At 60.4% G+C, this 57,671-nt stretch carries 50 protein-coding genes (1 of these 50 cut by a window edge); 21 read left to right on the top strand and 29 right to left on the bottom strand.

What is annotated here, in order from left to right:
- Together fabB and C8K63_RS02830 are read left to right on the top strand one after the other, a co-directional pair.
- On the top strand, positions 1-387 hold the end of the coding sequence (gene fabB, locus C8K63_RS02835; RefSeq protein WP_108215294.1) for a beta-ketoacyl-ACP synthase I. Its footprint begins 834 nt before the window's first position; 387 of the gene's 1,221 nt are visible here — the last part of the coding sequence; its start codon lies off the left edge, out of view; it ends in the stop codon at positions 385-387.
- A 393-nt stretch (positions 388-780) separates the two neighbouring features.
- Positions 781-969, top strand: coding sequence for a hypothetical protein (locus C8K63_RS02830; protein ID WP_108215293.1), 189 nt, complete (start codon positions 781-783; stop codon positions 967-969).
- A 107-nt stretch (positions 970-1,076) separates the two neighbouring features.
- On the opposite strand, the gene C8K63_RS02825 is transcribed toward C8K63_RS02830, so the two are convergent.
- The 7 genes from C8K63_RS02825 to C8K63_RS02795 all read right to left on the bottom strand — a co-directional run bounded on the left by C8K63_RS02825 (position 1,077) and on the right by C8K63_RS02795 (position 9,538).
- Positions 1,077-1,619 carry a DUF2058 domain-containing protein gene (locus C8K63_RS02825; RefSeq protein WP_108215292.1) on the bottom strand — a complete coding sequence of 181 codons (543 nt, stop codon included), beginning with the start codon at positions 1,617-1,619 and terminating at the stop codon, positions 1,077-1,079.
- Between the two features lie 28 nt (positions 1,620-1,647).
- Complete coding sequence (mazG, locus tag C8K63_RS02820; protein ID WP_108215291.1) at positions 1,648-2,481, bottom strand: nucleoside triphosphate pyrophosphohydrolase; 834 nt, start codon at positions 2,479-2,481, stop codon at positions 1,648-1,650.
- Positions 2,482-2,619: 138 nt separating this feature from the next.
- On the bottom strand, positions 2,620-4,863 hold the full coding sequence (gene relA, locus C8K63_RS02815) for a GTP diphosphokinase (RefSeq protein WP_108215290.1): 2,244 nt from the start codon (positions 4,861-4,863) through the stop codon (positions 2,620-2,622).
- Between the two features lie 121 nt (positions 4,864-4,984).
- Positions 4,985-6,337, bottom strand: coding sequence for a 23S rRNA (uracil(1939)-C(5))-methyltransferase RlmD (gene rlmD / locus C8K63_RS02810; protein WP_108215289.1), 1,353 nt, complete (start codon positions 6,335-6,337; stop codon positions 4,985-4,987).
- The gene (gene cysM, locus C8K63_RS02805; protein WP_108215288.1) at positions 6,337-7,239 is read right to left on the bottom strand and encodes a cysteine synthase CysM; all 903 of its coding nucleotides are present in this window, start codon (positions 7,237-7,239) and stop codon (positions 6,337-6,339) included. Before cysM ends, rlmD begins: the two co-directional genes overlap by 1 nt.
- A 168-nt stretch (positions 7,240-7,407) precedes the next feature.
- On the bottom strand, positions 7,408-8,829 hold the full coding sequence (locus C8K63_RS02800) for a sensor histidine kinase (protein ID WP_108215287.1): 1,422 nt from the start codon (positions 8,827-8,829) through the stop codon (positions 7,408-7,410).
- Positions 8,819-9,538, bottom strand: a complete 720-nt coding sequence (locus C8K63_RS02795; RefSeq protein ID WP_108215286.1) for a response regulator transcription factor — start codon at positions 9,536-9,538, stop codon at positions 8,819-8,821. The genes C8K63_RS02800 and C8K63_RS02795 overlap by 11 nt, the downstream gene beginning before the upstream one ends.
- A 215-nt stretch (positions 9,539-9,753) precedes the next feature.
- Between C8K63_RS02795 and C8K63_RS02790 the strand changes: the two genes are divergently transcribed.
- The 4 genes from C8K63_RS02790 (at position 9,754) to C8K63_RS02775 (ending at position 14,585) form a co-directional block, all read left to right on the top strand.
- The gene (locus C8K63_RS02790; RefSeq protein ID WP_108215285.1) at positions 9,754-12,507 is read left to right on the top strand and encodes a response regulator; all 2,754 of its coding nucleotides are present in this window, start codon (positions 9,754-9,756) and stop codon (positions 12,505-12,507) included.
- A 169-nt stretch (positions 12,508-12,676) separates the two neighbouring features.
- Complete coding sequence (locus C8K63_RS02785; protein WP_108215284.1) at positions 12,677-13,669, top strand: 2-hydroxyacid dehydrogenase; 993 nt, start codon at positions 12,677-12,679, stop codon at positions 13,667-13,669.
- Between the two features lie 77 nt (positions 13,670-13,746).
- On the top strand, positions 13,747-14,181 hold the full coding sequence (locus C8K63_RS02780; protein WP_008051485.1) for a hypothetical protein: 435 nt from the start codon (positions 13,747-13,749) through the stop codon (positions 14,179-14,181).
- Positions 14,181-14,585 carry an META domain-containing protein gene (locus C8K63_RS02775; RefSeq protein WP_108215283.1) on the top strand — a complete coding sequence of 135 codons (405 nt, stop codon included), beginning with the start codon at positions 14,181-14,183 and terminating at the stop codon, positions 14,583-14,585. Before C8K63_RS02780 ends, C8K63_RS02775 begins: the two co-directional genes overlap by 1 nt.
- An 87-nt stretch (positions 14,586-14,672) precedes the next feature.
- Here C8K63_RS02775 and C8K63_RS02770 read toward each other — a convergent pair whose 3' ends face one another.
- On the bottom strand, positions 14,673-15,140 hold the full coding sequence (locus C8K63_RS02770) for a TlpA disulfide reductase family protein (RefSeq protein WP_108215282.1): 468 nt from the start codon (positions 15,138-15,140) through the stop codon (positions 14,673-14,675).
- A gap of 114 nt (positions 15,141-15,254) precedes the next feature.
- Between C8K63_RS02770 and arsC the strand changes: the two genes are divergently transcribed.
- From arsC to C8K63_RS02755, 3 genes are read left to right on the top strand one after another with little or no spacing between them, the layout of a single operon-like run.
- The gene (gene arsC / locus C8K63_RS02765) at positions 15,255-15,608 is read left to right on the top strand and encodes an arsenate reductase (glutaredoxin) (protein WP_108215281.1); all 354 of its coding nucleotides are present in this window, start codon (positions 15,255-15,257) and stop codon (positions 15,606-15,608) included.
- Complete coding sequence (gene wrbA, locus C8K63_RS02760; protein WP_108215280.1) at positions 15,605-16,201, top strand: NAD(P)H:quinone oxidoreductase; 597 nt, start codon at positions 15,605-15,607, stop codon at positions 16,199-16,201. Before arsC ends, wrbA begins: the two co-directional genes overlap by 4 nt.
- A gap of 1 nt (position 16,202) precedes the next feature.
- The gene (locus C8K63_RS02755; RefSeq protein ID WP_108215279.1) at positions 16,203-16,628 is read left to right on the top strand and encodes a DUF2069 domain-containing protein; all 426 of its coding nucleotides are present in this window, start codon (positions 16,203-16,205) and stop codon (positions 16,626-16,628) included.
- Positions 16,629-16,727: 99 nt separating this feature from the next.
- Here the strand turns inward: C8K63_RS02755 and C8K63_RS02750 are convergent, their stop codons facing one another.
- Together C8K63_RS02750 and ttcA are read right to left on the bottom strand one after the other, a co-directional pair.
- Positions 16,728-17,402: a DNA-3-methyladenine glycosylase I gene (locus C8K63_RS02750; RefSeq protein WP_108215278.1), complete on the bottom strand. Its 675-nt coding sequence runs from the start codon at positions 17,400-17,402 to the stop codon at positions 16,728-16,730.
- Positions 17,403-17,531: 129 nt separating this feature from the next.
- A complete protein-coding gene (gene ttcA, locus C8K63_RS02740) occupies positions 17,532-18,356 on the bottom strand; it encodes a tRNA 2-thiocytidine(32) synthetase TtcA (protein WP_108215277.1) in 825 nt (274 codons plus the stop codon).
- A 358-nt stretch (positions 18,357-18,714) separates the two neighbouring features.
- Between ttcA and C8K63_RS02735 the strand changes: the two genes are divergently transcribed.
- Positions 18,715-19,317, top strand: coding sequence for a Yip1 family protein (locus C8K63_RS02735; protein ID WP_108215276.1), 603 nt, complete (start codon positions 18,715-18,717; stop codon positions 19,315-19,317).
- 157 nt (positions 19,318-19,474) lie between these two features.
- Positions 19,475-19,969 (top strand): SprT family zinc-dependent metalloprotease, encoded by a 495-nt coding sequence (locus C8K63_RS02730; RefSeq protein ID WP_108215275.1) that lies wholly within the window; start codon positions 19,475-19,477, stop codon positions 19,967-19,969.
- A 120-nt stretch (positions 19,970-20,089) separates the two neighbouring features.
- Here the strand turns inward: C8K63_RS02730 and C8K63_RS02725 are convergent, their stop codons facing one another.
- Positions 20,090-21,265, bottom strand: a complete 1,176-nt coding sequence (locus C8K63_RS02725; RefSeq protein ID WP_108215274.1) for a CaiB/BaiF CoA-transferase family protein — start codon at positions 21,263-21,265, stop codon at positions 20,090-20,092.
- Positions 21,266-21,410: 145 nt separating this feature from the next.
- The gene (locus C8K63_RS02720) at positions 21,411-22,745 is read right to left on the bottom strand and encodes a dicarboxylate/amino acid:cation symporter (protein WP_108215273.1); all 1,335 of its coding nucleotides are present in this window, start codon (positions 22,743-22,745) and stop codon (positions 21,411-21,413) included.
- Between the two features lie 338 nt (positions 22,746-23,083).
- On the opposite strand from C8K63_RS02720, the gene C8K63_RS02715 reads away from it, so the two are divergent.
- The gene (locus C8K63_RS02715) at positions 23,084-24,082 is read left to right on the top strand and encodes an AraC family transcriptional regulator (RefSeq protein ID WP_108215272.1); all 999 of its coding nucleotides are present in this window, start codon (positions 23,084-23,086) and stop codon (positions 24,080-24,082) included.
- 138 nt (positions 24,083-24,220) lie between these two features.
- Here C8K63_RS02715 and C8K63_RS02710 read toward each other — a convergent pair whose 3' ends face one another.
- The 3 genes from C8K63_RS02710 to C8K63_RS02700 all read right to left on the bottom strand — a co-directional run bounded on the left by C8K63_RS02710 (position 24,221) and on the right by C8K63_RS02700 (position 26,964).
- The gene (locus C8K63_RS02710; protein WP_108215271.1) at positions 24,221-25,567 is read right to left on the bottom strand and encodes an ATP-binding protein; all 1,347 of its coding nucleotides are present in this window, start codon (positions 25,565-25,567) and stop codon (positions 24,221-24,223) included.
- Entirely contained in the window at positions 25,564-26,241 is a 678-nt protein-coding gene (locus C8K63_RS02705) for a response regulator transcription factor (RefSeq protein WP_108215270.1), read from the bottom strand. Before C8K63_RS02705 ends, C8K63_RS02710 begins: the two co-directional genes overlap by 4 nt.
- 120 nt (positions 26,242-26,361) lie before the next feature.
- Complete coding sequence (locus tag C8K63_RS02700; protein ID WP_108215269.1) at positions 26,362-26,964, bottom strand: hypothetical protein; 603 nt, start codon at positions 26,962-26,964, stop codon at positions 26,362-26,364.
- Between the two features lie 145 nt (positions 26,965-27,109).
- Here C8K63_RS02700 and C8K63_RS02695 point away from each other — a divergent pair, with 145 nt between their 5' ends.
- Together C8K63_RS02695 and C8K63_RS02690 are read left to right on the top strand one after the other, a co-directional pair.
- Complete coding sequence (locus C8K63_RS02695) at positions 27,110-27,901, top strand: dienelactone hydrolase family protein (RefSeq protein WP_108215268.1); 792 nt, start codon at positions 27,110-27,112, stop codon at positions 27,899-27,901.
- 162 nt (positions 27,902-28,063) lie between these two features.
- Complete coding sequence (locus C8K63_RS02690; protein ID WP_218279785.1) at positions 28,064-28,789, top strand: 4'-phosphopantetheinyl transferase; 726 nt, start codon at positions 28,064-28,066, stop codon at positions 28,787-28,789.
- Between the two features lie 126 nt (positions 28,790-28,915).
- Here C8K63_RS02690 and C8K63_RS02685 read toward each other — a convergent pair whose 3' ends face one another.
- Complete coding sequence (locus C8K63_RS02685; protein ID WP_108215266.1) at positions 28,916-30,526, bottom strand: ATP-binding protein; 1,611 nt, start codon at positions 30,524-30,526, stop codon at positions 28,916-28,918.
- The gene (locus C8K63_RS02680; RefSeq protein WP_108215265.1) at positions 30,523-31,245 is read right to left on the bottom strand and encodes a winged helix-turn-helix domain-containing protein; all 723 of its coding nucleotides are present in this window, start codon (positions 31,243-31,245) and stop codon (positions 30,523-30,525) included. Before C8K63_RS02680 ends, C8K63_RS02685 begins: the two co-directional genes overlap by 4 nt.
- Before the next feature lie 741 nt (positions 31,246-31,986).
- On the opposite strand from C8K63_RS02680, the gene C8K63_RS02675 reads away from it, so the two are divergent.
- Complete coding sequence (locus C8K63_RS02675; RefSeq protein ID WP_108215264.1) at positions 31,987-34,881, top strand: ribonucleoside-diphosphate reductase subunit alpha; 2,895 nt, start codon at positions 31,987-31,989, stop codon at positions 34,879-34,881.
- Between the two features lie 263 nt (positions 34,882-35,144).
- Here the strand turns inward: C8K63_RS02675 and flgE are convergent, their stop codons facing one another.
- The 6 genes from flgE to C8K63_RS02640 form a co-directional block, all read right to left on the bottom strand.
- Positions 35,145-36,476 (bottom strand): flagellar hook protein FlgE, encoded by a 1,332-nt coding sequence (gene flgE, locus C8K63_RS02670; RefSeq protein WP_108215263.1) that lies wholly within the window; start codon positions 36,474-36,476, stop codon positions 35,145-35,147.
- A 31-nt stretch (positions 36,477-36,507) separates the two neighbouring features.
- On the bottom strand, positions 36,508-37,230 hold the full coding sequence (gene flgD, locus C8K63_RS02665; RefSeq protein WP_108215262.1) for a flagellar hook assembly protein FlgD: 723 nt from the start codon (positions 37,228-37,230) through the stop codon (positions 36,508-36,510).
- Positions 37,231-37,245: 15 nt separating this feature from the next.
- Positions 37,246-37,689 carry a flagellar basal body rod protein FlgC gene (flgC, locus tag C8K63_RS02660; RefSeq protein ID WP_007980123.1) on the bottom strand — a complete coding sequence of 148 codons (444 nt, stop codon included), beginning with the start codon at positions 37,687-37,689 and terminating at the stop codon, positions 37,246-37,248.
- 3 nt (positions 37,690-37,692) lie between these two features.
- Entirely contained in the window at positions 37,693-38,100 is a 408-nt protein-coding gene (flgB, locus tag C8K63_RS02655) for a flagellar basal body rod protein FlgB (RefSeq protein WP_108215261.1), read from the bottom strand.
- Positions 38,101-38,440: 340 nt separating this feature from the next.
- Positions 38,441-39,268 carry a protein-glutamate O-methyltransferase CheR gene (cheR, locus tag C8K63_RS02645; RefSeq protein ID WP_108215260.1) on the bottom strand — a complete coding sequence of 276 codons (828 nt, stop codon included), beginning with the start codon at positions 39,266-39,268 and terminating at the stop codon, positions 38,441-38,443.
- A 12-nt stretch (positions 39,269-39,280) separates the two neighbouring features.
- Positions 39,281-40,246, bottom strand: coding sequence for a chemotaxis protein CheV (locus C8K63_RS02640; protein WP_108215259.1), 966 nt, complete (start codon positions 40,244-40,246; stop codon positions 39,281-39,283).
- Positions 40,247-40,329: 83 nt separating this feature from the next.
- On the opposite strand from C8K63_RS02640, the gene flgA reads away from it, so the two are divergent.
- The 4 genes from flgA (at position 40,330) to C8K63_RS02620 (ending at position 42,937) form a co-directional block, all read left to right on the top strand.
- The gene (gene flgA, locus C8K63_RS02635) at positions 40,330-41,088 is read left to right on the top strand and encodes a flagellar basal body P-ring formation chaperone FlgA (RefSeq protein ID WP_108215258.1); all 759 of its coding nucleotides are present in this window, start codon (positions 40,330-40,332) and stop codon (positions 41,086-41,088) included.
- Positions 41,089-41,255: 167 nt separating this feature from the next.
- On the top strand, positions 41,256-41,582 hold the full coding sequence (flgM, locus tag C8K63_RS02630) for a flagellar biosynthesis anti-sigma factor FlgM (RefSeq protein WP_108215257.1): 327 nt from the start codon (positions 41,256-41,258) through the stop codon (positions 41,580-41,582).
- 48 nt (positions 41,583-41,630) lie between these two features.
- Positions 41,631-42,098, top strand: coding sequence for a flagella synthesis protein FlgN (locus C8K63_RS02625; RefSeq protein WP_108215256.1), 468 nt, complete (start codon positions 41,631-41,633; stop codon positions 42,096-42,098).
- Between the two features lie 92 nt (positions 42,099-42,190).
- The gene (locus tag C8K63_RS02620) at positions 42,191-42,937 is read left to right on the top strand and encodes a flagellar brake protein (protein WP_108215255.1); all 747 of its coding nucleotides are present in this window, start codon (positions 42,191-42,193) and stop codon (positions 42,935-42,937) included.
- A gap of 63 nt (positions 42,938-43,000) precedes the next feature.
- Here the strand turns inward: C8K63_RS02620 and C8K63_RS02615 are convergent, their stop codons facing one another.
- The 4 genes from C8K63_RS02615 to C8K63_RS02600 form a co-directional block, all read right to left on the bottom strand.
- On the bottom strand, positions 43,001-44,359 hold the full coding sequence (locus tag C8K63_RS02615) for an MFS transporter (protein WP_108215254.1): 1,359 nt from the start codon (positions 44,357-44,359) through the stop codon (positions 43,001-43,003).
- A gap of 70 nt (positions 44,360-44,429) precedes the next feature.
- Complete coding sequence (locus C8K63_RS02610; protein WP_178086778.1) at positions 44,430-45,674, bottom strand: glutamine synthetase family protein; 1,245 nt, start codon at positions 45,672-45,674, stop codon at positions 44,430-44,432.
- Positions 45,675-45,894: 220 nt separating this feature from the next.
- The gene (locus C8K63_RS02605; RefSeq protein WP_108215252.1) at positions 45,895-46,587 is read right to left on the bottom strand and encodes a sensor histidine kinase KdpD; all 693 of its coding nucleotides are present in this window, start codon (positions 46,585-46,587) and stop codon (positions 45,895-45,897) included.
- Positions 46,584-48,188 carry a tetratricopeptide repeat-containing response regulator gene (locus C8K63_RS02600; RefSeq protein ID WP_108215251.1) on the bottom strand — a complete coding sequence of 535 codons (1,605 nt, stop codon included), beginning with the start codon at positions 48,186-48,188 and terminating at the stop codon, positions 46,584-46,586. The genes C8K63_RS02605 and C8K63_RS02600 overlap by 4 nt, the downstream gene beginning before the upstream one ends.
- Before the next feature lie 341 nt (positions 48,189-48,529).
- On the opposite strand from C8K63_RS02600, the gene C8K63_RS02595 reads away from it, so the two are divergent.
- Positions 48,530-52,663 (top strand): CheR family methyltransferase, encoded by a 4,134-nt coding sequence (locus C8K63_RS02595; protein ID WP_108215250.1) that lies wholly within the window; start codon positions 48,530-48,532, stop codon positions 52,661-52,663.
- Here C8K63_RS02595 and C8K63_RS02590 read toward each other — a convergent pair.
- On the bottom strand, positions 52,632-53,204 hold the full coding sequence (locus C8K63_RS02590; RefSeq protein WP_108215249.1) for a hypothetical protein: 573 nt from the start codon (positions 53,202-53,204) through the stop codon (positions 52,632-52,634). The genes C8K63_RS02595 and C8K63_RS02590 overlap by 32 nt on opposite strands.
- 643 nt (positions 53,205-53,847) lie before the next feature.
- On the opposite strand from C8K63_RS02590, the gene C8K63_RS02580 reads away from it, so the two are divergent.
- Positions 53,848-54,564 carry a response regulator transcription factor gene (locus C8K63_RS02580; RefSeq protein ID WP_108215247.1) on the top strand — a complete coding sequence of 239 codons (717 nt, stop codon included), beginning with the start codon at positions 53,848-53,850 and terminating at the stop codon, positions 54,562-54,564.
- Positions 54,565-54,838: 274 nt separating this feature from the next.
- Here the strand turns inward: C8K63_RS02580 and C8K63_RS02575 are convergent.
- A partial coding sequence (locus C8K63_RS02575) for a DUF5801 repeats-in-toxin domain-containing protein (protein ID WP_256594883.1) occupies positions 54,839-57,671 on the bottom strand: 2,833 nt, incomplete at its 5' end.

The raw sequence follows: 57,671 nt of genomic DNA, 5'->3' as shown, positions 1-57,671 counted from the left end.
ATGCAGCAGGCGCTGTCCACCGTCGATACCCCGATCGACTACCTGAACACCCACGGCACCTCGACCCCGGTCGGCGACGTCGCGGAAATGAAAGGCGTTCGTGAAGTGTTCGGCGACAAGGCTCCGGCCATCAGCTCCACCAAGAGCCTGTCGGGTCACTCCCTGGGCGCCGCCGGTGTTCACGAAGCGATCTACTGCCTGCTGATGATGGAAGGCAACTTCATTGCCGGCTCCGCCAACATCGACGAGCTGGACCCTGAAGTGGCCGACCTGCCGGTGCTGACCAAGACCCGCGAAAACGCCACCATCAACACCGTGATGAGCAACAGCTTCGGTTTCGGTGGCACCAACGCCACCCTGGTACTGAAGCGCTGGGCAGGCAAGTAACTCCCCCGCTGCCAAGCCGCACATGAAAACGCCCCGACTGGTTCGGGGCGTTTTTTTTGCCTTGAGAAAAACCTCAAGACATACACAAATCCACTGTAGGAGTGAGCCTGCTCGCGATAGAGGTATTCCAGTCGACATCACTGGTAACTGACCCACCGCTATCGCGAGCAGGCTCACTCCTACAAGGGTCTGCGGTACGTTCTGGAGATGAAGCTTTTGTCATGAAACCAACCACCCTGCGACCGAATGTCGCGTGTTTGGCGGGCTGCAGGACTGTTTCCGTTTTTGCAAAAAACCCTTACCAAACTCAGTCGTTTACTTAGCAAGCTACCAAACTCTATAACAAAGGCCTGCACATGCCTTGCTGCAGATAACAGAGATTGGAGCTAGCAGATGACTGTAAAAGTAACTGAACGCGACGATTCACATAAATCCCACGAGGGGGTAGCCGCCGGTATCCGGATCTGGGACGTGCATCAACAAGACCTGCTGGTCGGGATGTTCCACTGCGAAACCGATGCGCAAAACTACAAGGCCGAACTGGAAACCCTGGAGCAGCAACGCGACTTACATTCCGCCTGAGAAAACGTGCAGGAGCGAGCTTGCTCGCGAAGAACCTGAGGGCGGCGCTGGTTTCAGACAGCGTGCGACATTCACGTTTTTCGCGAGCAAGCTCGCTCCTGCAAGGTTTACCACATCAGGTCATCAGGGATCTTATAGGCGGCGTACGGATCGTCCTCGGCAGCGACCTCTTCGGTCTGCACATTCAATTGCACGATGCGCTGTGGGTCGCGTTCCTGAATCTTCAGTGCCGCCTCGCGCGGAATCACTTCGTAGCCGCCAGCGTGATGCACGATGGCCAGCGAACCGCTGCTGAGCTTGTTACGCATCAGGGTGTTGACGCAGATGCGCTTGACCTTCTTGTCGTCGACGAAGTTGTAGTAGTCCTCGGTCGTCAATTTCGGCAGGCGCGAGACTTCGATCAATTGCTTGACCTGCGCGGCACGGGCCTTGGCCTCGGCCTTCTCCTGCTGCTGGCGGTTGAGTTCCTGGTCGCGCTTGACCTTCTCGGCCATGGCTTCCTGCGCCGCGCGCTGCTGGGAGTCATCCAGCTCGATCTGGCCTTTGTGGGCCAGGCGTTGTTGTTTCTGCTTGTCTTTGCTGACCTGCTTGGCCTGCTTCTGGTTGACCAGCCCTGCTTTGAGCAACTGGTCGCGAAGGGAAATGCTCATGGTGCTTATTACTCACTTAGGCCACTGCTCAACCGCAGCTGGGCAAATTCTTTTCCTGACGTTTGGCTTCGCCCCACAAGGCGTCCAACTCTTCGAGGGTGCAATCTTCCATGGGACGGCGGGTGTCGCGCAATGCCTGTTCGATAAAACGAAAGCGTCGTTCAAACTTGCCATTGGCGCCACGCAGTGCGGTTTCCGGATCGACCTTGAGATGCCGCGCCAGATTGACCACGGAAAACAGCAGATCGCCGATCTCGTCGGCCACGGCTTCGGGATCGTTTTCCGACATCGCTTCGAGGACTTCATCAAGCTCTTCACGCACTTTATCGAGCACCGGCAAGGCGTCTGGCCAGTCGAACCCAACCTGCCCCGCGCGCTTCTGCAGCTTTGCCGAACGGGACAATGCTGGCAGTGCGGCGGGAACATCATCGAGCAACGACAGCTGTTCGGGCGCTGAAGATTTCTCCGCGCGCTCCTCGGCCTTGATCTCTTCCCAACGCCGCTTGACCTGCTCTTCACTCAAGCGCGGAACATCCAGTGGCGCATACAGGTCACCCGTGGGGAACACGTGGGGATGACGGCGGATCAGCTTGCGGGTGATGCCGTCGACCACGCCGGCGAACTCGAAGCGCCCCTCTTCCCGAGCCAACTGGCTGTAATAAACCACCTGGAACAACAGATCGCCCAGCTCACCCTGCAAGTGATCGAGGTCGCCGCGCTCGATGGCGTCGGCGACTTCGTAGGCTTCTTCGAGGGTGTGCGGGACGATGGTGGCCCAGGTTTGCTTGAGATCCCACGGGCAACCGTACTGCGGGTCGCGCAGGCGGTTCATCAGGTGCAGTAAATCTTCAAGTGAATACATCAATCTGTCTCTTTCCGCTTCCTGTAGGAGCGAGCCTGCTCGCGATGGACGTCAACGATGACGCGTACAATCTGGATGAACGCGCCGTCCTCTGGTTCATCGCGAGCAGGCTCGCTCCTACAGTAAAGCGCTCTCGCCTCATGGCGTACGGTTACGCCGGGTTTCGATGATGTTCGGCAACTGGGAAATCCGCCCCAGCAACCGCCCCAATGCGTCCAGCCCCGGAATCTCGATGGTCAGGGACATCAGCGCGGTGTTGTCCTCCTTGTTCGAGCGGGTGTTGACCGCCAGCACGTTGATCCGCTCATTGAGCAGCACCTGCGAGACGTCACGCAGCAGACCGGAACGGTCGTAGGCGCGGATGACGATGTCCACCGGATAGGTGAGCACCGGCACCGGCCCCCAGCTGACCTGGATGATTCGCTCGGGCTCGCGCCCGGCCAGCTGCAGCACCGAGGCGCAGTCCTGGCGGTGAATGCTCACTCCGCGACCCACAGTGATGTAACCGACGATTGCATCGCCCGGCAACGGCTGGCAGCAGCCAGCCATCTGGGTCATCAGGTTGCCGACACCCTGGATCTGGATATCGCCGCGCTTGCCTGGCTTGTAGCCAGTGGCCTTGCGTGGAATCAGTTCCAGCTGCTCGTTGCCACGCTCCGGCTCGACCAGTTGCTGCGCCAGGTTGACCAGTTGCGCCAGGCGCAGATCCCCGGCACCGAGGGCGGCGAACAGGTCTTCGGCGGTTTTCATGTTGGCCTTGTCGGCCAGCTTGTCGAAATCCACCGCGGGCAGGCCGAGGCGATTGAGCTCGCGCTCCAACAGCGTTTTACCGGCCGCGACGTTCTGGTCACGGGCCTGCAACTTGAACCAGTGAACGATCTTCGCCCGCGCCCGGGATGTGGTGACGTAACCCAGGTTCGGGTTCAGCCAGTCGCGGCTCGGGGTGCCGTGCTTGCTGGTGATGATCTCGACCTGTTCACCGGTTTGCAGGCTGTAATTGAGCGGCACGATGCGCCCGTTGATCTTGGCGCCGCGGCAGTTGTGACCGATTTCGGTGTGTACGCGGTAGGCGAAGTCCAGCGGCGTCGCCCCCTTGGGCAAGTCGATGGCGTGACCGTCCGGGGTAAAGATGTAGACCCGGTCGGGCTCGATATCGACCCGCAGCTGTTCCGCCAGGCCACCGATGTCACCCAGCTCTTCGTGCCATTCGAGTACCTGGCGCAGCCAGGAGATTTTCTCTTCGTAGTGATTGGAGCCGGACTTGACGTCGGTGCCCTTGTAGCGCCAGTGCGCGCACACACCGAGTTCGGCTTCTTCGTGCATCGCATGGGTGCGGATCTGCACTTCCAGCACCTTGCCCTCGGGCCCGATCACCGCCGTGTGCAGCGAGCGATAGCCGTTTTCCTTGGGGTTGGCGATGTAGTCGTCGAACTCTTTCGGAATGTGCCGCCACAGGGTATGGACGATGCCGAGCGCGGTGTAGCAATCGCGCATTTCCGGCACCAGCACGCGAACGGCTCGAACGTCGTAGATCTGGCTGAACTCCAGACCCTTGCGCTGCATTTTGCGCCAGATCGAATAGATGTGTTTGGCCCGGCCGCTGATGTCGGCATCGACACCGGTGGCCTGCAATTCGTTTTTCAGCTGGCTCATCACGTCGCTGATGAAGCGCTCGCGATCCAGGCGCCGCTCGTGGAGCAACTTGGCGATCTGCTTGTACTGGTCCGGCTCCAGGTAACGGAAGGACAAGTCCTCCAGCTCCCACTTGATGTGACCGATACCCAGGCGATGGGCCAGTGGCGCGTAGATGTCGAAGACTTCACGGGCGACGCGGTTGCGTTTTTCGTCGTCGGCGGTCTTCACCGCACGGATGGCGCAAGTACGCTCGGCCAGTTTGATCAGGGCGACGCGAACGTCGTCGACCATGGCCACCAGCATCTTGCGCAGGTTTTCCACCTGGCCCTGGGTGCCCATCACCAAGGATTTGCGCGGACTCAGGCTGTCGCTGATCGCCGCCATGCGTTGCACGCCGTCGATGAGTTTGGCCACCACCGGGCCGAAGCGCTGGCTGACTGCCGGCAACGGGATCTGGCCTTCGCGCACGCCCCGGTACAGGACCGCGGCGACCAGTGAGTCCTGATCGAGTTTGAGATCGGCGAGAATCTCGGCGATCTCAAGGCCGGTACGGAACGTGGAGTTCCCTTCCGACCAGAGATTCTGTGCCGCATTGGCTTGTTGTTCGGCCTCGCGAGCGTACTCGCAGGCCTCTTTCAAGGCTTCGCGATCCAGTGCCAGATCGACACTCACCGCGTGATCGAGCCAAGCCTCGAGATTGATACTGCCGTCGGTGTTGATCGGCTGGTGTGCTCTCACCTGTACCATCTTGCTTACCTTCCCTACGACGCAGATTCAATGCGTCAATTCGCTGACCTTCGTTACCCATGCGCCCACGTCGGGCTGGTGCGCGGCTGCACGGGCGGGCCAGTCGGACCAGACGAGCATCCTAGCTCGCTTCAAATAACGCCATGGCCTCGACATGTGCCGTTTGAGGAAACATATCGAGAATCCCGGCACGTTTTAACCGGTAGCCCTGCTTGATCAATTCGACCGTGTCACGCGCCAGAGTGGCCGGGTTGCACGACACGTACACCAACCGTTCGGCGCCCAGGGTCTTGAGCTTGTGAACAACCTCGAAAGCACCGTCACGCGGTGGGTCCAAGAGTACCGCACAAAAGCCTTCGGCGGCCCATTCGGCGTCCGTCAAAGGCTGGGATAAATCGGCGTGAAAAAACTTCGCGTTATGCAGATTATTGCTAGCTGCATTCGCCGCTGCCCGATCGACCATCACCCGCACACCTTCGACCGCCACCACTTCGCGAGCGGCCTTGGCCAGTGGCAAGGCAAAGTTGCCCAGGCCACAGAACAGATCGAGTACGCGCTCATCTGCTGTCGGCTTCAACCAGTCCAGCGCCTGGGCAACCATCGCTTCATTGACTGCGGCGTTGACCTGGATGAAATCCCCTGGACGGTATGCCAGCTCCAGACCCCACTGTTCAAGACGATAGCCCAACGACCGATCGGCCTCGACCGGCTGCGGTTCACCGTCGCCATGCAGCCACAACTGGGCTTCGTGGAACGCGCAGAAATCCTTGAGGATCGTCAGGTCGGCGTCGGACAACGGCGCCATGTGCCGCAGCAAAACCGCCAACGTCGAGCCGCTGAACAACTCCACATGCCCGAGTGCCTGAGGTTTGCTCAAGCGCCGCAGCATCTCCGGCAGACCGGCCATGATGGGCTGCAAGGGCTGTACCAGCACCGGGCAATCATCGATGCCAACGATGTCCTGGCTGCCGGCGGCGCGGAACCCGACTTCGAGTTTCTTCGCCTTCATGTCCCAGCGCACCGCCACACGGGCGCGACGACGGTAGCCGAATTCCGGACCGGTCAATGGTTCGGCCCACTCCTCGGGCGCGACACCGGCGACCTTGGACAATTGCTCGGCGAGCATGCGCTGTTTCAGGGCGAGTTGTTCGTTATGGGGCAAATGCTGCACGCTGCAGCCGCCGCAACGGCCGGCATGGGCGCACGGCGCCGGGCGGCGCAATTCGCTGGCTTTGAACACCCGCTCGGTCCGCGCCTCGACCACTTTGCCGTGGGCACCGAGTACGCGAGCCTCGATTTCTTCGCCGGCCAACGCACCGATGACGAACCAGGTACGACCTTCGAAAAACGCGATGCCGCGACCGTCATTGGCCAGGCGCTCGATGGTCAGGCGCTGTTTTTTGCCGGTCGGGATTTGCGGGGCCTTGCTGCCGCCGGTGGGCTGGAAGCGCAGGCCTCTTTCATGTTTGGCCATCAGTTGGGCGCGTCGAAAATGCCGGTCGACAAGTAACGGTCGCCGCGGTCGCAGATGATCGCGACGATCACCGCGTTTTCAACTTCTCTGGACAGGCGCAGCATTGCCGCCACGGCGCCGCCCGAGGACACGCCACAGAAAATGCCTTCTTCACGGGCCAGACGACGGGTCACGTCTTCGGCTTCGCTTTGGGCCATGTCGACGATCCGGTCCACGCGGTCAGCCTGGTAGATTTTCGGCAGGTATTCCTGAGGCCAGCGGCGGATACCCGGGATCGCCGAACCTTCCATCGGTTGCAGGCCGATGATCTGCACGTTGTCGTTCTGCTCTTTCAAGTAGCGCGACACGCCCATGATGGTCCCGGTAGTGCCCATGGAACTGACGAAATGGGTAATGGTGCCCTGGGTCTGGCGCCAGATTTCCGGGCCAGTGGTGGTGTAGTGCGCCTCGGGATTGTCACCGTTGGCGAACTGATCCAGTACTTTGCCGCGACCCTCGGCTTCCATCTTCTGCGCGAGGTCACGGGCGCCTTCCATGCCCTGTTCCTGGCTGACCAGAATCAGCTCGGCGCCATAGGCCGTCATGGCCGCCTTGCGCTCGGCGCTGGAGTTGTCCGGCATGATCAGGATCATCCTGTAACCCTTGATCGCGGCGGCCATGGCCAAGGCGATTCCGGTGTTGCCCGACGTCGCTTCGATCAGCGTATCGCCAGGATGGATCTGCCCGCGCAGTTCGGCGCGAGTGATCATCGACAGCGCCGGACGGTCCTTGACCGAACCCGCCGGGTTGTTCCCTTCGAGCTTGAGCAAAAGGGTATTGCTGGTGGCGCCGGGCAGGCGCTGCAAACGAACCAGCGGAGTGTTGCCGACGCAATCGGCGATGGTTGGGTACTGCAAGGTCATGGCGTATTCGCAATCCAGACTGCGGGGGCGTCTATCATACCGGCAAACGTTCGCAGGCCATATCACGCAAAGTATGGTGCTTATGGCTTATGGGAATAAGCCCGGGTTTATTGGTGTGTGGAAGGGCCTCATCGCGAGCAGGCTCGCTCCTACAGGGGGCTGAGGTGATCACACATTTTTCGGTTGAAACACGGTCAATGTAGGAGCGAGCCTGCTCGCGATGACGTTGTCACTGGCACCGCCATCATCCGCCAACAAGCGCATATTCAAGCGCAACCCGGTCCCGGTGTTCTGCGCCCAAAGCTGTCCACCCTGACGCTGCACCGCGTTCCGGGCAATGCTCAAGCCCAGTCCGAATCCACCGTCCCCCGGCCGCGAACCGTCGAGTCGGGTGAACGGCAGGAAGATCCGTTCCAGATCAGCTTGCGCCACACCATCGCCCTGATCCTCCAGCCATAGGTGCCAGAAATCGCCATCACGCTGGCCACCCAGCTGGACAATGCCTCCCGCTGGCGAATGACGAATGGCATTGCGCAGAATGTTTTCCAACGCCTGGGCCAGGGTGTTGAGATGACCGCGAACCCAACAGGATGAATCCACCGCGCATTGCAACTGCGAATTGGGCCAGCCACTTTCATAGCAGGCATTCTCCGTGAGCATTTCCCACAGGGCCTGGATCTGGATCGCTTCGTCGGGCAACCGGGTGCGCTCGGTATCGAGCCAGGCCAGCTGCAACGTGTCTTCCACCAGGCGCTGCATGCCATCGACCTCACGGCCGATGCGTTCGCGCAATGGCTCCAGCCCCTGCTCGCTTTCACTGGCCACCCGCAAGCGGCTCAAAGGCGTACGCAATTCGTGGGACAAGTCGCGCAGCAGTTGCTGCTGCAAGGCCACGGTGCTTTGCAGGCGTTCGGACATATGGTCGAACGCCCGCCCCAGCTCACCCAATTCATCGCAACGATTGGTAGTGCGGCTCGACAGGCGCACATTCAGTTGGTCGGCACGCCAGGCGTTGGCCTGCTCACGTAAGTGATTGAGTGGCACCACCAGCAATCGGTAGAGCCCGACGCACAGTAGCAAAGTGAACAGCCCCGGAATCACGCCGTTGGTGATCACCCGCCAGAACACCCGGTATTGCCCAGGCAGAAAGCGTTCGGGCAGTTCGATCACCAGGCTGCCGGCGGACGGGTCGCCGGGAAACGGCACGCGCATCCAGGGCCGGCCTTTCTTGTGGATGGGCCAATCGAGGCCGCGCAAAAAAGTCAGGCGTTCGACTTCCTTGTCCGTCAGCGATTGGTTGCTCAAGGACTGCAAATCACCGCCGATGACACCGACCCAGCCGTATTCCCGCTGACGCATGCCTTGCAGCCAGTGATCGACACCGGCGCTCTGGTGCTGCCGCCAAGCCTGCTCGGCTTCGGCGGCGTAGCGCGTCAGGGTGCCGCGGGCCTCATCGGAGAGGAACTGGTTGCGCTGCTCCATGTAACGCCCCCAGGACCAACTCAACCAGATCATCAGCAGACAGAAAGCGACCAATAGACAAGCCAGTTTCCAGAACAGCGAATGCCTGCCCGGCAAGTTACATTTCATCGACGGCGCTCAGGATGTAACCCTTGCCCCATACCGTACGCACTTCACGCTCGGTGTAGCCAATGGCCTTGAGCTTGCGGCGGATCTGGCTGATGTGCATGTCCAGGCTGCGGTCATGGGCCGCATAACCGCGTTGCAGCACCTGTTGATAGAGGAAGGCTTTGCTCAGGACTTCGTCGGCGCTGCGGTGCAGCGTCTCCAGCAGCCGATACTCGCTGCGGGTCAGGCCGCCAGCCTGTTCGCCATAAAACACCTCGAAGCTTTCATCGTCGAAACGCAGGCTGTCCATCGAAGGGGCCGGCACGGCGGGCGCAGGCCGGCGGTCGAATGCCACCCGCCGCAGAATGGCTTCGATGCGCACCCGCAACTCCACCATGCTGAAGGGCTTTGGCAGGTAATCATCGGCCCCCAGGCGAAAGCCGCTGATGCGATCGGCCTCGGCACCGAGGGCCGACATCAGCAACACCGGGGTGGAATGGCTCTGGCGCAATTGAGTCAATACCGCCAGGCCGTCCATGCCCGGCAGCAGGATATCCATCAACACCACGTCGAAAGGCTGCCGGCGGGCAATGTCCAGGCCTTCCTGGCCGTTCTGGCACCAGGTCACCTGGAAGCCGCTGCGGTCCAGGTGCTCGTGAACGTAGGCGCCGAGCACAAGGTCGTCTTCGATGGACAGGATTCGAGGGAGGCCAGCAGTGATGGGAGTCATGACTATCTGCAAATAATTCTCAGTTGAGCGATTATTCAAGATTGCCTCGCCAGGGGCAACCCACGGTTTGTCCGTATCGCCAAAGAGTCGTCCGGGCCGACGAATGACTGCACCATTTTTACGAAGATTGCCCGCGAGCAAATCGCTACACTGCGCAAGTGGTGCATGGCGGATGCATGTACGGGCCTATGAATAGCGGGATGCAGGAGAGTTGCGTGCTCAAGAAACTGGGAATCAAAGGCCGCGTGCTGTTGCTGACCCTGTTGCCCACCAGCCTGATGGCGTTGGTGCTGGGGGGTTATTTTACCTGGATGCAACAGGCTGACCTGCAAACCCAGCTTATGCAGCGTGGCGAAATGATCGCCGAGCAGTTGGCTCCATTGACAGCGCCAGCCATGGGCCACCAGGACAACGAACTGCTCGAACGCATCGCCACCCAGGCCCTTGAACAAACCGACGTACGGGCCGTGACCTTCCTGGCTCCCGACCGCACCTTGCTGGCCCACGCCGGCCCGACCATGCTCAATCAGACGCCCTCTGGCAGTGGCACGCAGATGCTGCGCAGCAGCGGCAGCGATGCGACCCGCTATCTGCTGCCGGTATTCGGCAAACACCGCAACCTGGCCGGAGACGTGATTCCCGAAGAAGCAGACCGCCTGCTCGGCTGGGTCGAGCTCGAACTGTCCCATAACGGCATGCTGTTGCGCGGTTACCGCAGCCTGTTCGCCAGCCTGATGTTGATCGCTACGGGACTGATCGGTGCGGCACTGCTGGCCCTGCGCATGGGGCGCACGATCAATCGGCCGTTGAGCCAGATCAAGCAGGCCGTGGCCCAACTCAAGGACGGCCACCTGGAGACCCGCTTGCCGCCCCTCGGCAGCCAGGAACTGGATGAATTGGCTTCCGGCATCAACCGCATGGCCGGCACCCTGCAAAATGCCCAGGAAGAATTGCAGCACAGCATCGACCAGGCCACCGAAGACGTGCGCCAGAATCTGGAAACCATCGAGATCCAGAACATCGAGCTGGATCTGGCGCGCAAGGAGGCCCTGGAAGCGAGCCGGATCAAGTCCGAATTCCTGGCCAACATGAGCCATGAAATCCGCACGCCGCTCAATGGCATTCTCGGCTTCACCCACCTGTTGCAAAAAAGCGAGCTCACCCCACGCCAGCTCGACTACCTGGGCACCATCGAAAAATCCGCCGACAGCCTGCTGGGCATCATCAACGAGATTCTCGACTTCTCGAAAATCGAAGCTGGCAAGCTGGTGCTCGACCATATTCCGTTCAACCTGCGCGACCTGCTCCAGGACACCTTGACCATCCTCGCCCCGGCCGCCCACGCCAAGCAGCTGGAACTGGTGAGCCTGGTGTATCGGGACACGCCGCTGTCACTGGTGGGCGACCCGCTGCGACTCAAGCAGATCCTGACGAACCTGGTGAGCAATGCGATCAAGTTCACCCGCGAAGGCACCGTCGTCGCCCGCGCCATGCTCGAAGAAGAACACGAAGACACCGTGCAGCTGCGCATCAGCATTCAGGACACCGGCATCGGCCTGTCGAACCAGGACGTACGCGCCCTGTTCCAGGCCTTCAGTCAGGCCGACAACTCGCTGTCGCGGCAACCGGGCGGCACTGGCCTGGGTCTGGTGATTTCCAAACGCCTGATCGAACAGATGGGCGGCGAGATCGGTGTCGACAGCACGCCGGGGGAAGGGTCGGAGTTCTGGATCAGCCTGAGCCTGCCCAAAGCCCGCGACGATGCCGAAGACCTGCCCGCCGCGCCGCTGCTCGGGCGCCGGGTGGCGGTGCTGGAAAACCACGAACTGGCCCGGCAGGCGTTGCAGCATCAACTGGAAGACTGTGGCCTCGACACCACACCGTTCAACACCCTGGAAAGCCTGACCAATGGTGTCACCGCCGCCCACCAGACCGATCAGGCGATCGAACTTGCAGTGCTCGGCATCACCAGCAACGACATGCCGCCGGAACGCCTCAACCAGCACATCTGGGACCTCGAGCATCTTGGCTGCAAAGTGCTGGTGCTGTGCCCGACCACGGAACAGACGCTGTTCCATCTTTCCGTGCCCAACCCCCACAGCCAGCTCCAGGCGAAACCGGCCTGTACCCGCAAGTTGCGACGCGCCCTGTCTGATCTGGTCAACCCGCGCCCGATGCGCAGCGAGCCGGGCGAGCCGTTGTCCAGCCGTGCACCGAAGGTGCTTTGCGTCGACGACAATCCGGCCAACCTGATGCTGGTGCAGACCCTGCTCGAAGACATGGGCGCCAATGTGCTCGCCGTGGAAAGCGGTTTTGCCGCCATCAAGGCGGTGCAGAAAGAGTCATTCGATCTGGTGTTGATGGACGTGCAGATGCCCGGCATGGACGGCCGCCAGAGTACCGAGGCGATCCGCCAATGGGAAAGCGAACGCCATTGCACGCCGCTGCCGATCGTGGCCCTCACCGCCCACGCCATGGCCAACGAAAAACGCGCGATGCTGCAAAGCGGCATGGACGACTACCTGACCAAACCGATCAGCGAACGGCAATTGGCGCAGGTGGTGCTGAAATGGAGCGGCCTGGCGCTGCGCAATCACCGCCCGGAGCGCTCCGGCGATGGGCATGCTGGCGCCCATGACCTGTTGGTCCTCGACCACGACGAAGGATTGCGCCTGGCCGCCGGCAAGGCTGATCTGGCGGCGGACATGCTGGCGATGCTGCTGGCGTCCCTGGAGGCTGACCGCGAAGCCATCCGCCTCGCTCGGCAAAGCAACGACCACAACGCCCTGATCGAACGGGTCCATCGCCTGCATGGCGCGACGCGTTACTGCGGCGTACCGCAATTGCGTGCGGCCTGCCAACGCAGCGAAACCCTGCTCAAGCAACGGGACCCGAATGCCAGCGTGGCACTGGAGGAGCTCGACCGGGCGATCAATCGCCTGGCGGCCCAGGCGCGCATGAATGCTTGATGCAGCGCAACTGCGTCAATCAGACATCAGCGTAAGCTCAGCGCAAACCCTGTAGGAGCTGGCTTGCCAGCGAAGAGGATCTTAAACCCTGTGCTGTCTTTGAGGCCGCCTTCGCTGGCAAGTCGGATCGCCGCACCGCAGCTCCTACAGAAACGGGAGAGAGGACATCATGCGTACGATTTTTTTCAGCAGCCAGAACTACGACCGCGACAGTTTTCTCGCGGCCGGGCAACCGGCGGGCATCGAGCTGCACTTTCAGCCTGCGCGCCTGAGCCTGGACACGGTGGCGCTCGCCCATGGGTATGAAGCGGTCTGTGCGTTCATCAATGATGACCTCGGCGCGGCGGTGCTCGAGCGCCTTGCCGCCGCAGGCACACGCCTGATCGCACTGCGCTCGGCCGGTTACAACCACGTCGACTTGCCGACGGCAAAGCGCCTGGGACTGGCCATCGTGCGCGTCCCGGCCTATTCGCCCCACGCCGTGGCCGAACACGCGGTGGCGCTGATCCTCGCGCTCAACCGCCGCTTGCCCCGCGCCTACAACCGCACTCGCGAAGGGGATTTCAGATTGCAGGGGCTGACCGGTTTCGATCTGGCGGGCAAGACCGTCGGCGTGGTCGGCACCGGTCAGATCGGTGCCACCTTCGCCAAAATCATGAGCGGATTTGGCTGCCAGTTACTGGCCTATGACCCCTACCCCAACCCGCAGGTCGAAGCCCTCGGCGCCCGCTACCTGAGCCTGCCACAGCTGCTGGCCGAATCGCAGATCATCAGCCTGCACTGCCCGCTCAACGAACAGAGCAAGCACTTGATCAACCGCGAATCGCTGGCGCACATGCAACCGGGTGCAATGCTGATCAATACCGGGCGTGGCGGCCTGGTGGACACCCCGGCGCTGATCGATGCCCTGAAAGACGGTCGCCTGGGTTACCTGGGCCTGGATGTGTATGAAGAAGAGGCGCAGTTGTTCTTCGAGGACCGCTCGGACCTGCCGTTGCAAGACGATGTACTGGCCCGGTTGCTGACCTTCCCTAACGTGATCGTCACCGCGCACCAGGCCTTTCTGACCCGCGAAGCCCTGGACGCGATTGCCGCCACCACGTTGCACAACATCGCCGCCTGGGCGGCGGGCACACCGCAGAATCAGGTGACGGGAGACTGAAACGGATCGAAGGTCATCTGCCTGCGCGATGCCGCGTGCAAGCCCGTGTTAGCATATCGCGCATATTTGGAGGACCCATGGTCGAACACGATTTCCGCTACAGCCTGATGAACCCGCAACACACCCTCACCGAATGCCGCGCCCTGGTGCCGGGGCGTTATCAGGTCACCGGCAACGGTGGCTCGATTCGCAACAACGACGTGCTGGTCGTGACCCTCAAGGGTGCCAAGGACTTGTCCATGCGCCTGACCGTCGAAACGGTTCGCCACCTGATCAACCCGCCCGGTCAATGGGTCGCGGTGGCCAGTGGCCCGGTATTCGGCGAACTGGCTATTCATACCTGGCAGGTGAACTGTGACAGCTGCGCCAAAGAGCTGAGCTTCGAGTTCGCCGTCGATGCCAAGCTGGGCAACAAGGCCGAAAAGCCTGCCGCCACTGCGCGGATTGCCGAGCTGGGCTGGACCGCCGTTGGCGAGAAACACCTGTGCCCGAAATGCCAGGAGCCTGCTTGATGAAACGCCTCGCTCTGAGCGCGATGGCCGGTGCCAGCCTGCTGGGCTGCGCCGCCGAGCCGGTGCAGTTGCAACAAAACCGCAGCTACATTCTGGAATGGATCGGCGAGCGGCCGTTGATGGACTACAGCCACCTGACCATCACCTTCGCTGAAGACGGCAGGGCCTATGGCAATGGTGGCTGTAACCACTGGTTCGCACCGTACACCCTCGATGGCGACAAACTGACTTTCGGCAAAGTCGGCAGCACCCGCAAACTGTGTGCACCGGCGCTGATGGAACAGGAAAAACGCTTCCTTCAGGCCCTGGAAAACGTCCAGCGCTGGGACGTCTCCCCGATCGAGCAGATTCGCTTCTGGCCAGCCGAAGGCAAGCCGCTGCGTTGGTGGCTTGAGGAGGGTTGATCCCCTGAAAGATCGCAGCCTGCGGCAGCTCCTACCAGGTGTACGACAATCCATGTAGGAGCTGCCGCAGGCTGCGATCTTTTTGCTTTAATTTTTAGCCTGCAACGCCTCAAGCTTCGCCATCACCCCCGCCGCCGTCTGCTCCCCCATCAACTGCTCACGCACCTTGCCCTTGTTATCGATGATGTACGTCACCGGCAACGCCTCGCTGCGCGGCAGCTCGAACAGTTCGGTAGGGTCCTGCGCCAGCACGGTGAACCTGATTCCCAGCTTCTCGCTCGCGCCCTTCAGCTCTTGCCCCTGGACGTTGTCGAAGTTGACCCCGAACACGCCGATTTTCTTGTCCTTGAGCTGCTCGGCCAAGGCATTCAACTCCGGGATCTCGGTACGGCAAGGCCCGCACCATTCTGCCCAGTAGTTGAGTACCAGCCATTTGCCGTCCAGTCGGTCGGCGGCGATCTTGTGGCCGTCCTGGTCGATGCCATAGTCATTCCCGCAGCCCCCCAGCATCAATGCACCGATGATCGCCAATGCCGCTGCCAGTCGCCTTGTCATGTCGTGTTCCTTGTCAAAAATTGAATGCGCCTGCGACCCATCGCCTCTCACGGTTCTGGATTGCGCGCTGCACAGTTAGAATAGCCGCCACCTTACGCAAGATGCGACCCGCTCATGACCGATCTGACGCTTTATCACAACCCGCGCTGCTCGAAATCCCGCGGTGCGCTCGAACTGCTTGAAGCCCGTGGCCTGACGCCTACCGTGGTCCGTTACCTGGACACTCCGCTGGACGCAGTGCAAATCCAGAGCCTGCTGGGCAAACTGGGGATCAGCGCCCGGCAATTGCTACGCACCGGCGAGGACGAGTACAAAACCCTCGGCCTGGCCGACAACAGCCTGAGCGAAGCGCAATTGATCGCCGCTATCGCCGCCCACCCGAAACTGATGGAGCGACCGATTCTCGAAGTCGGTGACAAAGCCATCATCGGCCGCCCACCGGAGCAGATCCTGGAACTGTTGCCATGAGTGCACCGTACATTCTGGTTCTGTACTACAGCCGCAGCGGTTCGACCAACGAAATGGCCCGGCAGATTGCCCGCGGTGTCGAACAGGCCGGGCTTGAAGCGCGCCTGCGCACGGTGCCGGCGATCTCGACCGAATGCGAAGCCGTGTCTGCGCAGATTCCCGACGAAGGCGCGCTGTACGCCAGCCTCGACGACCTGAAGAACTGCGCAGGCCTGGCACTCGGCAGCCCGACCCGCTTCGGTAACATGGCCGCACCGCTCAAGTACTTCCTCGACGGCACCAGCAGCCTGTGGCTGACCGGCGCCCTTGTGGGTAAACCGGCGGGGGTATTCACCTCCACCGCGAGCCTGCACGGCGGCCAGGAAACCACGCTGCTGTCGATGATGCTGCCGTTGCTGCACCACGGCATGCTGATCACCGGCCTGCCATACAGTGAAGCGGCACTGCTGGAAACCCAGGGCGGCGGCACGCCATACGGCGCCAGCCACCATGCCGGTGCCGACGGCAAAAGCGGTCTGGATGCCCATGAAGTGGCGCTGTGCCGCGCGCTGGGTATGCGCCTGGCGAAGACTGCACAGAAACTGGAGAGCTGAGGTGGCAAAAAAGCCAAAGATTCTGCCTGCCCTCGAATGGCTCGAGCCACGCGTCAAGGCGATGCGTATCATCAGTCTGCTGTGCTTTTTCGGCCTGGTGGGATTGCTGTGCATCTATTACCTGTTGGTCGCCGACCTGCACGGCGCCCGGCCATGGGTGATTCTGTTGATCGAGCTGGTGCCGTTGCTGATACTGGCACCGGGGATGGTCGTCGGCAGCCCACGCGGGCATTCGTGGATGTGCTTTGTGGTGAACCTGTATTTCATCAAGGGCGCATTGGCCGCGTATGACCCGAACCGGCAGATGTTCGGTTTGCTGGAGATGGCCGCAAGCCTGGCGGTGTTTTGCTCGGCGCTGTTGTATGTGCGGTGGCGGTATCAGTTGAACCGCAAGCTGGCGGGTGAAGGCAAACCCAGCGTCGCCTGATAATCCGCCATCGCGAGCAGGCTCGCTCCCACACTGGATCTGTGTCATTCACAAATCCCTTGTGGGAGCGAGCCTGCTCGCGAAGGGGGCAACTCGGTCTCAATGATTGACGGTGTAAGCCAGCATCATCGAAATCTGGCTCATCGGCCGTCCGCCACTTTCTTCATGCCACTGGTTGAACACCTCCTGCACCAACGCCAGGTCGCGCAGGCTGCTTGGCACCTTGTCGATGATGTCCTGCGCATTCAGCGCCGCCACCACGTCATAGCTCGGTACAAAGGTGTCCTTGCCGATCATCCGCAAGAAGCGCGGGGCAGACAGCCCCCCCAACTGATGTCCGCGTTTTTTCAGAAAGGTCCAGAGCCCGACGATATCGGTCACCGGCCAATCGGCGATCAGCGCGCCGAAGCTGCCCTTTTCATGGGCCACGTCCAGTATGAACTGCGCATTGCGCGGCACACTCTTGAGCTTGCCCAGGTGACGGATGATCCGCGTGTCCTGCATCAGCCGTTCCAGATGCTCGGCGCTCATCAGCACGACTTTTTCCGGGTCGAACTTGAAGAACACTTCTTCGAAGGCTGGCCACTTGGCATCCACCAGGCTGTGCTTGAGCCCGGCGCGGAATACCCGTAGTGCCATCGTCGAGAGGTAGCGATCGTCGCTGAGCTTGCGCAATTGTTCCGGGGTTTTGGGAACGGGCAGATGGGCTTCCAGTTCAGCCGCCGAACCGAAGCGGTTCAGACAGTACTCGTTAAGCCACTTGTAGTCGCGCATGCCCTCTCCTGGAGATTGAAACAATAAACAATGTAGGAGTGAGCCTGCTCGCGATCGCGGTTAGTCATTCAACATTGATGTCGACTGACACTGCGCGATCGCGAGCAGGCTCACTCCTACAGTTTTTGACTAGAGATTGACCACATTGACGAAGCGCGAAGCCGCGCTTTCGTCGATCTTCAGGCTGGTGAAGTCGAACAGGTTGCGGTCCGCCAGTTGCGACGGGATCACGTTCTGCAGGCTGCGGAAAATGCTCTCGGTACGGCCCGGGGTCTTGCGCTCCCAGTCCTGCAGCATTTCCTTGACCACCTGACGCTGCAGGTTCTCCTGGGAGCCACAGAGGTTGCACGGGATGATCGGGAATTGCTTGAAGTCCGAGTAGGCCTGGATGTCTTTTTCGTTGCAGTAGGCCAGCGGGCGAATCACCACGTTACGGCCATCGTCGGCGCGCAACTTCGGTGGCATGGCCTTGAGCGAACCGTTGAAAAACATGTTCAGGAAGAACGTTTCGACGATGTCGTCACGGTGATGACCGAGGGCCATCTTGGTCGCGCCGATTTCGTCGGCGAAGGTGTAGAGCGTTCCGCGACGCAGACGCGAGCACAGCGAGCAGGTGGTCTTGCCTTCCGGGATCAGCTCCTTGACCACCGAGTAAGTGTCTTTCTCGACGATGTGGTACTCGACACCCAGTTCCTTGAGGTAGGCCGGCAGCACGTGCTCCGGGAAGCCCGGCTGCTTCTGGTCCATGTTCACGGCCACGATCTCGAACTTGATCGGCGCGACCTTCTGCAAGTGCATCAGCACATCGAGCATGGTGTAGCTGTCCTTGCCACCGGACAGGCAGACCATGACCTTGTCGCCGTCTTCAATCATGTTGAAATCGGCAACCGCCTCACCGGCCAGTCGGCGAAGGCGCTTTTGCAGTTTGTTCTGGTTGACCGTGAGAGTGCCCATGACGCGAAATCCGTGAGGTGTGACGAAAGGCGGGCATTTTACGCAAAAAATCGACCTGTAGGAGCTGCCGAAGGCTGCGATCTTTTGATTTTAATCTTCGGTGGCGCTGAAATTGCCAAAGATCAAAAGATCGCCCGAGCGCGGACCGAGCCTTCGGCAGCTCCTACAGACGCAACCGCGATTAGGCCTGGGGTTTACAGCGCGATTTGCTCTAAAGCCCCTACTCCCTCTGGGGAAACTCCTCCCTATACTGCGACATAAGGTCGTATACAAATTTCAGACCTGTGACTTGCTTGGCCGCATTGGCCTGTAGGCGCTCCACTGGGGGGCGACGGTAAAGACAAGAGGAGTGACTGGCATGATCCATCACGTAGTGGGGCTCTTCACCCACCCTGACCAAGAATGGAAAGAAATCCGTGGCGACCAGGAGGAAAGCATCGGCCACATGTACCTGACCCATACGCTGATCCTGGCGGCGATCCCCGCCGTGTCTGCCTTTATTGGCACCACACAGGTCGGCTGGGTCATCGGCAATCGGCCTCCCGTAATGCTGACCGTAGAAAGCGCGATATGGATGACCATCATGTCGTACCTGGCGATGCTCGGCGGTGTCGCGGTAATGGGCGCATTCATCCACTGGATGGCCCGCACCTATGACGCCAACCCAAGCCTGGCCCGCTGCATTGCGTTTGCCACCTACACCGCCACACCGCTGTTCATCGGTGGCCTCGCCGCCTTGTACCCGCACTTGTGGCTGGGAATGATCGTCGGCACCGCCGCCATCTGCTACACGGTGTACTTGCTGTACGTGGGCTTGCCGACATTCATGAACATTCCATCTGACGAAGGTTTCCTGTTTTCAAGTTCGGTGCTAGCCGTAGGCCTGGTGGTGCTGGTCGCCATCATGGCATTCACCGTGATTGTCTGGGGACTCGGCGTGGGCCCGGTCTACACCAGTTAGCCGCTCATCACTGAAAATGAGAACTGCCGACAAAGGCCGCCGCAAGGCGGCCTTTTCATTCTTCAGCAACGAGAACGCACACGACCATTCGGCAACTTGGCGATTCGCAAGGCCCGAGGGTTGCGGCATACTCGACTGCTCTGGAGATCCATCAAGCATGCCCGAGCAACTCAATACCCGCGTCGAAGACTGTTTCCAACAAGCCGAATCCTTTTTCAAACGACCTTTCAAACGCCCCGTGGTGAGCCTCAAGCTGCGCGGGCAAAAAGCCGGTGTCGCGCATCTGCACGAGAACCTGCTGCGCTTCAATCCGCAGTTGTACCGGGAAAACACCGAAGACTTCCTCAAGCAGACCGTGGCCCATGAGGTCGCGCACCTGATCGCCCATCAGTTGTTCGGCGACCGCATTCAGCCCCATGGCGAAGAGTGGCAATTGATCATGCGCGGCGTGTACGAACTGCCGCCCAACCGCTGCCACACCTATGACGTCAAACGCCGCCGCGTGACCCGCTACATCTACAAATGCCCGTGCGCCGACAGCGACTTCCCGTTTTCCGCCCAGCGCCACAGCCTGGTTCGGCAAGGTCGGCGGTATTTGTGCCGGCGGTGTCGCCATACCTTGGTGTTCAGTGGGGAGATGCGGGTCGAGTAGTTGGATTTCCGGTGTTTGTGCTACCGCCATCGCGAGCAGGCTCGCTCCCACAGGGGATCTTTGGCGTGCCACAAACCCAATGTGGGAGCGAGCCTGCTCGCGATGGCGGCCTGACAAGCACTAGAGAATCACCTTGGCACGCCGCAACTGTTCGATCTGCTCAATGCTAAACCCCAACTCCCCCAATACCTGATCGGTATGCTGCCCCAACGCCGCACCGATATGCTTCGGCTCTGGCAAACCATCGGAAAACTTCAACGGACACGCCATCTGCGCCTGGGTCGAGCCATCGCCACGGGGCACGTCGGTCACCAACTCCCGCGCCTGCAGCTGCGGATGACGTAGCGCTTCTCCCAGGCTCAACACTGGCTCGACACAAGCATCCAGCTCCGCGAAAAGCGTGCACAACTCGGCAAAGTCATACTTTTCGAATTCGGCCTTCAGCGTGGCTTTAAGCTGTTGCTGATGCGCCGCAGACAGGCCGAGGCCGGCCAGTTCCTCAAGCCCCAACGCCGTGCACAACTGTTTCATGAATGCCGGTTCCAGGCTGCCCACCGACAGCCAGCGCCCATCCCGGGATCGGTAGTAATCGTAGAAGCTGCCGCCATTGAGCACCTGGTCTTCCGGCCCTGGCTCCACGCCACAGGCCAGGTACCCGGCACCTGCCAGCGCATTCAGGCTGAACGAGCAGTCGGTCATGCTGACATCCAGGTGCTGGCCCTGACCGGTTTGCTGCCGGGCAATGACCGCCGCCAGCAAGCCGATCACCCCGTGCAGCGAACCACCGGCGACATCCGCCACCTGCATGCCCAACGGCAGCGGCCCACTGTCGGCACGACCTGTGTAACTCGCCACCCCGGACAGGGCCAGGTAGTTGATGTCATGGCCCGCGCGGTCCTTGTAGGGGCCGGTCTGGCCGTAGCCGGTGATCGACACATATATCAATTTGGGATTGATCGCCTTCAGGGCTTCGTAGCCCAGGCCCAGACGTTCCATGACACCCGGGCGAAACTGCTCGAGCACGATGTCGTAGTCCTGTAGCAACGACCTGATCACCTCAAGGGCCTCAGGCTGTTTGAGGTCCAGGGCGAGGCTGCGTTTGTTGCGGTTGAGGTAGGCATGACTGGCTGACACCCCTTGATCATGGGGTGGCAACACCCGCAGCAGATCCATGCGCGTCGGTGATTCGATGCGCAGCACCTCGGCGCCCATGTCCGCCAGCAGCAACGAGGCGAATGGCCCCGGCAGCAGTGTCGAGAAATCCAGAACCTTGAGTGATGCCAGTGGACCGAGCATGGGCGTTCTCCCTATACGATGCCCCCCAGACTAGGCAGCCGAACGCATTGCAGCAATCACCTTATGCGCCACGCGCAGTGACCGTTGCGCTCAATCGCCGAACATGAAAAAACCCGCCGAAGCGGGTTTTTCATTACAACAAGGCTTACTTGGCGTTAGCCGGGGCTACCTCTTCGACGTGGCCCAGAACATCGTCTTTAGGCTCGTCGGCGATGCCGCGTCCGCCAGAAGCCAGCTCGGCGTGAAGCACGTCGGTGTCCAGTTCCTTGACCCACTTGGCCACAACGACAGTGGCAACGGCGTTGCCGATCAGGTTGGTCAGGGCGCGTGCTTCGGACATGAAGCGGTCGATGCCGAGAATCAGCGCCAGGCCGGCAACCGGCAGGTGGCCCACGGCGGACAGGGTCGCAGCCAGTACGATGAAACCGCTACCGGTCACACCCGCAGCGCCTTTGGAGGACAGCAGCAACACCACCAGCAGGGTGATCTGGTGCGTGATGTCCATGTGGGTGTCGGTTGCCTGGGCAATGAACACCGCGGCCATGGTCAGGTAGATGGCGGTACCGTCGAGGTTGAACGAGTAGCCGGTCGGGATCACCAGGCCTACCACGGATTTCTTCGCGCCCAGACGCTCCATCTTGATCAGCATGCGTGGCAGCACCGATTCTGAAGAAGAAGTACCGAGCACGATCAGCAGTTCTTCACGGATGTAGCGGATCATCTTCAGCACGCTGAAGCCATGCATGCGAGCGATGGAGCCCAGCACGATCAGGATGAACAGCAGGCAAGTGATGTAGAAGCAGGCCATCAATTGACCCAGTTGCACCAGCGAGCCGACACCGTAGGCACCGATGGTGAAGGACATGGCACCGAAGGCACCGATCGGCGCGAGCTTCATGATCATGTTGATGATGTTGAACATCACATGGGCGAAGCGATCGATGAAGTCCAGCAGCGGCTTGCCGTAGGCACCCAGGCGATGCAGGGCGAAACCGAAGATCACCGAGAACATCAGCACTTGCAGGATGTCGCCCGTGGCGAATGCGCCAACGATGGTGGCCGGGATCACGTTGAGGAAGAAGCCGACGACACTTTGATCAGCGCCAGCCGCTACGTAGGTAGCGACTTTGGAGGCATCCAGGGTGCTTACGTCGATGTGCATGCCAGCACCTGGCTGCACGACGTTGACCACGACCAGACCCACCAGCAAAGCGATGGTCGAAACGATTTCGAAGTAAAGGAGTGCGTAACCGCCAGTCTTGCCGACCGCTTTCATGTCCTGCATGCCGGCGATTCCGCTGACGACGGTGCAGAAGATGATAGGGGCGATGATCATTTTGATCAGTTTGATGAACCCGTCACCCAGCGGCTTTACCGCCACACCGATCTGCGGATAGAAGTGACCGAGCAAAATACCGATGACAATTGCAACGATCACCTGGAAATACAGGGATTTGTACAGTGGCTGACGAGTCGTCATTGCAAAGTTCCTCAAGGGTGCCCGGTGACAACATCCATCTGTTGCCCGCAACACCACAATTGCGAACCCTCCTGCACTGGAGGGATTTGTTTTTTCGAGCTGCGCAACGGCAGGCATCTGCACGTTGTATCGCAAGGCCCGTGCCACCTTCCGTAAAATCCCTGCAAGCCTGTTGATATCCGGGGTTGCAGCGATTCCCCTGACATCGAACGGTTACAAGCATGTGGCGGATTTCCGCCCTTCCATTAAAAGTCGTCCTGCCATTTGGCGGATATCCGCCCTGTTCATGCCCACGGTGCGCAGCTAACATCCGTCGATCAACGGTCAGATCTGCTGCCATGCGCGAACGCACCATCGCCAGTCATTTCGCCCGCGCCGCCCTTGGTGGTGCGCGTCGGCACGGCTACGACTATTGCGGCGTGCTACAACAACTGGGGATCAGCCCCGAGTTGCTGGACGAGCCCCGGGCACGCATCGCGCCTGAGCAATTCACCCAACTGATCCAGGCGTTATGGCTGGCGCTGGACGACGAGTACCTGGGGTTCGGGCAAGCCCCAAGCAGGCCGGGCAGCTTCGCGATGATGTGCCATGCCGTGATTCACTGTCGCAACCTGGATAAGGCATTCAATCGCGGCTTATTGTTTTATAGCCTATTCCCCGGGGCTCCGCGTTTGACCCTGAGCCGAGAAGATGAATGGGTGCGCCTGAGCCTGGACGATTCGCAACTCTGGGACCCGGACCACTTCCTCAGCGAAAGCCTGCTGGTGATCTGGCACCGTTTCGGCAGCTGGCTGATCGGCCAGCGCATTCGTCTGGAACAGGCCTCGTTCAGCTACCCCCGGCCCGAACACGGCGCCGAGTACGACCTGTTGTTTTCCTGTCCGCTTGAGTTTTCCAGGCCCCAGAGCAGCCTGTTGTTTCACAGCCGCTACCTGGCCATGCCGCTGTTGCAGGACGAACGCACCCTCAAGCATTTCCTCGAGCGCTCCCCCGCCGACCTGCTCTCGCGCCCGGATGACGGCGACAGTTTGAGCAGCCGCCTGCGGCGCTTGCTCAGTCGCGACAGTTCACGCTGGCCCGACCTGGAAGCCGTGGCCGCCCACCTGCACATCAGCCCGCAGACCTTGCGCCGACATCTGCGGGAAGAGGGTTCGAGCTTTCAGGAGTTGAAGGACCAGTTGCGCCGCGACATCGCGATTTATCACCTGAGCCGCGCTGACCTGTCGTTGCAACAGATCGCCGAGCAGCTGGGGTTTTCCGAACCGTCGGCATTTCACCGGGCGTTCAAGAAGTGGACGGGGCTGACACCGGGGGCTTATCGGGCGCAGGAACACTGAGGTTCAAGGTTCAGCTACCGGGTGAACGCACTGGCCCCATCGCGAGCAGGCTCGCTCCTACAGGGGACCACATTTTCCTTGGGCACATGATCAACTGTGGGAGCAAGCTTGCTCGCGATGGCGTCCGATAAAACACCACTAAACCACCGGAAAAAGAATCCGGAACGCCGCACCGCCCATCGGTGAATCGCCCAAGGTCAGCTTGGCGCTGTAGCTCTCGATGATGTCCTTGACCACCGCCAGTCCGATGCCCTGCCCCGGGTGCTGGCGATCCAGGCGCTCTCCGCGCTCGAGAATCCGTGCGCGCTGATTTTGTGGTACGCCGGGGCCGTCGTCCTCGACACACAACTCGGTGCCGCTGAGAGTTTCACGCACACTGATGCGTATTTCGCCCAGGCACAGGCGATAGGCGTTTTCCAGCAAATTGCCCATCATCTCCAATAGAGCGCCTTGCTCGATCGGTACGTAACACGGGTCGGGCAAATCGAACGCGACGTGCACGCGCTTGTCGCGATAGACCTTGTCCAGTGTGTCGCACAGGCTTTTCAGTACCGGGTGCAAGCGCACCTGATGACGTACCAGACCGCTTTTGCGCAGGCTGGCGCGCTGCAATTGGTAGCTGATCTGCTGGCTCATGCGTTCGATCTGGGTTTGCAGCACCCAGGCCTGATCGCGATCCTCAGGACGCTGGGCCAGGTCTTCACTGACGCCTTGCAACACCGCCAACGGCGTTTTCAGGCTATGGGCCAGGTCATCGAGGGAATCACGGTAGCGACTGCGCTGCTCACGCTCACTGTGCAGCAAACGGTTGAGAGAACCGGTCAGGCGCAGCAATTCCCGGGGATGTTCCTCACTGAGGCTTTCGCGGGTGCCACCTTCGATCTGGTCCAGTTCCTGGCTCAAGCGCCGCAATGCCTGCAAGCCCCAGGTCAGACCGATCCACAGCAACGCCAGTAGCACCAGCAGTGCCGCGCCAAAACCCAGATACAGATTTTCCCGCAGGCCTTCGAGGGTCAGTTCGTATTCGCGAACCGGCTGCAGCGCCACGATGCTGAAGGCCGCACTTTTGCCGCCGAGCAACTTGACCTCGACGTCGTAGACAAAGAACTCCTGGCCATTGGCTTCGCGAATCCGCGCAAACTCGTTGCCACGCCCGTCGTAGCGCGGCTTGTAATTGATCCGTTCTTCCTGGGTCGCCTTCGAGCGCCAGACCAGACGCCCTTCCCGGTTATAGATATAGCCGAGCAATCGGCTATCGGCGAGGTTGAAGCGTTCGTCAGGCAATTGCGCCGGCATCTGCAAGCTGTTGTTCTCCACCCGGGCGGCGGAGATCAACGTGGTCACGTCCGATGCCAGACGCTGCTCGATGGAGTCCTGCAACGCCAGGCTGAAGGCCCCCTGCATCGCCGGCAGCAGCGCCAGCATGAACAAAACCGCCAACAGCGTGGCGGCGAGCATCAAGCGAATGCGCAGCGAGCGGATCAAGTGCAACGCTCATTGAACAGGTAGCCCAGGCCGCGCACGGTGTCGATCGGCTTGAACCCGCCCGGCCCCTCCAGTTTGCGGCGCAGACGGCCGACCAGCACCTCGATCACATTCGGATCGCGCTCGTCGTCATCCGGGTAGAGCTGTTCCATCAAGCGATCCTTGGGCACCACTTGCTGGTGATGGCGCATCAGGTATTCGAGGATGCGGTACTCGTACGCGGTCAGTGCCAGCGGCTGTTCATCGAGGGACGCCTGCTTGCGGTTCAGATCCAGCAGCAACGGACCAGCGACGATGGTCGACTGGGTGAAACCGCTGGAGCGGCGCAGCAAGGCATTCAGGCGGGCCTCCAGTTCTTCGAACTGAAACGGCTTGACCACGTAATCGTCGGCGCCGGCGGCCAGGCCTTCGACCTTGTCCTGCCAGTTGCCGCGCGCGGTGAGGATCAGGATCGGGAAGGTCTTGCCACTTGAGCGCAACTGGCGGATCAGGTCGAGGCCACTCATGCCCGGCAGTCCGAGGTCGATCACCGCCAGGTCAAAGTTGAACTGCGCGGTCTGGTACAGCGCCTCCTCGGCGTTGGCCACGGACTCGACCACGTGGCCACTCTCCGTCAGGCGGGTTTTCAGGTGATGACGCAGCAGCGCTTCATCTTCGACGACCAGCAGTTTCATAACGCTCTCCCGGGCAAATCAACATCTCCAGAGGCGCAACGTCGCACCTCAATAGCTAACATGGCAACGCCGGATCAACCATTACGGTTGATCCGGCGCAGGCTGCTCACGAAACGCTTGTCAAAAAGCGTAGTTGGCGGACAGGTAAGTCTGGGCGCTGCTGGTCAGGTCCAGCGAACCCTGCTTGCTGCCACCGCGCTCACTCATCTCGGTGCTGGCATTAGTGCGCAGGTAACGGTAACCCAGTTCCACCGAGGTTTTCTGCGTAACCTGTTGCAGCACACCCACCTGCCCACCGATGGCATAGCCGACATTGCTGTCGCGGCTGAAGCCTGGCGACTCCTGAGTCATTTTGGTCAGGCCGGCCGTGGCGCCACCGAACAATTTGGTGCTGCCGCCCACCGGGTAGAACAGATCGTAGCTGCCCAGGAGGTTTTCCTGACGCAGTTTAATGCCATTGTGCGAGCCCGACACGTTGTCGTAGGTGGCGTAGTACCGGCCCTTGGTGTTTTGCTGGCCCAGACGAACACCCCAGGTAGTGTCCTTGCCGATCACGCCATCGGCGTTGGGGTGATTAAGGTTGTCGTTCAGGGCGTGGGACTTTTTGACCTTGTCGCTGGTCTGTCCAAGAGTAAGGCTGGCGAAGTTGTCGTCGGACGCGAAGGCTGCAGTGCTTGCGCCCAGAACCGTGATTGCCAGAAGCAGTTTTTTGAATCCAGTCATTGGGGAGTTTCCTCATGTGCCGTTTGTTTTTTGGGTACGGGGCAAGGTTACGCACCACGCCCTGAACTCCCCCTGAACGCACTCTGAACCTGGGCTGAACCGTCCCTTCCCGATGTTTCGACAGTTTTCAACAGGAGATCCGACCATGCACATGTTCTTCGCCGTCCTCCTACTGGCCTTGAGCGGGCTCAGCCAGGCCGCCATCCAGACCCGGGAAATCCCCTACCAAAGTGCCGATGGCACGAAAATGATCGGCTACTACGCTTATGACGATGCCATCAAGGGCCCGCGCCCCGGGGTCGTGGTGGTGCATGAGTTCTGGGGCCTGAACGACTACGCCAAGCGTCGCGCCCGGGATCTCGCCGGTCTGGGCTACAGCGCCTTGGCCATTGACATGTACGGCGACGGCAAAAATACCGAGCACCCCAAAGACGCCATGGCGTTCATGCAAGCCGTGACAAAAGACAGTGCCGTGTCGAGCGCGAGGTTTCAGGCCGGGCTCGACCTGCTGAAAAAACAACCGCAAACCGATCCGCATAACATCGCCGCCATCGGCTACTGCTTCGGTGGTGGCGTGGTGCTCAATGCCGCAAGACAGGGCGTGCCATTGGCAGGCGTGGTGAGTTTCCATGGCGCGCTGGCGACCAATACGCCGGCAACGCGAGGCAGCGTCAAGGCGAAGATCCTTGTGGAACACGGAGCGCTGGACAGCATCGTCACCCCGGAAAACATCACGGCTTTCAAGAGCGAGATGGACAAGGCTGGCGCCGACTACCAATTCGTCAGCCTCGACGGCGCCAGGCACGGCTTCACCAACCCGGATGCCGACCGGTTAAGCCATGGCGATCATGGCGGGCCGGACATTGGCTACAACAAGGCCGCGGATGAAAAATCGTGGGCGGACATGCAGGCGTTTTTCAAGAAAATCTTTGGTTGAACCGGTAGACCGCGTCGCGGCTATCGCGAGCAGGCTCGCTCCCACAGTGGATTTATGTCGCTTGCACAATTGCTGTGGGAGCGAGCCTGCTCGCGAAGGCAGCAACACCGATCTGAAGCTTTGCACTACCCAGCCCCAAGGCAACCCGGCAAAATGCCCGACATGAATTCAGCCCCCGCCCTGCCCGTCTGCTGCACGCCCCTCGATGACCATTGGCCGCTGCCGTTTGTGCTGCCCGATACGGTCCTGTTGAGTACTCACTTCGATAGCGCCCAACTGACCAGCGATGATTTTCAGCGCAGCGCCGTCGAAGCGCCGGCGAGCATCCAGCGCTCGGTCGCCAAACGGCAGGCGGAGTTTCTTGCCGGACGGGTGTGTGCCCGGGCCGCGTTACAGCGGCTCGAAGGTTTGAGCTTCATTCCGGCCATCGGTGAAGACCGGGCACCGGTCTGGCCTGCTCATATCACTGGCTCGATCACCCACAGCACTGGCCGGGCCTCGGCGATCGTGGCGAACAAAAGCCATTGGCGCGGCCTGGGCATGGATCTGGAAAACCTGCTCAATGCTGAACGGGCCGAACGTCTGGCCGGGGAAATCCTCAATCCGCCGGAGCTACAACGCATGGCGGCAGGTGGTCACGATCAACGGGCATTGCTGGTCACTCTGACCTTCTCGGTCAAGGAAAGCCTGTTCAAGGCCCTCTATCCGATCGTTCAGCAACGCTTTTATTTCGAACACGCCGAAGTGCTGGAGTGGCGTGAGTCGGGTGAGGTGCGGTTGCGACTGCTCACTGACTTGTCCAGCGAATGGCGCAACGGCACCGAGCTGGATGCGCAGTTCGGGGTCAAGGATGGGCAGTTGTTGAGTCTGGTCAGCATCAAGGCCTGAGGTTTATTGGCGCCTGTCAGGCCGCCATCGCGAGCAGGCTCGCTCCTACAGGGATTTGTGGCGTGACATAGATCCAGTGTGGGAGCGAGCCTGCTCGCGATGGGGCCGCAACAGACAACACAAGGCTCAACGCTTCTCCTGATTTCTCGGCCAGCTCAAGCTAAAACAAGCCCCGCCAAGGCTCTTGCTCTTGCCGATCAACGCCCGCCCGCCATGCCAATGGATGATTCGCCGCACGATCGACAACCCCAATCCATGCCCGCCTGACGCCCGGGTGCGGCTGTCGTCGAGTCGCAGGAACGGCGTGAAGATTTTCTCCCACGCCGACTCCGGCACACCTGGCCCGTCATCCTCGATATCCACCCGGCATCGCTGCTGCCCCACCTGATAACTGATAGTCACCCGTGATTGCGCATGGCGCATGGCGTTGCTCACCAGGTTCTGGATCGCCCGGTGCAGATATCGCGGTTCGGCTTCGACCCAGGCATCGTCGTTATCGGCGGCCGACAGGCACAAACCTCGCAGTACCGTGACGTCGGCGCGCAACGGCGCCAGTTCTTCGATCACCTGATTGACCAAGGCATCCAGATCGATCCGCTGAAAGTTCAGCGCCGGCGACCCCTGTTCGAGCCGCGCATAGGTCAGCATCTCGTCCACCAGCCGGTCGAGGTCCTCGATGTCGTGGTCCATGCCCTGGCAGTATTTTTCCAGGGCTTGCGGCGTGGTGGCCGAACCGACCATCTCCAGGCCAAAGCGCAGGCGGGCCACCGGCGTGCGCAATTCGTGGGACACCGCGCGCACCAGTTCGCGCTGGATCGCCAGCAACTGCTGCAAGTGCTCGGCCATGCCGTTGAACGCCGAGGCCAGCCGCCCCACAGAGTCCGCGCCGCGCGCCGGCACGCGGGTTTCCAGGCTGCCCTTGGCAATGCGCGTGGCGGCAGCTTCGAGGCCACGCAAGCGTCGCTCCAGCTGACGCACCAGCAGATAGACGATCAAACCGATCAGCGTCAGGCCCAGCGCAGCAATCAGCACCAGCCATTCCGGCGGATAAGGATTCATCTGATACAACGGACCGATTTCCAGGACCCACGGCGTGCCGACCATGCCGGCGAACACCCGGATCGAATCGCCGCCCTTGCCCAGCGCCATCACAGTGTCGCCCTCGGACACCCGGCGACGCTGGTCTTCGTCCATGTCCGCCTCGTCAACCGTGACCAGACGCAGGTCGAAACCGAAGCCCTTGTCTTGCTTCAATTGCGCCAGGCGCATGGGCTGGTCGGCGACCGGGGTGCGCACCAGTTCATCGGTCAACAGGTAGATGGTCGCCCGGGCCAGTTGCTCGCTGATCTGCTGCACTTCCCCGGTGAGCATCAATTGTTCCTTGTCGCTGACCAGCTTGTACACCTTCGCCGCATGCGGGCCGGTCTGTTCCACCAATGCCTGGCCGCGCAACACACGGGTGCGCTGGGTCAGGTCGAGGTCGGTCTCGGCAAAGCTTTTCAGCGCCAGCGGAATGCCCAGCAGCCGCTCCCACACCAGCAAGGCCCGGTGGCGCTCGGTCTGGTTCATCGGTTGCAGGTTGTCGGCCATCAGCGAGAACGTGCCGTGGGCCAGGCGTTCGCGGTATTGCTCGCTGCGCACCTGATTGAGCAGGTGCAACGCCAGCACACCGAGCACCGCCACCAGAATCAGCGCAGCACACATGCCGCCATAGATACGCAGGAAGATCGAGTTCACAGGGTCTGGTCTACGCAAGCCTCGGGGACGAACAGATAGCCTTTGCTGCGCACGGTCTTGATCAGCCGTGGATGCTCCGGGTCATCGCCGATCTTCGGGCGGATACGCGAGATGCGCACATCGATGGAGCGGTCCTGACCGTCATAGCCGATGCCCCGCAGTGCGGTGAAGATCTCTTCCCGGGAAAGAATGCGCCCGGCATTGGCCACCAACAGCCAGAGCAAGTCGAATTCGGCGCTCGTCAGCTCGATGCCGTTGCCCTGCAACCAGGCTTCGCGCAAGGCGTTGTCGACGATCAACGGACCGAACTGGAGTCGCCGCTGTTTTTCCGGGGCGATTTCGGGTGCTTCACTGCGACGCAGCAGGGCCTGGATGCGCGCCAGCAACAGACGCGGGCGTACCGGCTTGCAGACATAGTCGTCAGCGCCGAGGTCCAGGCCGAGAATCTGATCAGTGTCATCGGTGCGGGCGGTGAGCATCAGGATCGGGCCGTCATAGCGGGCGCGGACCTTGCGGCAAATGCTCAGGCCATCTTCGCCGGGGAGCATCAAGTCGAGGATCACCAGGTCCGGTTGTTCCTTGATGATGCGGTTCGCAGCGAGCCCACCATCGCCTTCGATCGAAACACGCAGGCCATTGGCTTCCAGGTAATCGCGGGTCAGTTCAGCCAGTCGCTGGTCGTCCTCCACAATCAATACCTGCCAGGCTTCTTGCTCCACGGGTGACCTCTACTTGCCAGAAACACTCATAAGGAAGGATCCGCCCGTCTTTTTGTGATGATTCGGGGGGACAAATATGTATACACGCTGGGCCGATTGTATAAACGCCGCCCGTCGAGAACACAAGCGGGTAAATGCGTTCGGAGGACGCGGTTTTTTGTGATAGGGTTCGCGCCCTTAAAAATCCGCCGAAGCATTTTCGATCATTGAAAAATGCTGAAAAAAGGTCCGGTCCAGCAAGGTCGCGGCCTACACGCCGGTTCCCTCTTTCACACACAATTTACGCACAGGTTTATCCACAGGCAGTACGTTGCAATCGCCCCCCAAAACGCATTATCTTGTAGCCCGGCGCTAAAAAAACCCTAGATGTAGGGTTTTTCGCTAAAAAACCAAACACAAACCAGACACCAATTTCAAGCGCTTTTATTGCCTCTGTCCGGTTGAACCATACGTATTTTCGAAAGACCAAACCGCGCATGCGGATGGCTACTGTATTTCGGCCCCGAGTGGTGAAAACGGTACGGGTGTTGCAGTTCCAACTGTCACCTGCAATGGACCAAGGTTTCAGGCCCAAGGCGTGAGACCAAAGACTTCGGCATGGAAGCGGCGCCCGATAAAGCCCCCTTCCTACTGTCCCGAAGTCGTTATGCCCGGCACTCGCCGGTTGTAGTGCTTCAGGACGGAACGGTGGGCACCGTGATGGTGCCCAAACAAACATAGAGAATGTGGAGACACTCCCCCATGCAAACCGACACAACTCGCGAGAACCCGCAGGGCACCTTGCCGCAGGCCGCTGATTCGAATTCGGATCTGTCCGCCACCGCGCCTGGCCAACTGCGCGTGATCAAGCGTAACGGCACTGTCGTTCCCTACACCGATGACAAAATCACCGTCGCCATCACCAAAGCGTTCCTCGCAGTTGAAGGCGGCACCGCTGCTGCCTCGTCGCGAATCCACGACACCGTTGCCCGCCTGACCGAACAGGTCACCGCGACCTTCAAGCGTCGCATGCCTTCGGGCGGCACCATCCACATCGAAGAAATCCAGGACCAGGTCGAACTGGCCCTGATGCGTGCCGGCGAGCAGAAAGTGGCCCGCGACTACGTGATCTACCGTGACGGTCGTTCGAAAGAACGCGCTGCCCACGCACCGGCCGAAGAAGCGGTCAACGCTCACCCGTCGATCCGCATCACCCGTGCCGACGGCAGCCTGGCGCCGCTGGACATGGGCCGCCTGAACACCATCGTCACCGAAGCGTGCGAAGGCCTGGAAGAAGTCGACGGCGATCTGATCCAGCGCGAAACCCTGAAGAACCTGTACGACGGCGTAGCCCTGAACGACGTCAACACCGCCCTGGTGATGACTGCCCGTACCCTGGTTGAACGCGAGCCGAACTACTCGTTCGTGACCGCGCGCCTGCTGATGGACACCTTGCGCGGCGAAGGCCTGGGCTTCCTCGGCGTCGCCGAAAGCGCCACCCACCACGAAATGGTCGACCTGTACGCCAAGGCGCTGCCGGCCTACATCGCCAAAGGTATCGAGTTCGAACTGCTGAACCCTGTGCTGGCCACCTTCGACCTGGAAAAACTGGGCAAGGCGATCAACCACGAGCGCGACCAGCAATTCACCTACCTGGGCCTGCAGACCCTGTACGACCGTTACTTCATCCACAAGGATGGCGTGCGTTTCGAACTGCCGCAGATCTTCTTCATGCGCGTGGCCATGGGCCTGGCAATCGAAGAGAAGCACAAAGAAGACCGCGCGATCGAGTTCTACAACCTGCTGTCGTCCTTCGACTACATGGCTTCGACCCCGACCCTGTTCAACGCCGGCACCCTGCGTCCGCAGCTGTCGAGCTGCTACCTGACCACCGTTCCGGATGACCTGTCGGGCATCTACGGCGCCATCCACGACAACGCCATGCTGTCGAAATTCGCTGGCGGCCTGGGCAACGACTGGACGCCGGTGCGTGCGCTGGGTTCGTACATCAAGGGCACCAACGGCAAATCCCAGGGCGTCGTGCCGTTCCTGAAAGTAGTGAACGACACCGCCGTAGCGGTTAACCAGGGCGGCAAGCGCAAAGGCGCAGTCTGTGCCTACCTGGAAACCTGGCACATGGACATCGAAGAGTTCATCGAGCTGCGCAAGAACACCGGTGATGACCGTCGTCGTACCCACGACATGAACACCGCCAACTGGATCCCGGACCTGTTCATGAAGCGCGTCTTCGATGACGGCAAGTGGACCCTGTTCTCGCCGTCCGAAGTACCGGACCTGCACGACCTGACCGGCAAGGCCTTCGAAGAGCGCTACGAGTACTACGAAGCCCTGACCGAGTACCCGGGCAAGGTCAAGCTGTTCAAGACCATCCAGGCCAAAGACCTGTGGCGCAAGATGCTGTCCATGCTGTTCGAAACCGGCCACCCATGGCTGACCTTCAAGGACCCGTGCAACCTGCGCAGCCCGCAGCAGCACGTCGGCGTGGTCCACAGCTCGAACCTGTGCACCGAGATCACCTTGAACACCAACAAGGACGAGATCGCCGTTTGCAACCTGGGCTCGATCAACCTGCCGAACCACATCGTCGACGGCAAGCTGGACACCACCAAGCTGCAACGCACCGTGAACACCGCCGTGCGCATGCTCGATAACGTGATCGACATCAACTACTACTCGGTGCCGCAAGCGAAGAACTCCAACTTCAAGCACCGTCCGGTCGGTTTGGGCATCATGGGCTTCCAGGACGCTTTGTACCTGCAGCACATCCCTTACGGTTCCGACGCTGCCGTCGAGTTCGCCGACAAGTCGATGGAAGCGGTCAGCTACTACGCGATCCAGGCGTCCTGCGACCTGGCCGACGAGCGCGGTTCGTACGAGACGTTCCAGGGTTCGCTGTGGTCCAAAGGCATCCTGCCGCTGGATTCGCAACAGATCCTGATCGAGGCCCGTGGCCAGAAGTACATCGATGTCGACCTGAACGAATCCCTGGACTGGGCACCGGTTCGCGCCCGTGTACAGAAAGGCATTCGTAACTCGAACATCATGGCCATCGCACCGACCGCGACCATTGCCAACATCACTGGCGTTTCGCAGTCGATCGAACCGACCTACCAGAACCTCTATGTGAAATCGAACCTGTCGGGCGAATTCACCGTGATCAACCCGTACCTGGTTCGCGACCTGAAGGCTCGCGGTCTGTGGGATTCGGTCATGATCAACGACCTGAAGTACTACGACGGTTCGGTGCAGCAGATCGAGCGCATCCCGCAAGAACTCAAAGAGCTCTACGCGACCGCGTTCGAAGTGGACACCAAGTGGATCGTCGACGCGGCCAGCCGTCGTCAGAAGTGGATCGACCAGGCTCAGTCGCTGAACCTGTACATCGCTGGCGCTTCGGGCAAGAAGCTTGACGTGACCTACCGCATGGCCTGGTACCGTGGCCTGAAAACCACTTACTACCTCCGTGCCCTGGCCGCGACCAGCACCGAGAAGTCGACCATCAACACCGGCAAGCTGAACGCTGTTTCCAGCGGCGGCAACCACGGTGACGACTCGGTCCTGGCAGCGCCTGCCGGTCCTGCTCCAGTGCCGAAGGCTTGCGCCATCGACGAGCCGGATTGCGAAGCTTGCCAATAAGCTGAGCCCGTAAGCACCGAAAGGCGCTTACCCGAAACCCCCGATCAGCCTCTGGCGGGTCGGGGGTTTTCTTTTGCCTGTCTGTAGGAGCGAGCTTGCTCCGGGCGGCGATCCGACGATGGTCTTGAGGGCGCCGCGTGTATCCAGACAACGCGCGTTATCGTTGACGACCATCGCGAGCAAGCTCGCTCCTACAGGTTTTCGCCACCCACACAAAAAAAAGCCCCTCTGATGAGGGGCTCCTTGCACAGCACAATCGAGCATCAAGCCATCTGAATGATGGTCTGCATGATGGTGCTCTGGGTGGAGATGGTCTTGGCGTTCGCCTGGTAGTTGCTCTGCGCCTTGATCAGGTCGACCAGCTCGTTGGTCAGGTTGACGTTGGACTCCTCCAGGGAGTTGGAAACGACTGAACCCAGGGTGCCGGTCTCCGGCGCATCGTAGCCCGGGATGCCCGACGCGTAGGTTTCTTTCCAGCTGGTGCCGCCTACCGGCTGCAGGCCTTGTTCGTTGGTGAAGCTGGCCAGGGAGATCTGGCCGATCGGCTTGGTCTGGTTGTTGCTGAAGTTGGCCAGCAACACACCGCTGCCGTCGATGGTCAGGTTGGTGATCTGGCCAGTGGCGTAACCGTTCTGTGCCGGAATCGAACGCGCGGTGTCGGCGTTGAACTGGGTGGTGCTGGCCATGGCGATGGTCAATCCGGCCGGATCGGCTGCGGCGCCGTTGGCTGTCCAGACGCCATTGGTGACACTGCCCGGGGTCCAATTGGTGATTTTCAGGTCACTGCTGATCACCGAAGTCGGTGGCGTGGTTGGCGGCGTTACCGGCGTGCTGACCGAAGTCAGTTTGCCGGTGGAATCGAACGACATGGTCGAAGCAACCGGAGCGGTAACGGTAGGATCACTGCCATCCGGGTTGCGACCATCGATCAGCGTGTAGGTGTCCCACGTGTTCGCTCCAGTCTTGACCATGTATTGATCCATGGTGTGCTGGTTACCCTGGGTATCGAAGATCGGGGTGCTGAACGATTTGGTAAAGGTCTCGGTCTTGGACGGGTCGAACTTGTTCGCCGCAACCGTCTGGTCGATCACCGCCGAGGTGGAGTTCAGGTTGATCGTCGACGACACGGTGCTGGTGGATTTCGGTGCCAGGTTGGAGGTGTCGATCCGCAGGTCGGTCAGCACGCCATTGACGATCTTGCCGTTGGAGTCCACACCGTAACCTTGCAGGCGGGCCGTACCGTCGCTGTTGGTGACGTAGCCTTCCTTGTCGGTCTTGAATGTACCGGCACGGCTGTAGGTCAGCGAACCGTTGTTGCTCAGGACGAAGAAACCATTGCCCTGGATACCCATGTCGAGCACGTTACCGGTGTTGCTTATGTCACCCTGGCCGAACTGCTGGGAAACGTTGGACAAGCGCACGCCATTGCCGACGGTCTTGCTGCCGGTGCCCAAGCGGGTCGCCGAGTACACGTCTTCGAATTCTGCACGTGACGATTTGAAACCGGTGGTCGCGACGTTGGCGATGTTGTTGCCGGTCACGTCCAGTTGTTTATTGGCTGCATAGAGACCGCTAAGGCCGATATTGAAAGACATCATCCACTCCTTTGTGCCGTGTTAGTCGGCTCTACATACCAATGGTTTGAACTTTGGACAGGGCAACGCTGCCCAGCCCGGCCAGGTTGAGCATCAACTCACCGCCGGTCTGGCTGATGGTCACGCTGTTGACGGTCGCGGGCAGGTTGGTGATCAACGCGACGGACTGGCCATCGATCGTGCTCGTGGCACCGAAGGTATAGGTGCCCGCGGGTACCGTCTCACCCGCATCGTTCTTGCCATCCCAGATGAAGCTGGCATTGCCGGCCTTCTGCGAACCGAGGTCGATGGTGCGCACGGTCTTGCCGGCTGCGTCGGTGATCTTCAGGGTGGCGGACGCCACCGAAGACGGCACGACCACCGTGCCACTGAGGCTCTTGGTGGTGTCGACCACCGCCTTGTCGCCCGGCGCGATGACCGAACGGCCCACCAGCGACGATGCCTGCAAGGCCTGGGACGAGTTGTAGTTGCTGGCCAGGCCGCTCACGGTGTTGTTGAGCGTGGTGATGCCTTCCAGGCTGCTGAACTGCGCCAGCTGGGCCACGAACGCGCCGTTGTCCTGGGGCTCCAGCGGGTTCTGGTTTTTCAGCTGGGTCACCAGCAACTGCAGGAACGCATCCTTGCCCAGGGCCTGGTTGCCCGTGGCGCTGCCGGTTGCCGACGCGAGGCCGTCAGTCGTGGTGTTGGTCTTGATCGAGGAATTGGCCAGGATGTCGTTGAGGCTCAAACCGCTGGTGGAATCGGTAACACTCATCTGAGTCGTCCCTTATCACTGACCGAGGGTCAGGACCTTCTGCATCATGGTTTTGGCGGTGTTCATCATTTCGGCGTTGGTCTGGAACGAACGGCTCGCGGAAATCATGTCGGCCATTTCTTCCACCACGTTGACGTTCGGGTAGTAGACGTAGCCCTTGGCATCGGCCGCCGGATGGTTCGGCTCATAGCGCGCCTCGAGGTTGCTCTGGTCTTCGACCACACCCAGCACCTGCACGCCTTGACCGGCGGCATCCTGGCTCTGGAACAGCGAGTCGCTGCCGCCGCTCTGGCCGCCCTGGAACATGGTGGCAAATACCGGGTGACGCGCGCGGTAGGTCTGGTCGATGCTCGACGAAACCGTCTCGGCGTTGGCGATGTTCGAAGCGACGGTGTTCAAACGTGTGGTCTGGGCACTCATGCCGCTACCGGCAATGTTGAAAACACTGGATAGAGACATGGCTTACTCTCCGCGCAGGGCTGACACCAGCCCTTTGAATTTGCTGTTGATCAGGGTGAAGCTGGCCTGGAAGCCGATCGCGTTTTGCGCGTAGTTCGACTGTTCCAGTTGGGCGTCCACGGTGTTCTGGTCGATCGACGGTTGCATCGGCGTGCGATACAGCAACGACTCGTCGCCATTGCCCAGGCCTTCAGCTTCGATGTGACGGCTGTTGGTCATGTTCAAGGCGAAGGTGCCGTTCCTGGTTTTCTCGTTCTGCTCAGCGAGCACTTTCGAGAAGTCCAGGTCCCGAGCCTTGTAGTTCGGGGTATCGGCGTTGGCGATGTTGTTGGCCAGGACTTCGGCACGCTGGGCGCGGAAGCCCAGGGCCTGTTCGTGGATACCGAGCGCTTTATCGAAGCTGATGCTCATGTCGGGAAACCTTCGGGTGACCTGATTTTTCGTAGGATCAACTTAGCAAGCCCCATGCCAATTCAAAAAAGCCCGGAAACCGGGGCTTTGCCGGCCATGGCAACGCGGCAATGCCAGAAAAGCGGCAACGGTTTTCCGCCGCATGCCGCTTTTCTGCCGCTTGTCCTACGCAACACGCCCCCCCTGTAGGAGCTGCCGAAGGCTGCGATCTTTTGATCTTGATCTTCAAAAGCAAAGTCAAAAGATCGCAGCCTGCGGCAGCTCCTACCGTGATGCAAAAGCGCCCGGCATAAAAAAGGAGCCCCGAAGGGCTCCCGTTTTTATGCCGGGCGCTTTTGCATCACTTCGCCTGGTAAATGATCCCCGGACTGCACTGGACCATCTGGTAATGATCCGGCAACCCGTTCAGCGCTTCGGAAGCACCGAGGAACAGGTAACCGCCCCGCTTCAACGTGCTGTGGATGCGCAACAGGATGTCCTTCTTCACCTCGGCGGAGAAGTAGATCAACACGTTGCGGCAGAACACGATGTCGAACTTGCCCAGGCTCGCGTAGCTGTCCAGCAGGTTGAAGGAGCGGAATTCCACGCGGCTCTTGATCGGCGCCTTGATCGCCCAGCGTCCCGGCCCTTTCGGGTCGAAATAACGCTGCAGACGCTCGGGCGACAGACCGCGGCCGATGGCCAGGCTGTCGTACTCGCCGGTCTTGCAGTTGTTCAGCATGGTGCCGGACAGGTCGGTGGCAACGATCTGCACGCCCATGCGCAACTGGCCCATGTTGACCCGCTCGAACTCGTCGATGGACATCGACAGCGAATAGGGTTCCTGGCCCGACGAGCACGCCGCCGACCAGATGCGCAGACGCTGGCCGGGACTGGCCTTGATCGCTTCGGGCAGCACCTTGTTCTTCAGGACTTCAAACGGGTAGGTGTCACGAAACCATAGGGTTTCGTTGGTGGTCATGGCATCCACCACCTGCTCGCGCAAACCGCTGCGCGGCTGGGTCTGCATGCGCTGAACCAACTCACCCAAAGACTTGATGCCTTGCTGTTCCATCAGTTTGTTGAGACGGCTGGAGACCAGGTACTGCTTGTTTTCACCGAGCAAAATGCCACAGGCTTTTTCCAGGAATACCCGGAACTGTTCGAAATCCAAATTACCCGTAGACAATGATGCCGCCTCTTAAATCGTGTTGACTGCCAGGGGCGCGGGCCCCTGGCTGATATCTGCTGCCTTGATCCGGTCGACTACCCGGGATGCCAGGTCATCGGGACGGAATTTGGCCAGGAAGTCATCAGCACCGACCTTCTTGACCATCGCCTGATTGAATACCCCCGACAACGAAGTATGCAGGATGATATGAAGCTTTTGCATGCGCGGGTCGTTGCGGATTTCCGCCGTCAGGGTGTACCCGTCCATCTCCGGCATCTCGATGTCGGAGATCATCATCAGGAACTCTTCTTCCGGCTTCTTGCCCTCGTCGACCAGTTTGCGCAGGTAGTCCAGCGCTTGCCGACCGTCGTTCAACGCCACCACTTCGACGCCGACCGTTTGCAGGCAACGCGTGACCTGCTTGCGCGCCACCGACGAGTCATCGACCGTCAGCACACGCAACGAAAGCGCCTTGTGCTGGGTTTCGACATCCACCACGCCGACGGAAATCGCTTCCGGCGTCGGTGCCACTTCCGCCAGCACTTTCTCGACGTCGACGATTTCGACCAGCTGATTGTCGACCCGCGTCACCGCCGTCAGATAGTGATCGCGCCCGGTGCCCTTGGGCGGCGGATGGATCTCCTCCCAGTTCATGTTGACGATGCGTTCCACCGAGCGGACCAGGAAACCCTGGGTCTTGGTGTTGTACTCCGTGATGATCACGAAGGGATTGTGCTTGTCCTTCAACGCACCGGAGCCAGTCGCCATCGCCAGATCAAGGATCGGAATGGTCGCCCCCCGGATGTTCGCCACACCGCACACGACAGGACTGGACTTGGGCATCAGCGTCAGTTTGGGGCATTGCAGCACCTCCCGAACCTTGAACACGTTGATCCCGTACAGCTGCTGGCCGTCGAGACGGAACAACAACAGCTCAAGGCGATTCTGCCCCACCAGTTGCGTGCGCTGGTTCACCGAATCCATTACACCAGCCATGCCCAGACTCCTACACCAACGCCAAGTGTTGTTGCGACGCGCCTTCATCACTAAACGGCACGGCGCTTGCTTTTTTAATCGTTATGAACACAGAACCGACATTTTTCCGACGCCTGACCGCACTCTGCCGCAAATTGCCTGGCGTGCTGGCGGCCGTTTGCCTGTTCAACGCTGGCAGCCCTGCCCTTGCTGACGCGCTTACCTTGCCTGACATGCTTATCGGCGTCACCCAGGGCTTTCTTGAATTCACCGTAGAAGACTATCTGGCTACCAGCCAAACGGAAGGTCGCTACGAGATCCAGGTCAACCCGCTCGATCCGCGCATGCACATGCCCATGTGCGACAAGGAATTGACAGCAACCCTTGAGAGTCCAAAGCCGCTGGGACGGGTCACAGTCAAGGTCCGCTGCGAGGGCGCCTCCCCCTGGACCGTGTTCGTGCCCGCTCAAGTCCGCCTGTTTCGCGATGTCGTGACCAGCGCCCGACCACTGCGCCGCGCCAACATTGTCGAGCCTTTGGATGTGGTGCTGCGCGAACGCGATATCAGCCTCATCAGCCAGGGCTACCTGACCTCCCCAGACCAGGCGATCGGGCAGCGACTGACCCGACCAATGGTCGCCGACCAGGTGATGACCCTGGTGCATATCGAACAGGCCGAGGTCATCCGCAAGGGTGATCAGGTGGTGATTACCGCCCGCAGCGGTACGCTCAGCGTGCGCATGCCGGGCGAAGCCCTGTCAAACGGCAGCCTGAGCGAACAGATCCGGGTGAAGAACCTCAATTCCCAGCGAGTCATCAAGGCGCAGGTCATGGCGCCGGGGCAGGTGGAAGTGTCCATGTAAGACTCCCTGCTCATCGGAATGTGGCGCTTGCCCCGGCTGTTCCCTAGACTGTGCTCCATGCAGGGCAAGCGCTGGCGCGTGCGAGGTTCATTGATAAATGGGCCTAAAGTTTTCCAGGGAATGGCCGAAACCATGGCAAGCGTCCAAATTCCCAGAGGTTTTTTATCATGGTCATCGATTTCAGCCGTTTGAACAGCTCCTCGTCCCTTACGGGCAGTACACGTACCAGCGCCAACAAGGAAAACGCCGAAACCGGCAAATCCGCGCCGCTGGAGTCCGCGGCCGAACAGGCCGGTACCGTCAAAAGCGGGGAATCGGTACATCTCAGCGATGAGGCTCAACAGTTGCAGAAGGTTACTGACAAGCTGCGCGATCAACCTGCCGTCGACAACGCCCGCGTGGCCGAGTTGAAAGCAGCGATTGCCGATGGCAGCTATAAAGTCGACAGCAACCGTGTAGCCAGCAAACTGCTCAACTTCGAAGCCCAGCGCTAGGCCAACGCCAGCGCCAGGCTTTTGGACGCTTAAAACCCAAGGCCAGCCATGCACGACACTCATTTACTGCAACTGATCACCGACGACTTTGCTCCAGCGCAACACCTGCTGGAATTACTGCAGACCGAATCCCTCGCATTGCATGGCCGCGACATGCCATTGCTCGAGAACATCCTGGCGCAGAAACAGGCATTGATCGTCTTGCTCGAACAGCATGGCCGCAAGCGCAGTGAAATTCTCGCCAGCCTCAACCTGCCGACCAACCGTGGCGGTCTTGAGCAACTGGCCAGCCAGTCGAGCATTGGCGAGCAGTTGCTGGCGCAAAGTGACGTGCTGACCGATCTCCTGGCCCAATGCCAGGCCATCAACACCAACAACGGCCAGTCGATCCTCACCCAGCAGGCCGCTACAGCCACCCAGCTGAAAATCCTCAACGGCGGTGAAACCCCGGCGCTTTACGATGCCAGCGGAACATTCTCCAAGCTTGCCAAGCCGCGCCCGCTCAGTCAGGCATGAGCCGGTCAATGCCCCCGCTCTATCAAGACGCGCAACATACTGGCAAACTGCTATCCTGCCGTAGTCAAATTTTGTCTGGAGATTGATTAACCGTGTCCAATGCCTTATCCGTGGATGATGCTCCGCAGCCACCCAAGGTGCTCTCCACGCCCTTGGAAATCTCCAGCAACCTGCGCCAGCTGCTCGAAAGTCATGACCCGCTGATCATTACGTTCCACGAGCGCAGCCAGCGCTTCCAGAGCTACCTGGTGGACCTGGACCGTGACAGCAATATGATTGCCCTGGACGAAATGATTCCCCGTGATGGCGAGCGCTACCTGCTGGCGGGCGAGCCGTTCAGGGTCGAAGGCTTCCACGAAGGCGTACGCATTGCCTGGGAATGCAACGGCCGATTGAACATCGACGAATCCGCTGGCAGCCGCTGCTATCGCGGCGCCCTGCCCGATGAAGTGGTGTACCACCAGCGCCGTAATGCGTTCCGTGCGGCACTGAAGCTGGCACAACTGGTCAACGTCAACCTCGACGGCGAAAAAATCAAAGCCTCCATCAGCGGCAAACTGCTGGATATTTCCGCTACCGGCTGCAAACTGCGTTTCGACGGTGACATCACCGGCAGCCTGCAACTGGGTCAGGTCTACGACCGCTTCAGCGCCGACCTGCCCTTCGGCAAGATGACCGCACCGGTCGAGTTGCGTTATCTGCACTTCGAAGAAAAGATCTCCACCACCTTCGCCGGCGTTCGCTTCCATAACATGAGCGGGCTGGTGCAGCGTCAGGTCGAACGCTTCGTCTACCAGTTGCAACGCGAAGCGCGTCGCTTCGACAAAGACGATCTCTGATAGAGCGGCAACAAAAAACGGGCAGCCCCTTGCGGTGACTGCCCGTTTTTTTGTGCCCTGGATTTAAGGCCTGACCTCGGTAAAGCTTTGCTCGCGCCCCGAGTCAGGGTCTTGCGGCGGTTGATCGGCTTCAGGTTCGGCAGGCGACTCCGGATTCACCGGGTTGCACATCTGCTCCTGCACCATCTGCTCATCGACCCGCGGGTCGAGGCAGGCCACCAGTGGCGAACTCGTCATATTGTCCGGCATGGCCACGTGATGCAGCGGTGCGTCGTCGACCTGATGCAGGTTGGTCACTGCTTTCGGGCGAATCCGCCATACCAGCACCAACGCAAAGAAACTGAAGAAGGCATAGAGCATCTGGCTGCCAAACAGCTTCATCAGCACGCCTGCCACCAGCGGCCCGATACTCGCGCCAACGCCGTAGGTCACCAGCAACATTGCCGTCAGGGACACCCGGCGATCGCCTTCGACATGGTCATTGGAAAACGCCACCGCCAACGGATACAGGCAGAACTGCACCAGCGAACAGACAAAACCGGCGATAAACAGAACCTCCAACGGCACCTGCGGCATGATCGCCAGCGGCAGTGCAGCCAGGGCCAGGCTGAAGGCGAAACTGCGGATCAACACGGCCCGATCATAGCGGTCGGACAACCAGCCCAACGGCCACTGCACCAGCAGCCCGGCAAAAATACAGCTACCCATGAACAGCCCGACCAGCTCCGTGGACAAACCTTGCTGCGAGGCATACAGCGGCGCCAGACCGTAGAACGAACCGACGATCAGCCCTGCCCCCAGCACCGTACTCAATGACTGCGGCACACGCTTGATAAAGAACCGTGGTTCCATCGGTGCCGGGTGCAGCGGTGCCGGGTGGATCCGCCGGGTCAGGGCCACAGGCACCAGGCACAGGGCGAAACACAGGGCGACCAGCATCAGCAGCTCCAGCCCCAGCGCCGGGTGCATGACCAGAATCAGTTGCCCCATCACCAGCCCCAGGTACGAGGCGATCATGTAACCGCTGAACACCAACCCGCGTTGTTTGGCTTCGGCCTGCTCGTTCAGCCAGCTCTCGATCACCATGTACTGGCACATCATGCCGAGGCCGACGATCACCCGCAGGAACAGCCAGGCCGGCAGCCAGTCGATCAGGCCATGGCCCAACACCGCCGCGCCGACGATTCCGGCACAGGCCGAGTAGGCCCGGATATGCCCGACCCGGGCAATCAACCGGTGACCGATCTTGCCCCCCAGCACCAGGCCGAAGTAGTTGGCGGCCATCAACGCACCGACCCACAGGCTGTCGACATGGTCGGCCGCCAGGCGCAGGCCCAGGTAAGTACTCAACAGGCCCGAGCCGATCAACATCATCAGCGAGGCGAAATACAGTGCTCGAAAGGATTTCCAGATTTGGCGCATCGGCGTTCCGAGCGGCTCCTTGCAGTGAGAATCGGCTGTCGCTAAACGATAGCCGGATGTCGACGGATCGTCAGGCCTGGGCTGCTAAAACACGCCGTTCCCAGGGAGTAATTTCATTATGGAAACTGCTCAGCTCCAGAGTCTTCGAAGCGATGTAGCCTTCGATGAATTCCACGCCGAACAGTTCCTTGGCCAACTGGCTACGTTTCAGACGCTCCAGTGCCGCATGCAAGGTACAGGGCAACGAAAGATTGTCCGGCACTTCGAACTCCCCCTGGATCGGCGTGCTCGGCTCTAACGCGTTCTCGATGCCATGCAACCCCGCCGCCAGGCTTGCGGCAATCGCCAGATACGGATTGGCATCAGCGCCCGGCAAGCGGTTCTCGACCCGACGGGCCACCGGCAAACTGGCCGGTATGCGCAAGCCGGCGGCCCGGTTGTCATAGGACCAGCAGGCATTATTCGGTGACGCGTAAGGATGGCACAAGCGCTGATAGGAGTTCACGTTCGGCGCAAACAACGCAGTGAAGTCGGCCATGCACACTTGCTGTCCGGCAATGAAGTGACGGAAGGTTGCCGTCTCCTGCCCCGCCTTGTCACTGAACACGTTTTTCCCCGAATCGATCTCGACGACACTCTGGTGAATATGCATCGAACTGCCCGGCGTATGCGCCAGCGGCTTGGCCATGCACACCACGCTCAGGCCATGCTTGAGGGCAACCTCCTTGAGCAAGTGCTTGAACAGCAACGTCTGGTCGGCCAGCAGCAATGGATCGCCATGCAGCAGATTGATCTCGAACTGGCTGACACCCATTTCGTGCATGAACGTATCGCGGGGCAGCCCCAACGCCGCCATGCATTCGTAGACTTCATTGAAGAAGGGTCGCAGCCCATTGTTGGAGCTGACGCTGAACGCCGACTGACCATCCTCGCGACGACCATCCAGCCCCAGCGGTGGCTGGAACGACTGAGTCGGGTCGGTGTTGGGCGCAAAAACGAAGAACTCAAGCTCGGTCGCCACCACAGGCGCCAGGCCGCGGGCCGCATAACGGGCAATCACGGCCTTGAGCTGACCACGGGTCGACAGGCTGGAGCTGGTGGTGGTGCCCAGTTCATTCGCGTCGCAAATAGCGAAGCCCCGCGGTGGGTGGCTCCAGGGCAAGCGGTGGATTTGCGCCGGGTCCGGGATCAGCGCCAGGTCGCCATCATCGCTGCCGTAAAAACGCGCCGGCGGGTATCCGCCCATGATGCATTGCAACAGCACGCCCCGCGCCATCTGCAAACGTCGACCGTCGAGAAACCCCTCGCAGGTCATCACTTTGCCCCGTGGAACGCCATTCAAATCCGGCGTGACACACTCAACTTCATCGATGCCCGTCAATCGCTGCGCGAGTGAGCTCAGGCCAACGGTGGTCATGACGCAATCCTTGTTATTGTACGGGCCGCGAACGGCGATCGTACAAAATAGGCTCCGCGTGTTCGGAATTTCAAGCAGCCCTCATCAATAAAGACGCAAAATCTCCTACGACAAACAGTCAGGGCAGGTAAAGACGGAACACCCCACCGCCCAACGGACCACCATTGCCGATTTCGGTGCGTCCGCCGACGCCATTGCGCTGATGCAACGCGGCAATTCGTCCGGCGAAGTACAGGCCCAGCCCGGTGCTGCCGGTACTTTGATTGATGCCCTGCACGTAATCGGCCTGGTGCTCGATCATCTGCGCCGGATACCCCTGGCCATCGTCATTGATGGTCAACACCAGTTGCCCGGCTTCGTCGCTGACGCTGATCAAAACGGCATGCCGTGCAAAGCGGATGGCATTGTTGATGCAGTTGGCCAATACCGACGCGATCAACTCACGATCGAAGAAACCCAGCGGGCTCAGCGGGTCCACTTCATAGGTGGCCATGATGCCGCGGCTGGCGAACACTTCCTGATGGCAAGCCAGTTGCGCTTCGATGAAGTCGTCCAGTTCATGGTAAGCCGGCTGCAACGGCATCTGGTTGACGCCCAGCTTGTACAGCCCCAACAACTGCACCAGCATGCCGTTGAGGTGGGCAAACTCGAAGTCGATCACGCCCTGCTCCGGCGTCTGTTGCGCCGCCTGCGGCAATCGCGCCAGCCACTGGCTGTGGGCCTGCATCAGCATGGCCAGCGAGTTCTTCATATCGTGCACGGTAGAGGCGATCACCGTGGAGAAATCCAGTGCCTGCTCATTGTCGTTCATTGGCCAAACGCCTTGCTTTTCAGCTTCTGGTAACGCGGATAACGCGCGTCGGAGTCGGGCATCAGGCCGACCATTTTCAGGCAGGTCCGACATTCTTCCAGCTCCGCTGAAGGAACGCCGGTATCGGTGCCGTGCAACAACGACTGCGCCAGGTTCAGGGCGATACTGATGTTCTTCGGCTGCATCGCCAGGGCCTTGCGGAACACCGCTCGCGCCTCCACCAGATTGCCGGTCTTGTACACGCGCACGCCCTGACGGTTGAGTTCAGCGGCGGCGGTGCCGGAGTTGAGGATGCTCGGGTCGTCGGTCTGCTTGGCGATGTCCTTCATGACCACAGGATCGTCGCCGTAGATTTCCACGCAGTTTTTCAGCATCGCGGTACCGGCCTCGGTCTGCCCGAGCATTTTCAGCTGTTTGGCCACCAGCAACGCCGCTTCGGCGCTCATGAATTGCTCCATGCCATCCAGACGCAACAAGGCTTGCTCGGTGAGCTTGTCAGCCGTCTCGGCATCGTTGAGCAACAGACTGGTGGCCTTCATCAGGCGTGCGCGGATTTGCAGGCCCGGATCGGAAGGGTTTTCCTTGGCCACGGCGCTCAATGTGGTATTGATTTCCAGGCGGGTCCGCGTGTCCAGGCCTCTTTCACTTCCTTTGCTGATCAAGGCGTGGGCCAGGCCGAGGTTGCTCTCGGCATCCTTGAACCGCGACTGCGCACCCTGGCTCACAGCCTGGCGATAGGCCTTGGCCGCCGTGTCGAAATCCTCGTTGGTCATCGCCAGCTTGCCCAGCAACGCCTGGCGGCGAACCGCCAGTGGCGACAGGCGAATCGCTTCCTCCAGAACACGCTGTGCACCCTTGGTATCGCCTTCCGCGATCAGCACGTCCGCCATGCCGTCATACAGCGACGGCATCATCGGGAAGACTTTCAGGGCTTTTTCGTAAATGCCTTTGGCCTGCGCGACCTGACCGCGCTTGAACAGCAACTTGCCCAACCCGGCAAACGCCCATGGCAATGGGCGGTCGGCGATGATGCCGTCGTACAGGCGCTCCAGCGCTTCGTTCTGATTGAGGTCGCGCAGGGCATCGGCGCGATAGCGCAGGCATAGTGGCGAATAGCGGATGTCTTGCTTGCACAGGGCGATGCAGGCGTTGAGCACCTCCATTGGCTTGCCCCGGTCGAGGGCCTGCAGGATCGGTTTGAGCAGGGTCTTGCGCTGCTCCAGGCGCTCCAGGCGCTGGGCCAGGCTGGAACGGTTGAACGGCTTGGTCAGGTAGGCATCGGGTTCGTGCTCCAGCGCACTGAGCACCATGGCCTGGCTGGTTTCGGCGGTGACCATGACGAACACCGCTTCATGGCTGATCAGCTTTTCTTCCATCAGGTCTTCGAGCACCTGTTGGCCGTTCTTCTTGCCGTCGCCCAGATGAAAGTCTTGCAGGATGAAGTCGTATTGCTTCTGCGAGCACATTTTCAGCGCCTGCTCGCCGGTATCGGCAGTGTCCACTTCCTTGACGCCCAGTTCGCGCAGCATCGACCTGACCGAACTGCGGAAGTCCGAGAAATCATCGACGATCAGAAAACGCTTTTGGTGATACGACAGCATCGAAGATTTCCAGGCAATTTAAGAAGAAGAACCCAAAGGCAAATACACGGACGGACTCAACTTCGCAGCCCTTGTTTTGGCGCGCAGATGATAACGGGTGGCACTAGGCTATCAACCACCTTCTCATAGCGATGAGGCCCCCGAACCAACCGCAAAGGCAGAATGGCCCCTGACTGTCCGGGTTATCGGCCAGCAGTGGCGTTCCCTTGAGAATCTTCCCCTGCCGCAGACTCTAAATATTTGAAGGCTCTAGCGAAAAACAGGATTATTCTGGTTTATCGATTTGCACTTTTCTCCTTCAGGACTCAAGCGCAAGACCCCCAGCGCCAAAGGACGACCCCATGAGCACACCCTCCAATACCGTTCCAGAGCGAAAGGCCCTGAGCCCAAGCACGCTGGACTTTCCGGTGGTGGGGATCGGCGCGTCGGCGGGTGGGCTGCAAGCGATCAAGCGGTTCTTCGAAAACATGCCGCAGGACAACGGCATGGCCTTCGTGATCATTCTTCATCTGTCTCCCGACCACCAAAGCTTCGCCGACAAGATCATCCAGGAATCGACCAAGATGCCGGTCCTGCAGGTCGGCAGCACGGTGCCTATCGAAAAGAACCGGGTCTACGTCATTTCGCCGGCGCAACAGCTGAACATGGATGACGGCCTGCTTGAGGTCAGCCCTGTCGATCCGCGTCTGGGACGTCACTCGTCGATCGATCTGTTTTTCCGCGACCTGGCCGATGTACACCGTGAGCGCGCGTTCTGCCTGGTGCTGTCGGGCACAGGCTCAGATGGCGCGGTCGGCCTGTCCCGCATCAAGGAACAGGGTGGCATTACCATGGCCCAGGTGCCGGAAGACGCCGAGTTCGACGGCATGCCGCAAGCTGCCATCGATACGCACATGGTCGACTTCGTGTTACCGGTCGTTGAAATGCCGCAAAAGCTGCTGGAGTTGTGGAGCAACGCCCGGGAAATCAAACTGCCCACGGTCAGTGATCAGGGGATGCAGAGCATCGCCCCGGCGGCCGAGCGCGATACCGCGGCAGCCGAGCAAGTGCTGCACGACATTCTGATCCAGCTGCGCACCGGCACCGGCCATGACTTCAAACACTACAAGCGCGCCACCGTGCTGCGGCGTATCGAACGCCGGATGCAAGTCACGGCGCAACCGGACCTCGTCTCCTATTACAAATTCCTGCAAAACAATCCCGAGGAAATCAAGGCACTGCTGGGCGACATGCTGATCGGTGTGACCAACTTCTTCCGAGACCGCGAAGCCTTCGAAGCTCTGGAACGGGATGTGGTGCCGCAATTGGTCAGCGCCGCCACGGCATCGGCGCAATCGGAGAAAAAAGAAGAAATACGCGTCTGGTCCGCTGGCAGTTCCACCGGCGAAGAAGCCTACAGCCTGGCGATGCTGCTGCACGATCAGATGCAACTGGACGCCAGCAAAGCCACGTTGCAGGTGTTTGCCACCGACATCGACGAACGCGCGATCAGCTACGGGCGCAGCGGTCTGTATCCGCAAGCGATCGTCACCGACGTGCCGCCGTCACGGTTGCGCCACTATTTCATCAAGGAAAACGACCATTACCGAGTGCGCAAGGAGCTGCGCGAAAAGGTCTTGTTCGCCAAGCACAGCCTGTTGTCCGATCCGCCGTTTTCGCAGATCGACCTGATCGTTTGCCGCAATCTGCTGATCTACCTGGATCGCGAAGTGCAGCGTGAAATCCTCCAGATGTTCCACTTCGCCCTGCGCCCCGGCGGCTTCCTGTTCCTCGGCACGTCCGAAAGCGCCGATGCCTGCCACGAGCTGTTTGCCCCTGTCGACAAACGCAACCGGATCTTCCGTGCCAAAACCGGCACGGCCTCCAGCCGGCGCACGCCCACCATGCCCCGTGGCGGCTACGTACGTACCAATTTGCCCCGGCAGGCCCCGGAAACCGGCGAGCAACGCAAACTGTCGGTGGCCGACCTGCACCACCGCGCCCTCGAACAGTCGGCGCCACCGAGCGTGCTCGTCGATACCAACGCCGACATCCTGCACATGAGCGAAAGCGCCGGGCGTTTCCTGCGGCATGTGGGTGGCGAACTGTCGCGCAACCTGCTGAACCTGATTCTTCCGGAGTTGCGCCTGGAAATCCGCACCACCCTGTTCCAGGTCCAGCAGAGCGGTACTTCGGTCAAGTCCCGCGAGGTGCCGATCAAACGCGATGAACGACGCTACCTGATCGATCTGGTCGCCCACCCCTACAAGGATGAAGCCTCGGAGGGCGAGTACATTCTGGTGATTTTCGAGGAGGTCGAGATCGACCCCGCGCAAGCGTCCTTGAGCACCCAACTGCAAACCGAAAGCCAGGTACTGTCCAATCTCGAGCGCGAGTTGCAACGGACCAAGCTGCACCTGCAAGACACCATCGAACAATCGGAAATCTCCAGCGAAGAGCTGAAGGCCTCCAATGAAGAAATGCAGGCGATCAACGAAGAGCTGCGCTCCGCCACCGAAGAGCTCGAGACCAGCAAGGAAGAACTGCAGTCGATCAACGAAGAGCTGCTGACGGTCAACTTCGAACTGAAAACCAAAGTCGAAGAGACCGACAAGATCAACGACTACCTGAGCAACCTGATCGCCTCGACCGACATCGCCACGGTATTCGTCGACCGCAGCATGCGCATCAAGTGGTTCACCCCCCGCGCCACCGACATCTTCAGCATGCTGCCGGTCGATACCGGACGCTCGCTGCTCGACATCACCCATCGCCTGCACTACGAAGACCTGGCGGCCGATGCGGCCCAGGTCTTCGAATCGCTGAACATGATCGAGCGCGAAGTCAGCAGCACCGACAACCGCTGGTACATTGCCCGCCTGCTGCCCTATCGCTCCAGCGAAGACCACATCGACGGTACAGTGCTGACCTTCATCGACATCACCAAGCGTCGCGCGGCCGAGGAAGAATTACGCCTGGGCGAAGAACGCATGCGCCTGGTCGCCGAAAGCACCCGCGACTACGCCATCATCACCCTCGATGAGCACGGCGTGATCACCAGCTGGAACAAGGGTGCCGAATTGATCTTTGGCTACAGCAAGTACGAGGCCGAAGGGACTCGCTACGATTTCATCTTCTCCGCCGAAGACCGTGCCAACGGCATTCCGGAAAATGAACTGCAAACGGCCCGCAACCATGGCCGTTTCGAAGATGAACGCTGGCACCTGCGCAAGGACGGCAGCCGATTCTTTTGCAGCGGCGAAGTCACCCTGCTCAACGGTGACAAACTTCAGGGCTACGTGAAAATCGCCCGGGACCTGACCGGCCACAAGCGCCAGCATGAAGAGCAGAGCCAGCAACTGGCCGAGACACGCAACACCAGCTATCTCAAGGACGAGTTCTTTGCGGTCATGTCCCACGAACTCAAGCACCCGCTGAACCTGATCCAGCTCAACGCCGAACTGTTGCGTCGCTTGCCGGTGACGAAAAACCTGTCTCCAGCCGCCAAAGCCGTCAATACCATCTGCGAAGCCGTCACCAGTCAGGCGCGGATCATCGATGACCTGCTGGATGTCGCCAGGGTCCGCACCGGCAAACTCAAGCTGCAATCGGTTGCTGTGGACCTGAACAACGTCCTGCGCGACATCTACACCGTGGTCCTAAATGACGGGCACGACATCACGGTCGAACTGCAAGTACCCGCCGAGCCACTGATGACCCAGGCTGACCCGACGCGTCTGGAACAAATCATCTGGAACCTGGTGAACAACGCACTGAAATTCACCCCGGCCAAGGGCCGCGTGCAACTGATCGCGAGTCAGGCGGGCAACATGGCCAGGCTGGATGTCAAAGACAACGGCATCGGTATCGCGACAGAGCACCTCGAACATGTATTCGACCTGTTCGGCCAGGCGGAAAAACAGCACACCTCGCACCAGCGCGAGGGGCTGGGGATCGGCCTGTCGCTGGTCCGCCAATTGACCGAGGCACAACGAGGCACTGTGCAAGTGAGTTCCGGCGGCGTCGGTGCCGGTTGCACGTTTACCGTCTACTTGCCATTGGCCGAGACCAACGGCCAAGCCCTTCCCGCCGCGCCGATCGAAGACGCTTGCGGCAGACTCAGCGGCTTGACCATCCTGCTGGTCGATGACTCCGCCGAGGTGCTGGAAACCTTGAAGATGCTGCTGGAGATGGAGGACGCCCAGGTGATCGCCTTCGACCGTCCGGCGGCGGCGCTGGACGCGGCAAAAAATACCCGGTTCGACCTGATCATTTCAGACCTGGGCATGCCGGTCATGAACGGCCATGAGCTGATCAGCGCCCTGCGCCAATTGCCGCAAGCCAGGAATGTGCCCGCCATTGCGCTGACCGGCTACGGTGCGCAAAGCGATATTCAGAAATCACGGCAATCGGGGTTCAACCAGCACGTTGGCAAACCGGTGTCCTACGATGACCTGATCGACACTATTGAGGCTCTGCGGCACTCATCGACCTGAGGCAACTCAAGTAAGCGCGCTGTACGCAGGCCCGTCGATCGATGGCCTGCAGCAGCCGCTCCTTTTGCTCGGCCCACACCCCCGGATCGACCTTGGTCGAGCGCATCAGTGTCAGTACGGAGGCTTTCGCAGCCTGATACTCGATCCAGGCATCGTCGGACTTGAGCTTCAAACGCTCACGCTCGGTCATTTCCATGCAACGCAGTGCCAGTACCGACTCGTCGGTGATCACCGGCCCCAGGGCCAATTGCACCCGGTGCGGCGCGACGAAGGCCTGGGTCTCGAGCACAATCTCCCTTGCCCGCGCCACGCCCCATCTCAACGCCTGTGCGCGAGGCTCACCGCTGTGCCGGTCATGGGACTCTTCGCTGATCGCCCAGCCATTGCGGCCATAAACCCCGATAAACACCTGAGCAAACCCCAGCAGGCTGATGCGCGCCCGCACCTCGACCTGCACGCCGTCGCCGAGCACTTCTTCATAGGTCTGAAAGGGTAAGCGGGTATTGGTCCAGAGCCAATATCCGGTGCCTCTGTGTCGCATCGATTGCTCTCCACAGATGGAATTAGAAGTAAGGCACAGCCGTCATCGGGTTTCCACGCAAGTCGTCGGCTGATTTCACCAAGCTCTGATTTGCAGCCGGCTCGATCAGGCATGTTTCGCCAGTAAATTGACCAACTCAATATTAGCGCTCCTAACTGCACGCCACTCGTCGATTAATTGACGATTATGATCAGGATCAGACTTTGGTCGCTGGCCACCTTTGGCGAGCCTAATGCCTTGATTTTCGAGGGTTACCCCCCTCCTTGAGAACATCGCTCAGGCCTGCCCGTACCGGGCTTGCATCGAGGCCTGACGGACGGGCAGGCTGGCAGCGCTCCGGGCTGACCTAGACTCCGTTGAGAGGCGCGCGGGAGTCCATCATCATGTGCAATCCACTGATAATTTTTCTTATTGATTTTCTCTCTCGGGCTTTGCCTGCCGTTTGGAAACGCTCGCCCCGCCTGCCGATGCTGTTGGTGGATATGCCCCTATGGCCCGTGGTCGCCAATGCCTGGACAAGCACCATCACCGCCTCCGCGTGTTCAAATCTGTCCTTCAATCGCGGCGCCCCAGCGAGCAAGTTGCTGACCCGGGAAGGCCAGCGGGTGGAGGCCAACGTTGGTTTTTCAAGGGGGTCAGGAAGATGAACACTGACCAGGAAAAGCCAATCGGCGTGATGTTGATCGATTGTCGCCCCCTCGTACTCAAGGGCCTTCACGACTTGATTGATGCCAGAAAACCCCGGATGGAAGTGACAGCCCAGGCCACCACTTATACCCATGCGCTGAATCTTGCCGATCAACTGCGGCCCAATGTCATTTTTTTCAGTTTCTTTCCGGATGCGCTGAATCCACTGGATGTCGTCGCGGGACTCACCCGTAACGCCGACATGAAAGTGCTGCTGCTCAAGGGTCTGTACGAAGCCGTCCCCGCCGCCCAGGCGATAGAGGCTGGCGCTCGCGGCATCGTGCTGGCGGAAGACCCGACAGAATCGATTATCCAGGCCATCCTCAAGGTCCACCACAGCGACATCGCAATGGATAGAGCCTGGGCTGGCGGCCTTTGCGGCTATTCCGCGACCGGGCATATACCCTTGAAATGCAATCGAGAGCAGGCGAAACAGGCGCGGTTGACCCTGCGCGAGAGAGAACTGATTCGCGCCATCGTCGGCGAACCGTCCGCCAAATATGTGAGCATCGCCGGGCGCCTGGGGATCAGTGAGCACACCGTGCACAACCACCTCAGCAACATCTATCAAAAGCTTGATCTCATCAACCGCATCGACTTGCTGATGTATGCGCTCAAACACGGGCTCACCAACAACGAAGCACCGCCCTCCACCTGGGTGGAACTGGAATGAAATTCAAGTCAATACAAGACGGTCTGCCCCTCACTTTCAGGGGGTAGGCCGTCACCCTGTCGCCATCCTTGTCGACGGCCCGGAACAGGGTGCCCCCGGAATGCCGATGTCGTTCTCGATACATCCTGCCGCGTTAACCTGTATCTCCCCCGCCGCGCTCCTCAAGCCCTGTGCTGCTCAATAGTTCACCGCGGATGCGCTCTATTGGAACTGCAGAAAAAATGCGAGGGTGGTTTCCTGGGCCACCCTCGCATCCTTTCACACGCGCAATACCTCAGGCGCTGCCAAAAAAGATGTCGGTATTCTGAACATCGACCCCGACCAGGGTGATGGTCGTTGTTTGTCCACCCGTCTCGGCAACCGTGACGACGCTGTCCGCGCCGGTGTTGTTGATCGATTGGACAACAGCGTTAGGGTCGCCGTTGAGTACCAGCTTGTCTTGCACGCCTGCGCCCACATCGAAGCCGGAGACCTGGTAGCGGTTCTGATTGACTGACAAATCGATGTTGAAGGCATCTCGCTCACCGCCAGTGCCAACCAGCGTGAAGTCAAAGAGTGCGTTGCCCGGATCGTTGGCGATCAGGTTGGCGTCAAACGTACTCGTCGCCGAGTCCCCATCCTTGTCCGTCAGCGTCGCGCTGAACGCCAACTGGACATCGCTGGCCAGGCTCTCGCTCTGCTGCATGAACTGGATCACCGGGATCTTGATCTCGCCTCGGCCCATCGTCAGCTGAACAGCGTCGATCAGCAGCGCACCCTCCTTCTCAATGAGGAAGGACACCTGTCCGCCGGCCTCCGGAGTCAGGGTGTTCACCTCGGTGCGATCCGAAAACGTGCCGTCCTCGTAGAAGATCCTGTAGTACAGATCCTCGGTCGCCGTGTTGTATCCCGCCACGGAGTTGTCGATAAAGACCTTCATGCCCGTCAGCAGGCTCTCCGGATTGATGACGAAACTTTCATCGGCGGCGCTGATTGCCGCCAGGTTATCTCCCTGGAAAAGGTTATTGGCGACGCCAATGCCGGACGTGCTGACGTTCATGGCCGCCGGGTCTATATACGACGGCAGGGGGTTGGTCTGCAGCGTAGCTTCGGTGGGGTCGGGTGCTCCGAGCCCGATGCCGGTCAGGATGTCCGCAGTCGACGCCAGCGCCTTCGCGGAAAAGAACACGATCTCCTCGGATGCCGAAGGAATAGCCGGGTTACTCGTCTGCGGAATCAACAATGTGCGCACCGAGTCCGGGCCGCCGGCATCGAGCGAGCCGTCGGCACTGCTGAGCACGATCGTCGAACTGAAGCCTTGCACCAGATCCAGGGCATAGTGGCCATCGGAATAGGCGGTCAGCGTGTAGTCGACAGTGGTATTGGCCGTTGTAGCGTTGTTGTCGAAATCACCGGTCAAGGTTCCTGCGAATTGGTACGCGCCATTGACATCCGGTGATGGCGACAGCTCGTGGAGCGTGCCGGTCCCGGTCGTGGTCGTGTTGTCTGGCCTGACGAGGGTGAACTGGTTATTGACCAACGAGATATCCAGGCCGGCCGCACCCAGCCCGTCGGCTCCCGTCGCCATATTCCAGAACCCGGATTGCGCAAGGACGCTACCGGTCCCGATCAGGTTGCCGAAACTGAGTGCCGGCCCGTCGTCCTTGAACACCAGGTTCTGCCCGATGTTCAGCGTCGCCTGGGCACTGTCGCCGTCCCCGTCGGTCTGGATCGCCGTCAGCGTCACCAGGTTGTCCGAGGCCAGGCTTGTCGAGTCATCCGGATTGGTGGTGTTGGCATGCACCACGGCCCGGAGTTGGTCGAGCGTGACGCTGCCATTGGCGGCTACACTGACGGTGAACACCAGCAGATTGCCCGTGGCCGTGTGGCCTTCGACCACGCTTCCATTGAGCGACAGGTTCACCGCCTCGCCCGAGGCCGTGTCGGTCAGCCCGGAGGCTCCGGCCACCACGCCCAGCGCATAGGTCAGCGTGCCCGCCCCATCGGCGCCAAACACCGAATTGAAGTTGGCGGCAAAGCTCTGGGTCGCGTTGGTCGCCAGTACCGTCTCGTCCACGGTCAGCGTCGGTTCCGTGCCGGTGGTGGTGATGCTCGGCCCATCGTCCTTGAACACCAGGTTCTGCCCGATGTTCAGCGTCGCCTGGGCGCTGTCGCCGTCCTTGTCGGTAATGGTCGCGGTCAGCGTCACCAGGTTGTCCGAGGCCAGGCTTGTCGAGTCATCCGGATTGGTGGTGTTGGCATGCACCACAGCCCGGCTCTGGTCCAGCGTGACGCTGCCATTGGCGGCGACGCTGACCGTGAACACCAACAGGTTACTGAGGGCCGTACGGCCTTCGACCACGGCACCGTTGAGCGACAGGTTCACCGCCTGGCCCGAGGCCGTGTCGGTCAGCCCGGAGGCCCCCGTCACCACGTTCAGCGCATAGGTCAGCGTGCCCGCACCATCGGCGCCAAACGCCGAGTTGAAGTTGGCGGCAAAGCTCTGGCTGGCGTTGGTCGCCAGTACCGTCTCGTCCACCGTCAGTGTCGGCTCCACGCCGGTGGTGGTGATGCTTGGCCCATCGTCCTTGAACACCAGGTTCTGCCCGATGTTCAGCGTCGCCTGGGCGCTGTCGCCGTCCTTGTCGGTAACGGTCGCGGTCAGGGTCACCAGGTTGTCCGAGGTCAGGCTCGTCGAATCATCCGGATTGGTGGCGTTGGCATGCACCACGGCTCGGCTCTGGTCGAGCGTGACGCTGCCATTGGCGGCCACGCTGACCGTGAACACCAGCAGGTTGTCCGTAGCCGTGCGGCCTTCCACCACAGTGCCATTGAGCGACAGGTTCACCGCGTCGCCCGTGGCCGTGTCGATCAGCCCGCAAGCTCCGGCCACCACGTTCAGCGCATAGGTCAGGGTACCGGCCCCATCAGCACCAAACTCTGAATTGAAGTTGGCGGCAAAGCTCTGGCTGGCGTCGGTGGTCAGTAGCGTTTCGTCCACCGTCAGCGTCGGTTCCGTGCCGGTGGTGGTGATGCTCGGCCCGTCGTCCTTGAACACCAGGTTCTGCCCGATGTTCAGCGTCGCCTGGGCGCTGTCGCCGTCCTTGTCGGTAACGGTCGCGGTCAGG

Origin of the sequence: Pseudomonas sp. GV085 (genome assembly GCF_003050925.1) — a bacterium.
Taxonomy (GTDB): Bacteria; Pseudomonadota; Gammaproteobacteria; order Pseudomonadales; family Pseudomonadaceae; genus Aquipseudomonas.
This window is presented reverse-complemented; position numbering and strand designations above follow the sequence as displayed.

What these genes read in the sequence shown, in the direction of transcription:
- C8K63_RS02720 (WP_108215273.1), bottom strand. Translation starts at nt 22,745, where the DNA reads ATGACGACTCGTCAGCCACTGTACAAATCCCTGTATTTCCAGGTGATC.
- flgC (WP_007980123.1), bottom strand. Translation starts at nt 37,689, where the DNA reads ATGTCTCTATCCAGTGTTTTCAACATTGCCGGTAGCGGCATGAGTGCC.
- C8K63_RS02580 (WP_108215247.1), top strand. Translation starts at nt 53,848, where the DNA reads ATGAACACTGACCAGGAAAAGCCAATCGGCGTGATGTTGATCGATTGT.
- C8K63_RS02800 (WP_108215287.1), bottom strand. Translation starts at nt 8,829, where the DNA reads ATGAAATGTAACTTGCCGGGCAGGCATTCGCTGTTCTGGAAACTGGCT.
- C8K63_RS02675 (WP_108215264.1), top strand. Translation starts at nt 31,987, where the DNA reads ATGCAAACCGACACAACTCGCGAGAACCCGCAGGGCACCTTGCCGCAG.
- flgB (WP_108215261.1), bottom strand. Translation starts at nt 38,100, where the DNA reads ATGAGCATCAGCTTCGATAAAGCGCTCGGTATCCACGAACAGGCCCTG.
- C8K63_RS02830 (WP_108215293.1), top strand. Translation starts at nt 781, where the DNA reads ATGACTGTAAAAGTAACTGAACGCGACGATTCACATAAATCCCACGAG.
- C8K63_RS02795 (WP_108215286.1), bottom strand. Translation starts at nt 9,538, where the DNA reads ATGACTCCCATCACTGCTGGCCTCCCTCGAATCCTGTCCATCGAAGAC.
- C8K63_RS02695 (WP_108215268.1), top strand. Translation starts at nt 27,110, where the DNA reads ATGCACATGTTCTTCGCCGTCCTCCTACTGGCCTTGAGCGGGCTCAGC.
- relA (WP_108215290.1), bottom strand. Translation starts at nt 4,863, where the DNA reads ATGGTACAGGTGAGAGCACACCAGCCGATCAACACCGACGGCAGTATC.
- arsC (WP_108215281.1), top strand. Translation starts at nt 15,255, where the DNA reads ATGACCGATCTGACGCTTTATCACAACCCGCGCTGCTCGAAATCCCGC.
- C8K63_RS02730 (WP_108215275.1), top strand. Translation starts at nt 19,475, where the DNA reads ATGCCCGAGCAACTCAATACCCGCGTCGAAGACTGTTTCCAACAAGCC.
- C8K63_RS02605 (WP_108215252.1), bottom strand. Translation starts at nt 46,587, where the DNA reads ATGAACGACAATGAGCAGGCACTGGATTTCTCCACGGTGATCGCCTCT.
- C8K63_RS02610 (WP_178086778.1), bottom strand. Translation starts at nt 45,674, where the DNA reads ATGACCTGCGAGGGGTTTCTCGACGGTCGACGTTTGCAGATGGCGCGG.
- C8K63_RS02705 (WP_108215270.1), bottom strand. Translation starts at nt 26,241, where the DNA reads ATGAAACTGCTGGTCGTCGAAGATGAAGCGCTGCTGCGTCATCACCTG.
- C8K63_RS02725 (WP_108215274.1), bottom strand. Translation starts at nt 21,265, where the DNA reads ATGCTCGGTCCACTGGCATCACTCAAGGTTCTGGATTTCTCGACACTG.
- C8K63_RS02700 (WP_108215269.1), bottom strand. Translation starts at nt 26,964, where the DNA reads ATGACTGGATTCAAAAAACTGCTTCTGGCAATCACGGTTCTGGGCGCA.
- rlmD (WP_108215289.1), bottom strand. Translation starts at nt 6,337, where the DNA reads ATGGCCAAACATGAAAGAGGCCTGCGCTTCCAGCCCACCGGCGGCAGC.
- C8K63_RS02600 (WP_108215251.1), bottom strand. Translation starts at nt 48,188, where the DNA reads ATGCTGTCGTATCACCAAAAGCGTTTTCTGATCGTCGATGATTTCTCG.
- C8K63_RS02780 (WP_008051485.1), top strand. Translation starts at nt 13,747, where the DNA reads ATGGTCGAACACGATTTCCGCTACAGCCTGATGAACCCGCAACACACC.
- C8K63_RS02590 (WP_108215249.1), bottom strand. Translation starts at nt 53,204, where the DNA reads ATGCGACACAGAGGCACCGGATATTGGCTCTGGACCAATACCCGCTTA.
- C8K63_RS02690 (WP_218279785.1), top strand. Translation starts at nt 28,064, where the DNA reads ATGAATTCAGCCCCCGCCCTGCCCGTCTGCTGCACGCCCCTCGATGAC.
- C8K63_RS02750 (WP_108215278.1), bottom strand. Translation starts at nt 17,402, where the DNA reads ATGCGCGACTACAAGTGGCTTAACGAGTACTGTCTGAACCGCTTCGGT.
- flgM (WP_108215257.1), top strand. Translation starts at nt 41,256, where the DNA reads ATGGTCATCGATTTCAGCCGTTTGAACAGCTCCTCGTCCCTTACGGGC.
- flgE (WP_108215263.1), bottom strand. Translation starts at nt 36,476, where the DNA reads ATGTCTTTCAATATCGGCCTTAGCGGTCTCTATGCAGCCAATAAACAA.
- C8K63_RS02715 (WP_108215272.1), top strand. Translation starts at nt 23,084, where the DNA reads ATGCGCGAACGCACCATCGCCAGTCATTTCGCCCGCGCCGCCCTTGGT.
- flgA (WP_108215258.1), top strand. Translation starts at nt 40,330, where the DNA reads ATGAACACAGAACCGACATTTTTCCGACGCCTGACCGCACTCTGCCGC.
- C8K63_RS02825 (WP_108215292.1), bottom strand. Translation starts at nt 1,619, where the DNA reads ATGAGCATTTCCCTTCGCGACCAGTTGCTCAAAGCAGGGCTGGTCAAC.
- C8K63_RS02770 (WP_108215282.1), bottom strand. Translation starts at nt 15,140, where the DNA reads ATGACAAGGCGACTGGCAGCGGCATTGGCGATCATCGGTGCATTGATG.
- mazG (WP_108215291.1), bottom strand. Translation starts at nt 2,481, where the DNA reads ATGTATTCACTTGAAGATTTACTGCACCTGATGAACCGCCTGCGCGAC.
- cysM (WP_108215288.1), bottom strand. Translation starts at nt 7,239, where the DNA reads ATGACCTTGCAGTACCCAACCATCGCCGATTGCGTCGGCAACACTCCG.
- C8K63_RS02595 (WP_108215250.1), top strand. Translation starts at nt 48,530, where the DNA reads ATGAGCACACCCTCCAATACCGTTCCAGAGCGAAAGGCCCTGAGCCCA.
- C8K63_RS02775 (WP_108215283.1), top strand. Translation starts at nt 14,181, where the DNA reads ATGAAACGCCTCGCTCTGAGCGCGATGGCCGGTGCCAGCCTGCTGGGC.
- flgD (WP_108215262.1), bottom strand. Translation starts at nt 37,230, where the DNA reads ATGAGTGTTACCGATTCCACCAGCGGTTTGAGCCTCAACGACATCCTG.
- C8K63_RS02625 (WP_108215256.1), top strand. Translation starts at nt 41,631, where the DNA reads ATGCACGACACTCATTTACTGCAACTGATCACCGACGACTTTGCTCCA.
- C8K63_RS02640 (WP_108215259.1), bottom strand. Translation starts at nt 40,246, where the DNA reads ATGGCTGGTGTAATGGATTCGGTGAACCAGCGCACGCAACTGGTGGGG.
- C8K63_RS02785 (WP_108215284.1), top strand. Translation starts at nt 12,677, where the DNA reads ATGCGTACGATTTTTTTCAGCAGCCAGAACTACGACCGCGACAGTTTT.
- ttcA (WP_108215277.1), bottom strand. Translation starts at nt 18,356, where the DNA reads ATGGGCACTCTCACGGTCAACCAGAACAAACTGCAAAAGCGCCTTCGC.
- C8K63_RS02735 (WP_108215276.1), top strand. Translation starts at nt 18,715, where the DNA reads ATGATCCATCACGTAGTGGGGCTCTTCACCCACCCTGACCAAGAATGG.
- wrbA (WP_108215280.1), top strand. Translation starts at nt 15,605, where the DNA reads ATGAGTGCACCGTACATTCTGGTTCTGTACTACAGCCGCAGCGGTTCG.
- C8K63_RS02615 (WP_108215254.1), bottom strand. Translation starts at nt 44,359, where the DNA reads ATGCGCCAAATCTGGAAATCCTTTCGAGCACTGTATTTCGCCTCGCTG.